Origin of the sequence: Thioclava sp. GXIMD4216 (assembly GCF_037949285.1) — a bacterium.
In the GTDB taxonomy this organism is placed as follows: Bacteria; Pseudomonadota; Alphaproteobacteria; order Rhodobacterales; family Rhodobacteraceae; genus Thioclava; species Thioclava litoralis.
In genome coordinates, this window is record NZ_CP149926.1 from 931,978 (window position 1) to 986,270 (window position 54,293).

Annotated in this window: 57 protein-coding genes and 1 tRNA gene (1 of these 58 running past the window's edge); 32 read left to right on the forward strand and 26 right to left on the reverse strand. The window is 61.4% G+C overall.

The window, feature by feature from the left end; genetic code table 11:
* The first annotated feature begins 73 nt into the window (after positions 1-73).
* On the forward strand, positions 74-1,156 hold the full coding sequence (locus WDB88_RS04595; protein WP_339109028.1) for a glycosyltransferase family 2 protein: 1,083 nt from the start codon (positions 74-76) through the stop codon (positions 1,154-1,156).
* 76 nt (positions 1,157-1,232) lie between these two features.
* On the opposite strand, the gene mdh is transcribed toward WDB88_RS04595, so the two are convergent.
* Both mdh and WDB88_RS04605 read right to left on the reverse strand, forming a co-directional pair.
* The gene (gene mdh, locus WDB88_RS04600) at positions 1,233-2,195 is read right to left on the reverse strand and encodes a malate dehydrogenase (RefSeq protein WP_339109029.1); all 963 of its coding nucleotides are present in this window, start codon (positions 2,193-2,195) and stop codon (positions 1,233-1,235) included.
* Between the two features lie 213 nt (positions 2,196-2,408).
* A complete protein-coding gene (locus WDB88_RS04605) occupies positions 2,409-2,735 on the reverse strand; it encodes a hypothetical protein (RefSeq protein ID WP_339109030.1) in 327 nt (108 codons plus the stop codon).
* Positions 2,736-2,926: 191 nt separating this feature from the next.
* On the opposite strand from WDB88_RS04605, the gene WDB88_RS04610 reads away from it, so the two are divergent.
* The 13 genes from WDB88_RS04610 to WDB88_RS04670 all read left to right on the forward strand — a co-directional run bounded on the left by WDB88_RS04610 (position 2,927) and on the right by WDB88_RS04670 (position 11,736).
* Entirely contained in the window at positions 2,927-3,787 is an 861-nt protein-coding gene (locus WDB88_RS04610; protein ID WP_339109031.1) for a CoA ester lyase, read from the forward strand.
* A gap of 18 nt (positions 3,788-3,805) precedes the next feature.
* On the forward strand, positions 3,806-4,345 hold the full coding sequence (locus tag WDB88_RS04615) for an NnrU family protein (protein WP_339109032.1): 540 nt from the start codon (positions 3,806-3,808) through the stop codon (positions 4,343-4,345).
* Between the two features lie 11 nt (positions 4,346-4,356).
* Positions 4,357-4,560 (forward strand): DUF1737 domain-containing protein, encoded by a 204-nt coding sequence (locus tag WDB88_RS04620; protein ID WP_339109033.1) that lies wholly within the window; start codon positions 4,357-4,359, stop codon positions 4,558-4,560.
* A 29-nt stretch (positions 4,561-4,589) separates the two neighbouring features.
* A complete protein-coding gene (locus tag WDB88_RS04625) occupies positions 4,590-5,624 on the forward strand; it encodes a MaoC family dehydratase (protein ID WP_339109034.1) in 1,035 nt (344 codons plus the stop codon).
* A gap of 116 nt (positions 5,625-5,740) precedes the next feature.
* Positions 5,741-6,028, forward strand: a complete 288-nt coding sequence (locus tag WDB88_RS04630) for an NINE protein (protein WP_339109035.1) — start codon at positions 5,741-5,743, stop codon at positions 6,026-6,028.
* Between the two features lie 24 nt (positions 6,029-6,052).
* The gene (locus WDB88_RS04635) at positions 6,053-6,301 is read left to right on the forward strand and encodes a TM2 domain-containing protein (RefSeq protein WP_339109036.1); all 249 of its coding nucleotides are present in this window, start codon (positions 6,053-6,055) and stop codon (positions 6,299-6,301) included.
* Between the two features lie 360 nt (positions 6,302-6,661).
* Positions 6,662-7,051: a succinate dehydrogenase, cytochrome b556 subunit gene (gene sdhC / locus WDB88_RS04640; RefSeq protein ID WP_339109037.1), complete on the forward strand. Its 390-nt coding sequence runs from the start codon at positions 6,662-6,664 to the stop codon at positions 7,049-7,051.
* 11 nt (positions 7,052-7,062) lie between these two features.
* Positions 7,063-7,434: a succinate dehydrogenase, hydrophobic membrane anchor protein gene (gene sdhD, locus WDB88_RS04645; protein ID WP_339109038.1), complete on the forward strand. Its 372-nt coding sequence runs from the start codon at positions 7,063-7,065 to the stop codon at positions 7,432-7,434.
* Positions 7,435-7,463: 29 nt separating this feature from the next.
* Positions 7,464-9,275, forward strand: a complete 1,812-nt coding sequence (gene sdhA / locus WDB88_RS04650) for a succinate dehydrogenase flavoprotein subunit (RefSeq protein ID WP_339109039.1) — start codon at positions 7,464-7,466, stop codon at positions 9,273-9,275.
* Positions 9,275-9,559, forward strand: a complete 285-nt coding sequence (locus WDB88_RS04655; protein ID WP_339109040.1) for a hypothetical protein — start codon at positions 9,275-9,277, stop codon at positions 9,557-9,559. Before sdhA ends, WDB88_RS04655 begins: the two co-directional genes overlap by 1 nt.
* Before the next feature lie 110 nt (positions 9,560-9,669).
* A complete protein-coding gene (locus WDB88_RS04660) occupies positions 9,670-10,449 on the forward strand; it encodes a succinate dehydrogenase iron-sulfur subunit (protein WP_339109041.1) in 780 nt (259 codons plus the stop codon).
* A 181-nt stretch (positions 10,450-10,630) separates the two neighbouring features.
* Entirely contained in the window at positions 10,631-10,804 is a 174-nt protein-coding gene (locus WDB88_RS04665) for a hypothetical protein (protein WP_339109042.1), read from the forward strand.
* Between the two features lie 71 nt (positions 10,805-10,875).
* The gene (locus WDB88_RS04670) at positions 10,876-11,736 is read left to right on the forward strand and encodes a DUF1989 domain-containing protein (protein WP_339109043.1); all 861 of its coding nucleotides are present in this window, start codon (positions 10,876-10,878) and stop codon (positions 11,734-11,736) included.
* Between the two features lie 64 nt (positions 11,737-11,800).
* On the opposite strand, the gene WDB88_RS04675 is transcribed toward WDB88_RS04670, so the two are convergent.
* A complete protein-coding gene (locus WDB88_RS04675) occupies positions 11,801-12,145 on the reverse strand; it encodes a metalloregulator ArsR/SmtB family transcription factor (protein WP_339109044.1) in 345 nt (114 codons plus the stop codon).
* A gap of 226 nt (positions 12,146-12,371) precedes the next feature.
* On the opposite strand from WDB88_RS04675, the gene WDB88_RS04680 reads away from it, so the two are divergent.
* The 5 genes from WDB88_RS04680 to WDB88_RS04700 all read left to right on the forward strand — a co-directional run bounded on the left by WDB88_RS04680 (position 12,372) and on the right by WDB88_RS04700 (position 15,070).
* Positions 12,372-12,707, forward strand: coding sequence for an AtpZ/AtpI family protein (locus tag WDB88_RS04680; protein WP_339109045.1), 336 nt, complete (start codon positions 12,372-12,374; stop codon positions 12,705-12,707).
* Between the two features lie 77 nt (positions 12,708-12,784).
* Positions 12,785-13,546, forward strand: coding sequence for a F0F1 ATP synthase subunit A (locus WDB88_RS04685; protein WP_339109471.1), 762 nt, complete (start codon positions 12,785-12,787; stop codon positions 13,544-13,546).
* A 60-nt stretch (positions 13,547-13,606) separates the two neighbouring features.
* On the forward strand, positions 13,607-13,843 hold the full coding sequence (locus tag WDB88_RS04690) for a F0F1 ATP synthase subunit C (protein WP_339109046.1): 237 nt from the start codon (positions 13,607-13,609) through the stop codon (positions 13,841-13,843).
* 95 nt (positions 13,844-13,938) lie between these two features.
* Complete coding sequence (locus tag WDB88_RS04695) at positions 13,939-14,508, forward strand: F0F1 ATP synthase subunit B' (RefSeq protein WP_339109047.1); 570 nt, start codon at positions 13,939-13,941, stop codon at positions 14,506-14,508.
* A gap of 4 nt (positions 14,509-14,512) precedes the next feature.
* The gene (locus WDB88_RS04700) at positions 14,513-15,070 is read left to right on the forward strand and encodes a F0F1 ATP synthase subunit B (protein WP_339109048.1); all 558 of its coding nucleotides are present in this window, start codon (positions 14,513-14,515) and stop codon (positions 15,068-15,070) included.
* A gap of 57 nt (positions 15,071-15,127) precedes the next feature.
* Here the strand turns inward: WDB88_RS04700 and WDB88_RS04705 are convergent, their stop codons facing one another.
* From WDB88_RS04705 to WDB88_RS04720, 4 genes are all read right to left on the reverse strand, one after another.
* A complete protein-coding gene (locus tag WDB88_RS04705; RefSeq protein ID WP_339109049.1) occupies positions 15,128-15,889 on the reverse strand; it encodes an FCD domain-containing protein in 762 nt (253 codons plus the stop codon).
* A gap of 115 nt (positions 15,890-16,004) precedes the next feature.
* Positions 16,005-16,667, reverse strand: coding sequence for an OmpA family protein (locus WDB88_RS04710; RefSeq protein ID WP_339109050.1), 663 nt, complete (start codon positions 16,665-16,667; stop codon positions 16,005-16,007).
* Between the two features lie 120 nt (positions 16,668-16,787).
* Positions 16,788-17,666: a bifunctional helix-turn-helix domain-containing protein/methylated-DNA--[protein]-cysteine S-methyltransferase gene (locus WDB88_RS04715; RefSeq protein ID WP_339109051.1), complete on the reverse strand. Its 879-nt coding sequence runs from the start codon at positions 17,664-17,666 to the stop codon at positions 16,788-16,790.
* A gap of 89 nt (positions 17,667-17,755) precedes the next feature.
* A complete protein-coding gene (locus tag WDB88_RS04720) occupies positions 17,756-18,685 on the reverse strand; it encodes a Hint domain-containing protein (RefSeq protein WP_339109052.1) in 930 nt (309 codons plus the stop codon).
* 175 nt (positions 18,686-18,860) lie between these two features.
* On the opposite strand from WDB88_RS04720, the gene nth reads away from it, so the two are divergent.
* Entirely contained in the window at positions 18,861-19,517 is a 657-nt protein-coding gene (nth, locus tag WDB88_RS04725) for an endonuclease III (RefSeq protein WP_339109053.1), read from the forward strand.
* Positions 19,514-20,500 carry an adenosine kinase gene (locus WDB88_RS04730; protein WP_339109054.1) on the forward strand — a complete coding sequence of 329 codons (987 nt, stop codon included), beginning with the start codon at positions 19,514-19,516 and terminating at the stop codon, positions 20,498-20,500. Before nth ends, WDB88_RS04730 begins: the two co-directional genes overlap by 4 nt.
* A gap of 108 nt (positions 20,501-20,608) precedes the next feature.
* On the opposite strand, the gene WDB88_RS04735 is transcribed toward WDB88_RS04730, so the two are convergent.
* Both WDB88_RS04735 and WDB88_RS04740 read right to left on the reverse strand, forming a co-directional pair.
* Positions 20,609-21,379 carry a phosphatase PAP2 family protein gene (locus tag WDB88_RS04735; protein ID WP_339109055.1) on the reverse strand — a complete coding sequence of 257 codons (771 nt, stop codon included), beginning with the start codon at positions 21,377-21,379 and terminating at the stop codon, positions 20,609-20,611.
* A gap of 50 nt (positions 21,380-21,429) precedes the next feature.
* Positions 21,430-22,248, reverse strand: a complete 819-nt coding sequence (locus WDB88_RS04740) for a sulfotransferase family protein (RefSeq protein ID WP_339109056.1) — start codon at positions 22,246-22,248, stop codon at positions 21,430-21,432.
* Between the two features lie 145 nt (positions 22,249-22,393).
* On the opposite strand from WDB88_RS04740, the gene WDB88_RS04745 reads away from it, so the two are divergent.
* The 3 genes from WDB88_RS04745 to WDB88_RS04755 all read left to right on the forward strand — a co-directional run bounded on the left by WDB88_RS04745 (position 22,394) and on the right by WDB88_RS04755 (position 25,168).
* Positions 22,394-23,968 (forward strand): DUF5928 domain-containing protein, encoded by a 1,575-nt coding sequence (locus WDB88_RS04745; protein WP_339109472.1) that lies wholly within the window; start codon positions 22,394-22,396, stop codon positions 23,966-23,968.
* A gap of 10 nt (positions 23,969-23,978) precedes the next feature.
* Complete coding sequence (locus tag WDB88_RS04750; RefSeq protein ID WP_339109057.1) at positions 23,979-24,344, forward strand: HIT domain-containing protein; 366 nt, start codon at positions 23,979-23,981, stop codon at positions 24,342-24,344.
* 116 nt (positions 24,345-24,460) lie between these two features.
* On the forward strand, positions 24,461-25,168 hold the full coding sequence (locus WDB88_RS04755; RefSeq protein ID WP_339109058.1) for a hypothetical protein: 708 nt from the start codon (positions 24,461-24,463) through the stop codon (positions 25,166-25,168).
* A gap of 62 nt (positions 25,169-25,230) precedes the next feature.
* On the opposite strand, the gene WDB88_RS04760 is transcribed toward WDB88_RS04755, so the two are convergent.
* Positions 25,231-25,668: a lytic transglycosylase domain-containing protein gene (locus tag WDB88_RS04760; RefSeq protein WP_339109059.1), complete on the reverse strand. Its 438-nt coding sequence runs from the start codon at positions 25,666-25,668 to the stop codon at positions 25,231-25,233.
* Between the two features lie 123 nt (positions 25,669-25,791).
* The gene (locus WDB88_RS04765) at positions 25,792-28,239 is read right to left on the reverse strand and encodes a heavy metal translocating P-type ATPase (protein ID WP_339109060.1); all 2,448 of its coding nucleotides are present in this window, start codon (positions 28,237-28,239) and stop codon (positions 25,792-25,794) included.
* 286 nt (positions 28,240-28,525) lie between these two features.
* On the opposite strand from WDB88_RS04765, the gene WDB88_RS04770 reads away from it, so the two are divergent.
* A complete protein-coding gene (locus tag WDB88_RS04770) occupies positions 28,526-29,113 on the forward strand; it encodes a L,D-transpeptidase (protein ID WP_339109061.1) in 588 nt (195 codons plus the stop codon).
* A 114-nt stretch (positions 29,114-29,227) separates the two neighbouring features.
* Positions 29,228-29,304, forward strand: a tRNA-Met gene (locus tag WDB88_RS04775).
* Positions 29,305-29,489: 185 nt separating this feature from the next.
* Here WDB88_RS04775 and WDB88_RS04780 read toward each other — a convergent pair.
* The 10 genes from WDB88_RS04780 to xdhA all read right to left on the reverse strand — a co-directional run bounded on the left by WDB88_RS04780 (position 29,490) and on the right by xdhA (position 41,926).
* The gene (locus WDB88_RS04780) at positions 29,490-29,693 is read right to left on the reverse strand and encodes a hypothetical protein (protein WP_339109062.1); all 204 of its coding nucleotides are present in this window, start codon (positions 29,691-29,693) and stop codon (positions 29,490-29,492) included.
* Positions 29,694-29,809: 116 nt separating this feature from the next.
* Positions 29,810-32,077, reverse strand: a complete 2,268-nt coding sequence (locus WDB88_RS04785) for an OmpA family protein (protein ID WP_339109063.1) — start codon at positions 32,075-32,077, stop codon at positions 29,810-29,812.
* A 173-nt stretch (positions 32,078-32,250) separates the two neighbouring features.
* Entirely contained in the window at positions 32,251-33,336 is a 1,086-nt protein-coding gene (locus tag WDB88_RS04790; protein ID WP_339109064.1) for a BMP family ABC transporter substrate-binding protein, read from the reverse strand.
* A 52-nt stretch (positions 33,337-33,388) separates the two neighbouring features.
* Positions 33,389-34,318 (reverse strand): ABC transporter permease, encoded by a 930-nt coding sequence (locus WDB88_RS04795; RefSeq protein ID WP_339109065.1) that lies wholly within the window; start codon positions 34,316-34,318, stop codon positions 33,389-33,391.
* A complete protein-coding gene (locus tag WDB88_RS04800; protein ID WP_339109066.1) occupies positions 34,315-34,707 on the reverse strand; it encodes a hypothetical protein in 393 nt (130 codons plus the stop codon). The genes WDB88_RS04795 and WDB88_RS04800 overlap by 4 nt, the downstream gene beginning before the upstream one ends.
* Positions 34,704-35,780 (reverse strand): ABC transporter permease, encoded by a 1,077-nt coding sequence (locus tag WDB88_RS04805; protein WP_339109067.1) that lies wholly within the window; start codon positions 35,778-35,780, stop codon positions 34,704-34,706. The genes WDB88_RS04800 and WDB88_RS04805 overlap by 4 nt, the downstream gene beginning before the upstream one ends.
* The gene (locus tag WDB88_RS04810; RefSeq protein ID WP_339109068.1) at positions 35,777-37,318 is read right to left on the reverse strand and encodes an ABC transporter ATP-binding protein; all 1,542 of its coding nucleotides are present in this window, start codon (positions 37,316-37,318) and stop codon (positions 35,777-35,779) included. Before WDB88_RS04810 ends, WDB88_RS04805 begins: the two co-directional genes overlap by 4 nt.
* Positions 37,315-38,244 carry a xanthine dehydrogenase accessory protein XdhC gene (gene xdhC / locus WDB88_RS04815; RefSeq protein WP_339109069.1) on the reverse strand — a complete coding sequence of 310 codons (930 nt, stop codon included), beginning with the start codon at positions 38,242-38,244 and terminating at the stop codon, positions 37,315-37,317. The genes WDB88_RS04810 and xdhC overlap by 4 nt, the downstream gene beginning before the upstream one ends.
* Positions 38,241-40,529, reverse strand: coding sequence for a xanthine dehydrogenase molybdopterin binding subunit (gene xdhB / locus WDB88_RS04820; RefSeq protein ID WP_339109070.1), 2,289 nt, complete (start codon positions 40,527-40,529; stop codon positions 38,241-38,243). Before xdhB ends, xdhC begins: the two co-directional genes overlap by 4 nt.
* A complete protein-coding gene (gene xdhA, locus WDB88_RS04825; RefSeq protein WP_339109071.1) occupies positions 40,526-41,926 on the reverse strand; it encodes a xanthine dehydrogenase small subunit in 1,401 nt (466 codons plus the stop codon). Before xdhA ends, xdhB begins: the two co-directional genes overlap by 4 nt.
* 301 nt (positions 41,927-42,227) lie before the next feature.
* Here xdhA and dnaE point away from each other — a divergent pair, with 301 nt between their 5' ends.
* Positions 42,228-45,740 carry a DNA polymerase III subunit alpha gene (gene dnaE / locus WDB88_RS04830; protein ID WP_339109072.1) on the forward strand — a complete coding sequence of 1,171 codons (3,513 nt, stop codon included), beginning with the start codon at positions 42,228-42,230 and terminating at the stop codon, positions 45,738-45,740.
* Between the two features lie 98 nt (positions 45,741-45,838).
* Here dnaE and map read toward each other — a convergent pair whose 3' ends face one another.
* Positions 45,839-46,651, reverse strand: coding sequence for a type I methionyl aminopeptidase (gene map / locus WDB88_RS04835; RefSeq protein WP_339109073.1), 813 nt, complete (start codon positions 46,649-46,651; stop codon positions 45,839-45,841).
* Between the two features lie 118 nt (positions 46,652-46,769).
* Here map and WDB88_RS04840 point away from each other — a divergent pair, with 118 nt between their 5' ends.
* The 3 genes from WDB88_RS04840 to WDB88_RS04850 are packed head-to-tail and all read left to right on the forward strand — an operon-like array spanning position 46,770 to position 49,152.
* Complete coding sequence (locus WDB88_RS04840; protein WP_339109074.1) at positions 46,770-47,498, forward strand: molybdopterin-binding protein; 729 nt, start codon at positions 46,770-46,772, stop codon at positions 47,496-47,498.
* The gene (locus WDB88_RS04845; RefSeq protein ID WP_339109075.1) at positions 47,495-48,208 is read left to right on the forward strand and encodes a GNAT family N-acetyltransferase; all 714 of its coding nucleotides are present in this window, start codon (positions 47,495-47,497) and stop codon (positions 48,206-48,208) included. Before WDB88_RS04840 ends, WDB88_RS04845 begins: the two co-directional genes overlap by 4 nt.
* Positions 48,205-49,152, forward strand: coding sequence for an OmpA family protein (locus WDB88_RS04850; protein WP_339109076.1), 948 nt, complete (start codon positions 48,205-48,207; stop codon positions 49,150-49,152). The genes WDB88_RS04845 and WDB88_RS04850 overlap by 4 nt, the downstream gene beginning before the upstream one ends.
* A gap of 301 nt (positions 49,153-49,453) precedes the next feature.
* On the opposite strand, the gene WDB88_RS04855 is transcribed toward WDB88_RS04850, so the two are convergent.
* The 4 genes from WDB88_RS04855 to WDB88_RS04870 form a co-directional block, all read right to left on the reverse strand.
* Positions 49,454-50,359 (reverse strand): LysR family transcriptional regulator, encoded by a 906-nt coding sequence (locus WDB88_RS04855; RefSeq protein ID WP_339109077.1) that lies wholly within the window; start codon positions 50,357-50,359, stop codon positions 49,454-49,456.
* 222 nt (positions 50,360-50,581) lie between these two features.
* Positions 50,582-51,235, reverse strand: a complete 654-nt coding sequence (locus tag WDB88_RS04860) for an HAD family phosphatase (RefSeq protein ID WP_339109078.1) — start codon at positions 51,233-51,235, stop codon at positions 50,582-50,584.
* Entirely contained in the window at positions 51,235-51,804 is a 570-nt protein-coding gene (gene rsmD / locus WDB88_RS04865) for a 16S rRNA (guanine(966)-N(2))-methyltransferase RsmD (RefSeq protein ID WP_339109079.1), read from the reverse strand. The genes WDB88_RS04860 and rsmD overlap by 1 nt, the downstream gene beginning before the upstream one ends.
* A 3-nt stretch (positions 51,805-51,807) precedes the next feature.
* The gene (locus WDB88_RS04870) at positions 51,808-53,007 is read right to left on the reverse strand and encodes an FAD-dependent oxidoreductase (RefSeq protein ID WP_339109080.1); all 1,200 of its coding nucleotides are present in this window, start codon (positions 53,005-53,007) and stop codon (positions 51,808-51,810) included.
* A gap of 78 nt (positions 53,008-53,085) precedes the next feature.
* Here WDB88_RS04870 and WDB88_RS04875 point away from each other — a divergent pair, with 78 nt between their 5' ends.
* Entirely contained in the window at positions 53,086-53,574 is a 489-nt protein-coding gene (locus tag WDB88_RS04875) for a peroxiredoxin (protein ID WP_339109081.1), read from the forward strand.
* Between the two features lie 87 nt (positions 53,575-53,661).
* Positions 53,662-54,293, forward strand: partial view of an aldo/keto reductase gene (locus tag WDB88_RS04880; RefSeq protein WP_339109082.1) — the 5' portion only. It continues 313 nt past the right edge of the window; only the first 632 of its 945 coding nucleotides appear in the window; the start codon lies at positions 53,662-53,664; the stop codon falls past the right edge of the window.

The following is a 54,293-nucleotide window of genomic DNA, read 5'->3' on the forward strand; positions in this document are numbered from 1 at the left end:
GATTCAACTTTCGCTTGGGCAAAATGGGTCGAATCTTCGAAGCCTGATCGTGACAGGGGAAAGTGATGTGCCAATGACAATGTCGAACCGCGCGCCGGATCATCCGCAATGGGCTGTGGTCGGCTTGATGGACGAGCCCGCCCCCCTGATGGCGGCTTGGGTCGCCCATCACGTGGCCATCGGGGCAGGGGAGGTGCATGTGGTCTTCGATCGTCCCGACCCGCCGACCGAGGCGCTTTTGCGCGGCGTCTCGGGGTGTTTCGTCCATCGTTCAGGCGAGGACGGCTGGGCGCTGCACTGGAAGGCGCGGCGCCCGAACCGCCATCAGGCACGGCAGAAATATCATGCGACACGGATCGCGAATGAAACCGCGATGGACTGGATAATCCATTGTGATGCCGATGAATTCGTCCATCTTGAACGCCCCTTGTCATGGGAACTGGAAAAGACCCGCGAGAAGGCGTGGCTACGGCTGGAAGTGCTGGAGCGGACCTTTGTTCCGGGCGTCACAGGGGACGATATCTTTCAGGGGGTCTTCCGCAAGCGCTGGGATGCGTTTGCCGAAGAGGGGGCGGCGTTCTACGGTCCGCGCGCGCGGTTTCTCAACCGTGGCGTCTCGGGGCATATCGCGGGTAAGGCCTGTATGCGCACGGGGCAGGGCTATGTGCTGGGGGTGCACCATCCGACCGAGCATTGGGACGCACCGGGCGGGACGGTCACCCTGCCTTACCGGCCCTCCTATAACGCGCGCCTGATGCATTTCGACGGGCTTACCCCTTTGCATTATATCCTTAAAATGATGCGCCGCGCGCTGACGCAGGTTTCTGGCGCGCCGGTGCCCTATGCGGCGCCGAGGGTGGCGCAATTCGAGGAGGCGGCGCGTCTGGCGCGGGATCCGCAGGCATTGTGGGATCACTGGTTTGCGGTGCAAGGGGTGACTGAGGCGGAAGAGGTGGCTCTGGCGCAGCGCGATCTGGCCGAGCGCATTGCCTGCCCCGTCCTGTCGCATGCGCAGGCCCTGTTTCCCGAGCTTGATTTCTCGCCTGCGGGCTTTGACCGTTTGCTGCTGGAGCATGAAGAGGCATTGGTGGCCAAGGCAAAAGAGAGGCTGGGCTTTGATGCGCAGGCTTTTCTGGCCGAAGCCTTTACCGGTTAGCGCAAAGGTCGGGGCGAAGGCAGAATGCAAAAGGCGCAGCCGAAGCCGCGCCTTTCACGTGAAACATCGCTATGGCTCAGGCCAGCGAGCTGTCGATACCTTTGCAGGCTTCGACCAGACCGTTCACCGCGTCGACCGATTTGTCGAACATGGCTTGCTCGTCTTTGTTCATCTTGATGTCGACAACACGCTCGATGCCGCCAGCACCGATCACGGTCGGCACGCCGACATACATGCCGTCAAGGCCAAGCGCGCCTTTGACATAGGCGGCACAGGGCAGAACGCGCTTCTGGTCCTTGAGATAGGCTTCCGCCATCTCGATCGCCGAAGTCGCCGGAGCATAGAAGGCCGAACCGGTTTTCAGCAGGCCAACGATCTCGGCGCCACCGTCACGGGTGCGCTGGATGATCGCGTCAAGCTTCTCTTGCGTGGTCCAGCCCATCTCGACGAGGTCGGGCAGCGGGATGCCTGCAACGGTCGAGTAACGTGCCAGCGGAACCATGGTGTCGCCGTGGCCGCCCAGAACGAAAGCGGTGACGTCTTTCATGGAGACGTTGAACTCGGTCGCGAGGAAGTGGCGGAAGCGGGCCGAATCCAGCACGCCTGCCATGCCGCAGACTTTCTCGGCGGGCAGGCCGGAGAATTTCTGAAGCGCCCAGACCATCGCGTCGAGCGGGTTGGTGATGCAGATCACGAATGCGTTCGGGGCATATTGCTTGATGCCTTCGCCGACCGATTTCATGACTTTGAGGTTGATGCCCAGAAGGTCATCGCGGCTCATGCCGGGTTTGCGCGGCACGCCGGCCGTCACGATGCAGACATCTGCACCTGCGATATCGGCATAGTCCGTGGTGCCTTTCAGCGTGGCGTCAAAGCCTTCGGACGGGCCGGATTCGGCGATGTCCAAGGCTTTCCCCTGCGGGGTGCCTTCGGAAATGTCGAACAGGACGACGTCGCCAAGTTCTTTGAGGGCTGCAAGATGGGCGAGAGTACCACCGATCTGACCTGCGCCGATAAGCGCAATCTTGGGTCGGGCCATGAATTCCTCCGTCGTGGGATGGATATAAGTGACGGGTGATGGGTAGGGGGTTTTTAAGCTTTAGGCAAGAGCAGCGCACGGTTTCCTGCAGCTTAAGCGTGTTATGTATGCCGTGGTGTACGGCCTCGCCAGCAGGGAACCTGAGTGACTACAATCACTTATCCGTGACAGCCGCCGTAGCCCTTGGCGCAAAAAACCCGTTTTTCTGGGCCACTAGATCTCTTTTTTGGGTCTGTATGTGTCGGAGGTTTCAACCTTTTGGGGCGCGGACTTATAGTTCAGCCCCGAAGCGATCAGGCAACTTGTTCCATTGGGGGTGGTCGCAAGCAGCGTCCATGATCCGCTCTCTGCCGCGAAGAGTTCCATCAATGTATTATTGGCGGCAATGCCGGTACTGCGGCGTGTTTCCTGATAGCGGTTGGCAAGTTCGACAACAATATCGGCCCGTTTGCCACAGGCATTTGTCTCGGCCCGCAGGTTTTGTGCGGCAAGGATAAGCGCGAGGAAGCCCAGAGAGAGGGCAAAAAGCTTCTTTTGCATGAATCGCCCATTGGTTGTGATATGTCCTGCGCACTAAACTGCGCCCAACTCGCGAAAAGAAGGTTAACGGCGCAGAAAGAAACCGGGCTGCCGCGCATAAAAGGAATATTCTGCGTCGCGGCAGAAATTATGTTGCAATTTGTTTTCTTTTTGTGATCTTTTATTCCACATCGAAGGATGGGAGGAGAATCATGTCGGCACAGCCTTATCGCTCGGTGCTTTATATTCCGGGGTCGAAAGAGCGGGCGCTTGAAAAAGCGACGGGTCTTGAATGTGACGCGATCATCTTCGATCTCGAGGATGCCGTGGCGATTGATGAAAAGGTCAATGCGCGGGATATTCTGGTTTCGGCTTTGAAAACAGCCGATTATGGCAATCGTGCGCGGATCGTCCGGGTGAACGGGCTGGACACTGATTGGGGCCGTGAAGACGTGCTGAGCATGGCGCGGGCCCTGCGCGAGGGCGCGAAGATCGATGCGATCCTGATCCCCAAAGTGAATACACCTGCCGATCTGGACGCAGTTGCCGATCTGGTGGCGGAAGTGCCGCTTTGGGCGATGATGGAAACCTCGCTTGGGATGCTGAACGCGCAGGCCATTGCCGCCCATCCGCGCTTGCAGGGCATGGTCATGGGCACCAATGATCTGGCCAAAGAGCTTGGTTCGCGTTTCCGTGCCGACCGTCTGCCGATGCTGCCGGGGCTTGGCCTGTGCCTGCTGGCCGCCAAGGCCTATGGCAAGATTATCGTCGACGGGGTGTATAATGCCTTCAAGGACGAAGAGGGGCTGCGGGCTGAATGTGATCAGGGCCGTGATATGGGCTTTGACGGCAAGACCCTGATCCACCCCGCGCAGCTTGCGGTTGCCAATGCCGCCTTCGCGCCCTCCGAGGCCGAGATCGATCTCGCCCGACGCCAGATTGCGGCCTTTGACGAGGCGCAGGCCAACGGGCAGGGCGTTGCGGTTGTCGATGGTAAGATCGTTGAAAATCTGCATATCGTGACAGCGCGGCAGATCCTTGCAAAAGCAGAGGCGATCTCCGCACGGATTTAAGCCAAGCGGAGTAAGCCAATGATCCTTCTTATCCTCGGTGTCGTTATCTGGGCACTGGCGCATTTGTTCAAACGGCTGGCGCCCGAAGCGCGCGCGAAGATGGGTCCGCAGGGGCGGGCGATGGTTTCGGGGCTACTGGTCCTGTCGCTTGTGCTGATGGTCATCGGCTATCGCAGCGCCGACGGGGCGTTTTTCTGGGGACGCAGTCCTGCCGTGACGGGGATCAACAACCTGTTGATGCTGGTTGCCGTCTATCTCTTTGCGGCGGCGGGGATGAAGACCAAGATCGCGCAGGTCTACCGCCATCCGATGCTGCTGGGCGTGGTCCTGTGGGCTGTGGCCCACCTGCTGGTCAATGGCGACACGCCCAGCTTCGTGCTCTTTGGTGGCATCGGCATCTGGGCGCTTGTCGAGATGGTGCTGATCAGCCGCACGGCGTGGGTCCGGCCCAAAGGCAAAGGTGCCAAGATGGAGGTCTTCGCGATCCTTGGCACTGTTATTGTATATGGCGCAATCGCGCTTGTGCACTATGCCTTTGGCTATCCGGTTTTCGGCTAAAGGAGCGGGACATGAAGGCTTATCGTTTTCTCACGGCAGATGACACGAGCGAATTCTGCCACAAGGTCACCGAGGCGCTGTCCAAGGGATGGGTGCTGCAGGGCGATCCGCAATATGCGTTTGATGCGGCTAAGGGCGTGATGCGCTGCGGGCAGGCGGTGACGAAAATTGTCGAGGGCGACTATTCGCCCGATCTGAAACTGGGGCAGCTGTAACGCGCCCCTGAAACGGGAGGAGTGCGGGCATGGCCAAGACGAATTCGGGCCGGTTCTTCGAGGATTACACAGTGGGGCAGGTGCTGAAACATGCCGTGCCCCGCACCGTATCGGGAGGGGAGAGGGCGCTGTATCATGCGCTTTATCCGGCGCGTGGGGCGCTGTATTCCTCCGATGCGTTCGCGCGGTCCTGTGGCCTGCCTGCCTCGCCCATCGATGATCTGGCGACGTTCCATGTGGTCTTTGGCAAGACGGTGCCGGATGTGTCGCTGAATGCCGTGGCCAATCTGGGCTATGCCGAGGGGCGCTGGCATCTTCCGGTCTATCCGGGTGATACGCTGCGCGCTGAATCCGAGGTGATCGGGCTCAAGCAGAATTCCAACGGCAAATCCGGTGTGGTCTATGTCCGCACCCGCGGTCTGAACCAGCGTGACGAGACGGTTATGGACTATGTGCGCTGGGTGATGGTGCGCAAAGGCAATCCCGATGCGCCCGCGCCCGAGACCGTGCTGCCCGATCTGAAGACGGTGGTGGATCCGGCAGATCTGGTGCTGCCCGAGGGGCTGGACTTCACGGGCTATGATTTCGACCTTGCGGGCGAGCCGCATCGCTGGGGCGATTACGAGATCGGCGAGAAGATCGACCATGTGGATGGCGTCACGATTGAGGAGGCCGAACATATGCTGGCGACCCGCCTTTGGCAAAATACCGCCAAAGTGCATTTCGATGCGACCTTCCGCCCTGACGGCCAGAGGTTGATCTATGGCGGCCATATCATCTCTATGGCGCGGGCCTTGTCTTTTAACGGGCTGGCCAATGCGCAGATGATCGTGGCGCTCAATGGCGGCGCGCATGCCAATCCGTGCTTCTCGGGGGATACTGTCAAAGCATGGTCGGAAGTGATTGATAAGGCTGAAACTTCCGCACCCGGAGTGGGGGCGTTGCGGTTGCGTCTGGTGGCAGTAAAGGCGACAGCCTCCCCCTTTGCCCTGCGCGGCGAGGATGGCAAATATCTGCCCGATGTCCTGTTGGATCTGGACTACTGGGCGTTGTGCCCGATGTGATCGTAATGCATTGAATTTCAATGCATTCGGAAATAGGAAAGTGTTTTTAGGGGTTGATCGCGCGGCCAAGGTAACGCAAACGGCTCACATTGTTGCGACCCGTTTTGAGACCTGTAATGAGTGCCACGCGATCTCCTAAATCCTACGGAACTGCGGTTTGCCTATGCGGCATCTTCGGTGTGATGGGTGTCCATCACTTCTATTTGGGAAATATCTTGCACGGGTTGGTCGACTTCGCCCTGTTTGTCGTCACCATCGCATTGTTCCTGCATGACAATCCGTTGGCCCTTCTGTTTTTGCTGGCGGATGTGCTGCATACGATCATCGTGTTCTACAAGCTGATCACGGAACAGGAGCGGGATGGACAGGGGCGGCTGGTCTGCCTTGCATCAACACCTGTTTGACCTTCCCTCATATTGGAGATTTCCATGACCGCGACCCCGATCGAGCCGCAAACCACCGCTACGGCGGAATCGACCAAGGGCTTTGTGCCTGCTGTTCTTCTGTGCTTCTTCCTTGGTTCGCTGGGCGTGCACCGTTTCTATCTTGGCAAGATTGGCACCGGCATTCTGATGCTGCTGACCCTTGGTGGTCTGGGCATCTGGTCGCTGATCGATTTCGTCCGCCTTGTGGTCGGTTCGATGAAAGACAAGAACGGCCTGCCGCTGCGCCGCTAAGCGCCGCCTCGTCCGTATTTCGATGCCCGCGATGCCTCTTCGCGGGCATTTTCCGTGGAATAATCGCCCCGAATACAGCCGCGACTCTCTGAATGTGTTTTTATAAACTGACAAAAACACTCATGAATTGTTAGCGCTGAAAATGTGATCACGCTGCGAATTCATGTGATCACAAATGAAATTTTCGTATCTCTTTTGAGTGAAACAGCACAAATTTTCTAGTCGTGGCGCGTGACACCTGCGACAGATCGTCCTATGCATGTGCCAGACATTATTCCGGCCAGCCCCGCGGCGCCCGTAGCAATAGCCGATCGTCTTTTGCCGCGCGAATTTCGGGGCCAAGCGACAGAGGGACCCACTATGGCAGAAACGAAACGGGTTGAGAGACCCCTTTCCCCCTTCATGATCGGGCAGTATTACCGCCCGCAGATGACCTCGATCTCATCCATCACCGTCCGCATCACCGGCATCGCCACCTTCGGCTTTGCGGTGCTGATCGTGCTCTGGCTGTTGACGGCTGCCACCTCGGCGGGTGCCTTCGCCGTTATGGACGGCCTGCTGCGCAGCTTTATCGGTGACCTGCTGATGATCTGCGCCGTCTGGGCGCTTTGGTACCATATGCTTGGCCGCCTGCGTCACGTGATCTGGGATTTCGGCTATGCGCTCGACATCAAAAGCTCCGAGACCATGGGCCGCGGCATGTTCATTGGGGCCACTGTCCTGATGCTCTTCACTATCATCGTGCTCTGAGGAGGGTGGCTATGAGATATCTTACCGATCGTAAGCGCGCCGTAGGTCTCGGGGCTTCGGGCGGCGGCACGCAGCATCACTGGAAGATGATCGTCAGCTCGATCCTGATGGTCATCGCGGTTCCGGTGTTCATCTTTACCTTTGGCGCCGTCTATGGCGGCAGCTACGAAGAAGTCATTGCCTTCTTCAAAAATCCGGTTGCAGCGATCGTCGTCGGTCTGACGATGACCGTGATCATCAACCACGTCAAACATGAGGTCCATGAGGCAATCGAGGACTACATGCACGGCACTTGCGAAAAAATGGCGATTGTAGCGACCTCGGCTCTGGCGAATATCCTGATCGTGGCCGGTCTGTTCTCTCTCGTCAAAATTGCGCTCTAAGCGCAAGACTCCGATTAGGAAGATCTGATATGGCTTCAGCTTACGAATACGAGACGCATAAATATGACGTCGTGGTGGTCGGTGCCGGTGGCGCCGGTCTGCGCGCGACGCTGGGCATGGCGGAACAGGGTCTGCGCACCGCTTGTGTCACCAAGGTTTTCCCGACCCGTTCGCATACGGTGGCAGCACAGGGCGGTATCGCCGCCTCGCTGGCCAATATGGGCCCCGATAACTGGCAGTGGCACCTTTACGACACCGTGAAGGGGTCCGACTGGCTGGGTGATACCGACGCGATGGAATATCTCGCGCGTGAGGCCCCCAAGGCCGTCTACGAGCTTGAACATTACGGCGTGCCGTTCTCGCGCACCGAAGAGGGCAAGATCTACCAGCGTCCCTTCGGCGGCCACACCACCGAATTCGGTGAAGGCCCGCCCGTGCAACGGACCTGTGCCGCCGCTGACCGCACCGGTCACGCGATCCTACACACGCTCTATGGCCAGTCGCTGAAGAACAACGCCGAGTTCTACATCGAATATTTCGCTATCGACCTGATCATGTCGGAAGACGGCAAGTCCTGTGTGGGCGTGCTGTGCTGGAAACTGGATGACGGCACCTTCCACCTGTTCTCGGCGAAAACCGTCGTTCTGGCGACCGGTGGCTATGGCCGCGCCTATTTCTCGGCCACTTCGGCCCATACCTGCACCGGCGACGGTGGCGGCATGGTGGCCCGTGCGGGTCTGGCGCTGCAGGATATGGAATTCGTTCAGTTCCACCCGACCGGCATCTATGGCTCGGGCTGTCTGATCACCGAAGGCGCACGCGGCGAGGGTGGTTACCTGACCAACTCCGAAGGCGAGCGCTTCATGGAGCGTTATGCACCGACCTATAAGGACCTTGCGTCCCGTGACGTGGTCTCGCGCTGCATGACGATGGAAATCCGCGAAGGTCGCGGTGTGGGCGAGCATAAAGACCACATCTTCCTGAACCTCTCGCACCTTCCGCCGGAAGCACTGCACGAGCGTCTGCCGGGCATCTCGGAATCCGCGAAGATCTTTGCGGGCGTCGATGTGACCAAAGAGCCGATTCCGGTTCTGCCGACGGTGCACTACAATATGGGCGGTATCCCGACCAACTATTGGGGCGAGGTCATCAACCCGACCGCAGACAACCCCGATGCCATCGTTCCCGGCCTGATGGCTGTGGGCGAGGCGGGCTGTGCCTCGGTGCATGGTGCCAACCGTCTGGGCTCGAACTCGCTGATCGACCTTGTGGTGTTCGGTCGTGCGGCGGCGCTGAAAGCGGGCGAGATCCTCGACCCGAACGCGCCCAACCCCGCGATGAACTACAAGGCGGTCGATGCGGCCTTCGCGCGGTTCGACGCGATCCGCTATGCCAAAGGCGGTACGCCCACGGCAGATCTGCGTCTGGAAATGCAGCGCACGATGCAAGCCGATGCGGCCGTGTTCCGTACCGACAAGACGCTGGCAGAGGGCGTCGAGAAGATGAAGGCCGTGGCCTCCAAGATCGACGATCTGTCCGTGACCGACCGTTCGCTGGTGTGGAACTCGGATCTGATGGAAAGCCTCGAGCTGACCAACCTGATGCCGAACGCGATGGCGACCATCGTTGGTGCAGAGGCCCGCAAGGAATCGCGCGGTGCCCATGCCCATGAGGATTATCCGGATCGCGACGACGTCAACTGGCGCAAGCACTCGATCATGCGTGTGGAAGGGGCGAATGTCGACCTGACCTATCGCCCTGTCCATATCGACCCGCTGACCAAATTCGAGGATGGCGGCATCGATCTGGCCAAGATCAAGCCGAAGAAGCGGGTCTACTGATGCGGGGGCGGCTGGGGCTGGCTCTTGGCAGCGCGCTTGCGCTGCTGGGATGCGCGAAGGTTCCGGTCGCTCAGGCAGAGAAAATCTGCCTTACGCGTGTGCAAGAGGCGCGTCCGATCTCCGGTTCTGTGGGATTGGGCGTGCGGGACGGAAAACCGGCAACGGCTTATGATGTCAAACTCGGGATTTCTACGGACACGTTCCGCGACCCGAGCGAGGTTTATAAGAATTGCGTGTATCAGTATTCCGGCCAACTGCCACAAACACCGCTTTATGACAGGTGATCCGCTGCCCGGGAGGTCCGGGCACGGTTGCGAGATTTATCCGAGGGGCTTCGCGACGAAGCCAGATACGCAGCGGCGCCCCTCGTCCACACATGATCGGAGGTAGAAACATGGTTCAGTTTTCCCTACCCAAGAATTCGAAGATCCGGGTCGGCAAGACCTGGCCGAAGCCGGAAGGCAAAAACGTCCGCAAATTCCAGATCTATCGCTGGGAGCCGGAAGATGGTGAGAACCCGCGGGTCGACACCTATTTCGTCGATCTGGCGAAATGCGGCCCGATGGTTCTGGACGCGCTGATCAAGATCAAGAACGAGATCGACCCCACGCTGACCTTCCGCCGCTCGTGCCGCGAAGGGATCTGCGGGTCCTGCGCGATGAATATCGACGGCCATAACACGCTGGCCTGCATCTTCGGTCTCGACGAGATCAAGACCGATGTGGTCAAGATCTACCCGCTGCCGCACATGCCGGTGGTGAAAGACCTGATCCCCGATCTGACGCATTTCTATGCGCAGCACGCGTCGATCATGCCGTGGCTGGAAACCAAGACCAACCGTCCGGAAAAAGAGTGGAAGCAGTCCATCGAAGACCGCAAGAAGCTGGATGGTCTGTATGAATGCGTTATGTGCGCGTCCTGCTCGACCTCCTGCCCAAGCTACTGGTGGAACTCGGACCGCTACTTGGGTCCGGCAGCCCTGCTGCACGCCTACCGCTGGATCATCGACTCGCGCGATGAGGCTACCGGCGAGCGTCTGGATGCGCTGGAAGACCCCTTCAAGCTGTATCGCTGCCACACCATTATGAACTGCACCAAGACCTGCCCGAAAGGTCTTAATCCGGCGAAATCCATTGCCGCGATCAAGCAGATGATGGTCGAACGCGCGGTCTGATCCGTATCTCCATGCTGTTGTCCCGCCCCCGCTTTGTCGGGGGCGTTGGCATTTTAAAGGCACGTTTTGCATATTGCATTGCAGCGAATGCATGTAAGCCTTGCGGTTGTGCCCATAGCCAGACGTCATAAAAGCTTTATGTAGGCGTGCAGGGAGGAACTCGGAAACACTGGAGAGTTCCATGAATCAAATCGTCAAATTCCCCGAAACGGCCGAGTCCGCTCTGAAGCATGAAGACGCTCTTGCCTATTATGTGCCCAGTTCGCGGGTGGAGGCATCGGCCCGGAAGGATATTGAGGAGAAGCCGGCAAACATCGCTGTTCTTGATGAGATGTATGGCTACTATACCGCCTGACCTCCGGTCTTAGGGCAGATGAAAACCCCGGTTGGATTGGCCGGGGTTTTGTCGTTTTAGGAGAGGTCTTCATGAAGTTAGCTACCCCCGAGCATGCCGCGCCCCAAGATGCGGCGGCTCGCAAATCCATCGCGCCGGTGATCTGCTATCCGGTGGAGACCCTGCCCAAACCGGATCTTGCCGCCTATCGCGCGGCACGGGCAGGGGCCACGAAGAGTGACGAAGTGATTGTGCCCCCGCGTGACGGGCGCTGCTTCCATGTAAAGGCGGGGCAGTTCTTCCGTATTTCTTCGGTGGAGGGGCCGCAGGTCGGGGATCTCAACCTGTGGTCGGCAGATTTCTCCGAACGTTTCTACTCGGGAAAGACCCGCGCGCTGCATGGCACCCATCTTTCGACCGGCGACCGGTTCTGGTCATCCTTTCCGACGCTGCGCCCGATGGCCACGATCGTGGATGACAGCCTTGACTGGTACGGGATCGATGCCGATGGCGGTTCGGTCCATGATGTGATCGGCACTCGTTGCGATCCCTATACCCATGCTTTGCTCAGTGACGGGGCGCAGTATCATCATTGCTGCCATTCCAACCTGACACGTGCATTGGTGCAAGAGACAGGCATGGCGCTGGCGGAGGCCGAGCGGCATGTGCATGATGTGTTCAATATCTTCATGTGCACCGGTTTTACCCGCGACACGGGGCAGTATTTCATGAAAGCGAGCCCTGTCCGGCCGGGCGATTACATGGATATCTTCGCCGAGATCGACCTTGTCGGCGCGCTGTCGGCCTGTCCCGGTGGAGATTGCTCTGCCGAGCATAGCTCGGACACTGCCGCCTGCTATCCGCTCAAGGTCGAAATCTTCACCCCCGAAGCGCCGCCCTCGGGATGGGTGTCACCGGCCCGCAACCGGTATTGCGGCACGCACGGGCTGTAACGCCTTCGGGCAAGACAGGGCAGGGGGGGCTGGAACGAAGATTCCGGCCCCGTCGTCTTTTCTCTTACTCTTCTGGAAGCCGGAGTTCGCTTTCCACAAACCGCTCGAACGCATCAAGATCTATCGCCTGAAACTGGCCGAAACTCTGGATCCAGATGATCGCCTCGCTCATGGAGGTGGGTTCGAGCTTGCACCATTTCACCCGACCGCGCTTCTCCTGACTGATAAGCCCTGCCTGACTGAGGATCGCGAGATGTTTCGAGATCGCGGCCAGCGAGATGTCGAACGGGCTGGCGACATCGGTCACCGCCATATCGTCTTCCAGAAGCATGCGCAGGATCTCCCGCCGTGTCGGGTCAGCGAGGGCGGCAAAGATCGTGTCGAGATGGGTCGGTGCGGGCGCGGTCATGCGCTACCTTATTGAGCTTTTTCAACAATGGTCAACCGATGGGTTGAATTTGCATTTTGAGCCAATTCACCGATGCGGTCATATTGTCGCAGCCATTCCGCTTTGCTGAAAGGATGAAAAAACAAAGAAAGCAATGGGTTGAGAAAGTTTCTTGATGGCGCCAACAGCGTTGACTCACTGCGCCGTGACGTCTATCACAGCCTTAACACGACCAAGGGCCTGAGAGATGAGCAACGAGCCTGATCCCGAACGTTTGAAAGCGCTCGAAGACCGGCTTGCGAAAGTCTCCAAGCAGGCGTCTGGGCAGGCCGAGGACGCACCGCGCGGCGGTGTCGCGCAATCCGAGCTTGCCTGGCGCATGGTCATAGAGCTGGTGTCGGGGCTGGGGATCGGTTTCGGGATCGGCTACGGGCTTGATGTCCTGTTGGGAACGCTGCCGATCTTCATGATCATCTTCGTTCTGCTTGGGCTGATTGCGGGGGTACGCGTGATGATGCGTACCGCTGCAGAGATAAATGCGAAACCTGAGGCCGGTTCTGCGGCTGATGAAGAGGGAAAATAGACGTGGCGGAAAGCACTTCGAACGCCAATGGTTCGTCCAAGATGATCAGCTACATCTTGTTCGCCGTTGTGATCCTGATGCTCCTCATTGCGATTGTGACCGAAGGGTCGGGCGAGATGGCTTTCCACCCGATGGACCAGTTCGTGGTCTCCCCTCTGGTGGGTGAGGGGCCGGTGCACTGGTATACGCTTACCAATGCAACCCTGTGGATGGCGATTGCCATCATCGCAATCGTTCTGGTGCTGGTTGTCGGCACCCGTGGCCGCGGCATCGTACCGAGCCGTGCGCAGTCCATTGCCGAGCTGTTTTACGGCATGGGCCATAAAATGGTCGAAGACATCTGTGGTAAGGAGGGGCTGAAATTCTTCCCCTATATCATGGTGATCTTCTCCTTTATCACTTTCGCAAACTTCCTCGGCCTGCTGCCGATGAGCTTTGCCACCACCTCGCATATCGCTGTCACCGCTCTGCTGGCACTTTTCGTGTTCGTCGCCGTGACCGTGATCGGTTTCATCAAGAACGGCATGGGCTTCCTTGGCCTGTTCTGGGTGACTGCGGCACCGCTGCCGCTGCGTCCGATCCTTGCCCTGATCGAGGTGATCTCTTACTTCGTCCGCCCCGTTTCGCATTCGATCCGGCTTGCGGGCAACATTATGGCCGGTCACGCGGTGATGAAGGTTTTCGCAGGCTTTGCCGCCATCGCGCTGATCTCTCCCGTGTCCGTGCTGGCCATCACTGCAATCTACGGCCTCGAAGTGCTTGTTGCCTTCATCCAGGCCTATGTTTTCACGATCCTGACCTGCGTCTATCTGAAAGACGCGCTGCATCCCGCACACTAAGGTCGATCCAAGGATCGCGTTAATCTACTCAAGCCAATTCCAACTTTAGGAGTGACGACTATGGAAGGCGATATCGTTCAAATGGGTGCTTACATCGGTGCAGGTCTGGCTTGTATCGGTATGGGTGGTTCGGCAATCGGTGTGGGCACCGTTGCAGGCAACTTCCTGTCGGGTGCCCTGCGCAATCCGTCGGCAGCCGCTGGTCAAACCGCAACGCTGTTCATCGGCATCGCATTCGCAGAAGCACTGGGGATCTTCTCGTTCCTCGTCGCTCTGCTGCTGATGTTCGCCGTCTGATCCCTTTTTCGCAATCTTGCGGACGGAGGGGCCCCGACGGGCCCTTCCGAGTTTGAGACAGGGTCGCGTGCCTGCGACCCGAGAGGGACAACGACATGGCAACAGAACACGAAGCCGCCGAAATGGCGCATGGCGCAGCCGAAGCTGCTCATGGCGGGTCGCACGGCGCCGAAGCTGTAGGCATGCCGCAGCTCGACTTCTCGACCTATCCCAACCAGATCTTCTGGCTTCTGGTCTCGTTGGTCGTGATCTACTGGGTTCTGGCAAAAGTCGCTCTGCCGCGGATCGCATCCGTGCTGGCCGACCGTCAGGGCACCATCTCGGGGGATCTAGCCTCCGCCGAGGAATTCAAGCTCAAGGCCAAAGAAGCCGAGGCCGCCTATGAAAAGGCCCTCGCAGATGCTCGCACCAAAGCGCAGGCGATTGTCGCCGAGGCCCGTGCGGACATCCAGAAAGACGTGGATGCGGCAATCGTGAAAGCGGATGCCGAGATCGCGGCCAAAACGGCGGAAAGCCAAGCCAAGATCGCAGAGATCGAAGCAGGGTCCCGCGCGGCGGTGGAAGCCGTCGCCAAGGAAACCGCGCTGGAAATCGTTGCGGCTCTGGGTGGCAAGGCCGATCAGGCCAGCGTTGCTGCGGCTGTCGACGAACGGTTGAAAGGATAAGGTCATGAAGAAACTTGCTGTTCTTGCTGCCCTTGTTGCTGCTCAGCCTGCCTTTGCAGCCTCCGGCCCGTTCTTCAGCCTGCATAACACCAATTTCGTTGTGCTGCTGGCCTTCCTGACCTTCATCGGTGTGCTTTTCTATGTGAAAGTCCCGACGATGCTGGGTGGTCTGCTGGATAAGCGCGCCGCAGGGATCAAATCCGACCTCGAAGAGGCGCGCAGCCTCCGCGAGGAAGCCCAGTCCATTCTTGCCACCTACGAGCGCAAATCGCGCGAAGTGCAGGTTCAGGCCGACGAGATTGTCGCCAATGCCAAGCGCGACGCGGAATTGGCAGCCGCTCAGGCCAAGAAAGATCTGGCGGAGTCGATCGAACGTCGTCTGAAATCTGCCGAAGAGCAGATTGCTTCGGCGGAAGCCGGCGCGATCAAGGTTGTGCGCGATCAAGCGGTTTCGGTCGCAATCGCTGCGGCTGGTAAGGTGATGGCCGAGCAGATGTCTGCTCAGGACAAAGCCGCCCGTATCGATGCCTCGATCACCGAGGTTGCACAGCGCCTGCACTGAGCTTTCGGGGTCAGCATAAAGACAAAACCCGGCCAAATGGCCGGGTTTTTTATTGGATCAGCTCCGTTGTTGCAGGCGCAGCCTTGCGGTTTCCTCATTCTTGAGCGCCTTGCGGTTATGCGTCATCTCGACTTCCACGAAATTCATATGCGCGGCCACGGCCTCGCGCGCGGCGATACCGTCACGTTTCTGTATGGCCTCGTTCATCGCGCGGTGCTGGTTGAGCAATTCGGCACGGGTCACGCGGTTTTTGAACAGCATGGAGCGGTTATAGAACACGCCTTCGCTGAGCAATTCGAACATGGCGCGCATCATATGGAGCATGATGACATTGTGGCTGGCCTCGACGATGGCAAGGTGGAATTGCGCATCCAGCGCCGCCTCTTCGGTGTAGCTCCGTTTGGAATGGGCGGCTTCCATCCGTTTGAAAAGACTGTCGATCACCTGCAGGTCGGTGTCGGAGGCAAAACGGGCAGCGCGCTCGGCTGCCAGCCCTTCCACATCACGGCGGAAGGCCAGATAATCATAGACCGCCTGATCGGAGGAGGAAAACAGCCGGATCAGTGCAGGCGAAAAGGCCGAGCCCAGAACATCGGCCACAAAGACCCCCGCACCGGCACGGGTGCAAAGCAGCCCCTGATCCTGTAGCTCCGATATCGCTTCGCGCAGAGAGGGGCGGGAGACGCCCAGCCGTTCGGATAATTCGCGTTCTGACGGAAGCCGCTCGCCGGGCCGCAGGATGCCTTGCAAGATCAGTTCTTCGATCTGTCGGACAATGGCTGTTGCAAGCTTTTCGGATTCAATCTTTCGAAACGGCATTGCTGGCACCCCCCTTGGTTAGATTTTCTAGCCAATTATCTTAATGCCAAGCAAATTGGTAAAAAGAAAGGGCCAGAACATGTCTGGCCCTTTCGACATAGGTGTGGTGCGTCTTTCAGTTCGCGTTGGTCGGGGTGATGATGAATTCGACCCGACGGTTTTTCGCGCGACCCTCGGCGGTGAGGTTCGAGGCAATCGGGTTTTCTTCGCCACGGCCATAAGACTGGATACGCGAGGACGGCACGCCCGCCTGCACCAGAACCGCTGTCACGGCATTGGCGCGCGCCTCGGAGAGGCGTTGGTTATAGGCCGCTTCGCCGGTATTGTCGGTATTGCCGACAACCTGCAGCGTGGTGTTCGGGTAGCGGTTCATGCTGCCCGCGAGCGTATAGAGATCGTTTTGCAGATCGGGGCGCACTGCCGAACTGTCGGTGGCAAACAGGATGTCCTGCGGCATCGTCACCACGAGGTTGTTGCCGTCGCGCACCACCGAAGTGCCTTGCGCGTCAAGATCACGGCGCAGCTCCTGCGCCTGTTTGTCCATCTGGTTGCCGATCGCACCGCCAATCAGCCCGCCCACTGCCGCACCGGCGGCGGCTTTGGTCAGACGCTCGTCGCCGCCCGACATGGCACCGGCCGCGCCGCCCAGAAGGGCACCGGCGATCGCACCGCCACGGGTGTTCTGATAGGGGTCGTTAGGGTCGGCGGGGGTGGTCACACAGCCTGCCATCGCAAGCAAGGCTACGCTTGCCACAGTCAGGGAAATCTTCTTGTTCATCTCGTTCTCGCCTTTGTCCTTGCATCCGTATTCTCGGACGTCCGGCTGATATTACGTCGGAGTTGCGGGAAAGTTCCATTGGCGTTGATGCGCTGCGCGGCATTTTGCCTATCGTTTCCGCTAATCGTTATCGGTTGCGAGCGCGGCGTGGGGCATTCGTGAACCATTTGCCTCGGCACGGGCGGCCTCGCGCGCCAAAAGCACACGTTTGGTGGTCAGGCCCCAGTGGTAGCCGCCCAATCCGCCTGATTTGCGCAAGGCGCGGTGGCAGGGAATCAGCGCGGCAACCGGATTGCGCCCGATAGCGGTGCCAGCCGCGCGGGTGGCTTTCGGGGCCCCTATGGCGATGGCAATGTCCTGATAGGTTGCAACGGCGCCTTCGGGAATCTGCAAGAGAGCCTCCCAGACCTTGATCTGGAACGCTCTGCCGGACAGATGCAGCGCCACGTCCCCCCGTTGCGCAAAGGCGGCTGTCACCCACTGTTCCAGCGCTTCGGGATTTTCCACGAACGTGGCGGCGGGCCAGCGCGTGGCCAGATCCTGATATGCGGTCGCCTCGCCCATTTCGGCGCTGAAAGCCAGCCCGCAAATGCCGCGCGACGTGCCCATCACCAGTGCCGGACCATAGGGGGTGTCGAACCTGCCCCAGTTGATCAGAAGCCCCGCTCCCTTGCGCGCAAACTCCCCCGGCGTCATCGCTTCCCAGCGTAGAACCAGATCATGCAGGCGGGCACTGCCCGAAAGCCCCGTCTCCTGCGCCACTGCTGTCAGCGGGTGACGCTGGCGCAGAAGATCCTTGGCAAGATCCAGTTTGAGATATTGCATGTAGCGCAGTGGGGAAACGCCCGCCCAAGCGGTGAAGCATTTCTGGAAATGGGCTTCGCTCATATGGAGCTTCCGGGCCAATGCGCTTAACGTCAGTGACGTCCCTGCCGCATGGGCGGCATCGATCTGGGCGATGGCGCGGGCGATAAGCTGGTAATGATAGCTGTCTTGCATGGGGCGGGCCTTTGAAAGAGCGGGTGTCTGCCAGCCTAATGCGGCCTGCCGCCCGGCACGACCCGAATCCTGTGCAAAGAGTTCCGGCCTCAGGCGGCGATGCGGTCCTGTCGGCGGCGACGGTCCTTGCAGAACATATCCGCTTCCCAATCGGCCAGCCAGACACGGGCGGAGAGATCGTGATACTCGCCGATTTGTGGTGCCAGACTGGTGCGCACGCGCGGCGGCATCAGCGACATATAGGAAGAGTCCGCCTGCACGGTTGCAACCCACAGACCTTCGGCCAGAACAAGCTCTGGCGCGGTGAACAGCAGGGAATATACCATACGGCGCCCTTCAAGGCGGGGAGTTTGTTTGGCCAGATGGTCGGCCTGTGCCAGCATCTCGGTTTCGGCGAACCATAATTCCAGCTCGGGACCGGCCAGCAAAACGCCCGTGCGCGGGGTCATGATCAGTTCGCGTTCGGGCAGGTTTGGCCCCAGAAGATCCGCCGAGACCGACATCAGCCGCGTGGCAATCGGCGCACGGCGCGGCATGGTGTGATGGCCCAGCCACAAAAGCGGCTGATAGCCGTTATCGCGTGTCAGGACACGGTCCCCGGGACGCAGCCAGTCAATCGGTTGCGGCCCCTCGTCCGTCGCGATCAGGGTGCCGCCAGCCAGACAGGGCAGGTTCGAGATTTCTTCCGGCGTGGCGGCCCGTCCGCCCGTCGAAAGCTGCGAGGCTTCGGTATAGGACTGGCCGGGGACCATCGCGAGAGAGGGGATATAAAGACAGAGCTGGCCGTCAATCTCGATCCGGTCAAGGCGCAAGGTGCCTTCGGAGGATTCCAGCAAGACAGGGATATCGGCGGTCAGCAGACCGCGCGCCACTGCGTTGCCATCGGGGTCACGCAAAACGGCCACGTCTCCCTCGAACAGAATTTCGAGCATCTCTTCGGCCTGAAACTCGGACCGAAGCATCCAGCTATGTTCGTCGCGATTCCGGATGATTGCCGAAATCGGGTAGCCCATGTCCATTTGCGTCTCCCTGCGCGGATATCCCACGCTGTCCAGATTGCCCGAGGGATGGATAACGCGAGTTTAACGAAAACGGTCTTAACTCTATTTATGCAAAGATTTTCCGAAGATTTTGTCGTAAGGGCCAAATGCAAATAAACTTGCGATACAGCCTGCATCTGGGCATAGCTTGGCCATGACCCAGAAAAGCGCAAAACAGCTTGGATATAACGATATGTGCGAGATCTTCGCACGGTTTCGCACATCCGAGGCCGAGCCCAAGGGTGAGCTGGACCATGTGAATGCCTACACGCTTCTGGTGGCCGTGGCGCTTTCGGCGCAGGCGACCGATGCGGGGGTGAACAAGGCCACCAAGCATCTCTTTCCCATCGCCGATACGCCGCAGAAGATGCTCGATCTGGGCGAGGAAGGGCTGACCGAGCATATCAAGACCATCGGGCTGTTCCGGCAAAAGGCCAAGAATGTCATCAAGACGGCGCGTATTCTGGTCGATGAGTATGGCGGGGTGGTGCCCTCGTCGCGTGCGGCGTTGCAATCGCTGCCCGGGGTGGGGCGCAAGACGGCGAATGTCGTGCTGAATATGTGGTTCCACTATCCCTCGCAGGCTGTGGATACGCATATTTTCCGGATCGGCAACCGGTCGGGCATTTGCCCCGGCAAGGATGTCGAGGCTGTGGAGCGCGCCATCGAGGATAATGTTCCTGTGGAATTCCAGCAACATGCGCATCACTGGCTGATCCTGCACGGTCGCTATATCTGTGTCGCGCGCAAACCGAAATGTGGTGCCTGTCTGATCCGGGATCTGTGCCAGTTTGAGGAGAAAACCTTATGAAAAAGTATCAGTTCGTTGGTATCGCCAATTCGATTGTGGATGTGATTGCGCAATGTGATGACAGCTTTCTCGACCATATGGGGATCGAGAAGGGCATCATGCAGCTGATCGAGAAAGACCGCGCCGAGACGCTGTATGCCTCGATGAAAGAGCGCACCCAGGCGCCGGGCGGCTCTGTTGCCAATACGATTGCGGGGCTCGGGAATCTGGGGCTGCGTACCTCTTTTGTGGGGCGTGTGCGCGACGATGCCTTGGGGCGTTTCTACGAGGCGGCGCTGGAGGCAGAGGGAACGGGGTTCCCCAATGCGCCGATCAAGGATGGCGAATTGCCGACCTCGCGGTCGATGATCTTCGTCACCCCCGATGGTGAGCGGTCGATGAATACCTATCTGGGGATTTCGGCAGAGCTATCGACCGAAGATGTGCCTCTTTCGGTGGTGGAAGATACCGAATATCTGTTCCTTGAAGGCTATCTGTTCGACAAGGATAAGGGAAAAGCGGCCTTCCTGAAGGCGGCGCAGGCAACGCGGCGCACGGGGGGGCAGGCCGGTATCGCATTGTCGGACCCCTTCTGCGTCAATCGCCACCGTGCCGATTTCCGTCGCCTGGTCCGCGACGAGATGGATTATGTGATTGGCAACGAGCATGAGTGGGCGGCGCTTTACGAGACCGATCTGCCGGCGGCGCTCGATCAGGCGGCCTCGGAATGCGGGTTGGTGGTTTGCACGCGCTCCGGAGCGGATGTGATCATCCGTCGCGGGGCCGAGCGGGTCGAGGTGCCTGTCACGCGCGTGACGCCCGTGGATGCGACGGGGGCGGGCGATCAGTTTGCTGCAGGCTTCCTTTATGGAATCGCCACGGGGGTTCCGCTGGATGTGGCGGGCCGTATGGGCTGCGTGGCGGCTGCCGAGGTGATTTCGCATTACGGGGCGCGGCCCGAGGTGGATGTGAAGGCGCTTTTTGCCGCGCAGGGTCTTGTGTGACGGCAATCGCCTCTGGCGAGGGGAGGGGCGTGTGGAGCGCCCCTCGAACGCCCCTGATCGGGGCATCGCTCGGGCCGCTCCGCTGCCGCGCGCGTTGATCTGGCGGGATTAGTCCTGTGGCGGCAGGTCCGGTGCGGGACGGGTCGGGAAGAACCAGTCTGCCACCAGCATACAGGTCAGCGCCCATGCCGCGCCAATCGACCAGCCCGCCAGCACATCGGTCGGCCAATGCACCCCGAGCGCCAGACGGCTGATGCCGACGCTGATCGAGATCAGCACCGCCACGGAAATCAGATAGGCGCGGGTCCGGCGACGGCTTTGCAGGCGTGCCAGCATCACGGCCAGCGTCAGCCACGTGATCGTGGCCATCATTGAATGGCCGGAGGGAAAAGAAGCCGAGGTGACATCGGTCCCGTGTGGCACGACATCCGGACGGGCACGGTCGAAAAGCAGTTTCGAGACATTCGAGACGACCTGACCGCCCAGAACGGCGGCCAGCAGGACCCAGACCTGACGGCGGTAGCCCTCCATCAGCAGATAGCCTGTCGTGAAGACGATCAGGCTGCCCAGAACGGTGACGCCGCCAAGGGCGGTTACATCGCGCACTACGGTTTCCATCCAGTGCGGGCCTTTGAGCACGGCCAGATCATTGCTGTCACGGAACCAGAGCAGAACGGCACGGTCAAAGGCGGTGGTGTCGCCTGCGGTCATTTCCGAGGCGATCTGGGCAAAGGCCCAGACCCCGCCGCCGATCAGGCACAGGCTGATCAGCAGGCCGATTTCAAGTCGGTCGACATGTCGGCTGAGCCAGGGGCCCAGCGGGCCGGGCAGATGGGCGACAAGGCGGGCGGGAAGGGAAGGTGTATGGGGATGCGGCATATCAGGCGCCATTTATAGAAATGGATGCGGTCTTGAAAAACACGACCGCCTTATTGGCCGAGTTTTGCGTGAACCTCGTCCAGATCGACTTCCCCCAAAGGCATTTTATTGTCGGGATTGTCAAAGTCATATTTGAAAAGCTGGAAATCCTTCTTGTAGATTTCCCAGACCAGATGGCGCGAGAGATCATCGAAATAATCGCTGATCGGATGGGCGCGTTTCGGGCCATGCCCCTCGGATTCATTGAATTTCGGCACGGCGGCAAGGTCGACCTTGACCGGTGTTTCAATATCGTCGAGCACGCTTTGCATGCCTTCATTGAACTTTTCCGTGAAGAAGATGTTATTGTAGCGCCCGCCATTCACGATGAAGGTCGAGATATGGCCGGACATGGCGGACCAGTGGATGTCGGGTTCCATCGGGCGGCGCCAGCGGATGGTGTCGCGCGCAAATAGCAGGAAGCGGCGGAAGCTTTTGACCTGATCGAAGTCGAAATTGTCTTCCGGAGAGCCGACCTCGATACCGTATTTCTGGATCAGCTGCGGCACCAGATTACCCCGATAGCGGCGGCCATTCCGCTGGATGCCGGCGATCTTGTCAAAGAAAGAGGACAGGATGCGCCCATAGGGGTTGCGCACGCAGGTGAAGGAATAGGCCTTGCCACCTTTGACCACGCGCTCGATCGGGCCTTGGCTATAGTCCTGCGACCACTTGTGCAGGCCCTCTTTGGAATCATGGATGTCGCCATCGAAGAAGCGGCCGTGGTCGGAATAAAACATGATCTGGCCGATGGACGAGCAGGCGCATTTGGGCACCACGCGATAGACCACGCTTTCACTTTCTGTCATCCACGTTCCGGGAAAACCCATTTGCCTGCTCCTTGAACCCGGTGCGCTTGTCGTCACCTTTACGCAATAATTAGACTGAAAAAGCAAACAAACTTTATATTTTCAATGTCCCTCGCCGCAAAGAGGGGCGATAGTGGCGTAACTGACATAGAATATGCCGATAAATATGGTCCAGATTGCCTTCATTCTTCTGACACACAAAGACCCTGAAACGGTGATCCGTCAAGCGGCCCGCCTGACGGCGGCCGGGGATTGTGTGTCCATCCATTTCGACGCGCGGGCGAACCCTGCCGATTTCCAGCAGATTCGCGACGGGCTGGCCGATAACCAGCAGGTCACTTTTGCCAGAAAGCGGCTGAAATGCGGCTGGGGCGAATGGAGCCTTGTCGCCGCCACCCTTGAGGCGGTGAAAGCGGCGGTGGAGGCCTTCCCCGATGCCACGCATTTCTACATGCTGTCGGGCGATTGCATGCAGATCAAATCGGCGGAATATGCCCATCGCTTTCTCGAAAGCGAGAATTGCGACTATATCGAAAGCTTCGATTTCTTCAATTCCGACTGGATCAAGACGGGGTTCAAGGAAGAGCGCCTGATCTACCGCCACTGGTTCAACGAGCGCACCCAGAAATGGTGGTTCTACCAAAGCTACGAATGGCAGAAGCGCCTCGGGATCACCCGCAAGGTGCCTGCCGATATCGAGATGATGATCGGGTCGCAATGGTGGTGCCTGCGGCGCGACAGCGTCGAGAAAATCCTGCAGTTCTGCAAGGACCGGCCCGAGGTGCTGCGCTTCTTTGCAACGACATGGATCCCCGACGAGACCTTCTTCCAGACCATCGCGCGCCATGTTGTCCCCGAGCGCGAGATCCGTTCGCGCACGCTGACCTTTCTGATGTTCACCGATTACGGCATGCCGGTGACCTTCTATAACGACCATTACGATATGCTGCTGGCGCAGGACTATCTGTTCGCCCGCAAGATCAGCCCCGAGGCCAAAGAGATGAAAGCACGGCTTGGCAAGCTGTGGGGCGAGCAGGATATGGCCTTCCCGATCTCGAACGAGGGGCGCGCGCTGTTCGGCTTCCTGACGCAGAAGGGGCGGGAGGGGCACCGTTTCGCGCCCCGCTTCTGGGAGACAGAATCGACGCTGGGCCGCGACCGTGTGCTGTATGTGGTGCTGTGCAAGAAATGGCATGTCGCGAAACGTCTGGTTGAACAGATCCGCGCGCGCACCGATCTTCCGGCGGTCAACTATCTTTTCAACGAACAGGAAGAGCTGCCCCCGCTTGGCGGGATCGAGAAGACGCTGGAGAAGCGCAACCGGCACCGTCGGGCCCTGCTGCGGATGCTGCTGGAATACCATCGCAGCGACCGGCTGCTGATCTGTGTCGATCCCTCGGATTTCGATCTTCTGCGCGATCTGACCTCGGATAAGGTCGAGACACGTATTCTGGAAATCGAGACGGAATTCTCGGATGAGTATCTGGTTGGTCATGCGCAACGGATCGGACTGGCCGCTCATGATAGCCCGTCGCAGATCTACGAGAGGGTTCTGCCGACCATCCGCTATGATCTGCGGTATGAAAGCGAGAAAATCCGCGATGCGGAGTTCGAATATTTCTGGCGTATTCGCGAGACGGCGCAGGTGCAGGCCAATGCCGGACCGCTTGCACAGTTTCTAAAGCTTGATACCGATACGGCTGCCGAGATTGCGGCCACCGACTACCTGTTTTCCGACTAAGGAGGCTTCTTTGCCCTATAGCTATGATAGCGAGAATATCTTCGCCAAAATCCTGCGCGGCGATATTCCCAATGCCACCGTGCTCGAAACCGAATTCACCTTGGCATTCAAGGATATCACCCCCAAGGCGCCGGACCATGTTCTGGTGATCCCCAAGGGGGCCTATGTGAATTACGATGATTTCTGCCAGAATGCGTCAGATCCAGAAATCCTCGATTTCATGCGCGCCTGTGGCCAGATCTGCAAGGATCTGGGGGTCGAGGAAAAGGGCTTCCGTGCGATCACCAATGCGGGCGAGCATGGCTGCCAGGAAGTGCCGCATTTCCATATGCATATCCTTGCGGGCAAGGTGATGGGGCCGTTGCTGGCCGATTGAGGCCGGCAACGGCGTGCCACGCCAGACCCGCCCCGCCGCGTTCACGCGCGATGGGACGGGTCCGACATTTTTCACAACAGCTGATATCCGTTTAAACCTTGCGGGAGAGCCACCGGATGCGTCGCGTAGCGGTACTCTGTCTTTGTCTTGCAGGTCTGGTGCTTGGTGGGGGCGTGGCATATGCTGCCCCTGAGATCGGTCTCTATCTTTGCCCCCGTTGTTACGGCTACCGGCCTGTCGCGCCGCATGTCTATGCCGACGGGCAGGCCAGTGACGCGCAAATCCGTTCGGCGCTGGACAATCTTGAAGGGGCCTCGGCACGTGTGCGGGGCGTCTATCCCGATCTCGCCTCCGATCCCGAATGGCTGCTCTGCCTGTCCGAGGCGTGCAACCTTTCTGTCCGGACGGGGCCGCGCGCGATGGCCTATCTGGACAGGTTTGTCTTTGTGACCGGGCGAGGGACGTCGGTGACAATCCTTGCGCATGAACTGGCGCATGCCGAGCTGCATCACCGTGTGGGGGCGTTCCACTTTCTCACCGGTGCCGTGCCTGCATGGTTCGATGAGGGGCTGGCTGTCTATATCTCGCGCGATACACGGTATCTCTCGCTACGGGAGGGGCGGATTCTGGGGTGTGATGACGCGGGCAGGATCTCTCCACCAGCGGATGCCGGTGATTTCCGCAGGAGGGCTGCAACCGAGAGCCATGCCCTTTACACGGCCTCCGCCTGTAAGGTGATGGACTGGCTGGCCCGACATGGCGGGCTCCAAGGCGTGATCGCAATGGAGGCATCGCTGCGTCGGGGCGGACAGTTCCTGCCCTGAATGCGGTAGGCATTCCGGCGGCAAGATGGTGCCGAGGGGGGGCTGCGAAGGGGGCGGTGCCGTCAGCCGCGCAGGCCCGTCTCGGTCAGGATGCCACGGCGCTTGGCTTCGTAATAATAGCCGCGCGAATACCAGTAAACGGCCTTGTCGCTGGAGCCATCGGCACACATCCATGCACCGCGAAGGTATTTACCGGCATATTTCAGGTTCGTTTCGGGGTCGAGAAGCCCGCTAGGCTTGCCGCGAAAACCCATCGCACCGGCGGTCTGCGGCGAGATCTGCATCAGGCCGTAATAGCTGCCATTGCGGGCATCGGGGCGGTAGCCGCTTTCGCGGGTGATCACGCGATGCATCAGCGTGCGCGGGATCTCGTAATGATCGGCATATTGGTTGATCATCTTGCGCAGTTGCGGGGTTTCGTTCGGGCGCAGGTTCATCTGCTGCTGCGGCGCTTTGGGCGTTGCCCCACAGGCGCTCAGCGCGAAAAGGCCAAGGAGCATGGACCGTCGTGACAAATGCATCTGAAAACCCCGGAAAGACCGATATCTCCAGTTAGCCAAAACTTTCCCGCACGGAAAGGGTGGGGGTGACGCATCGGCAAGGATCTGCCGATGCGCGCGGGCTTACAGTTTCAACCGCCGCAGCCGCAGGGCGTTCGTCACCACAAAGGTCGAGGAAAAGGCCATAGCCGCCGCTGCCAGAAGCGGCGACATGCCGGGGCCACCGAAAGGCACCAGAACGCCCATCGCAACAGGGATCAGCGCGGCATTATAGGCGAAGGCCCAGAACAGGTTCTCGCGGATATTGCGCATTACCGCACGCGACAGATGGACCGCCTGACCGACGCTGCGCGGATCGCCCTGCATCAGCACCACCTCGGCGGTTTCGATCGCCACATCGGTGCCGGTGCCGATGGCGATGCCGATATCGGCTGCGGCCAGTGCGGGGGCATCATTGATACCGTCCCCAACGAATGCGGTGGTGCCTTTGCGCTTCATGTCCTCAATGGCCGCGACCTTGCCGTCGGGCAGAACCTCGGCCACAACCGTCCCGATCCCCAGCCCCTGCGCCACGCTTTGTGCCGTGCGGCGCAGATCCCCCGAGATCATGGCCGTCTCGACATGCGCCTTCTCGAGCGCCTGCACCGTTTCGACCGCTTGCGGCTTGATCGGGTCGGAGACCGCCATCAGCGCCGCAAGCTGCCCATCAATGCCGATCCAGATCGGGGTTTTCCCTTTGGCCGCCAGCGCATCGGCCTGGTCGCTCAGGGTGTCTGTCGCAATGCCATGCTCGTTCAGTGCCGCCGCATTGCCGATCACCAGTTTGTGCCCGTCGGCCTCGCCGGTCAGGCCGCGCCCTGTCTGGCTGCGCACCCGCTTGGCCTGGGCAGGGACGAGGCCGCGTGTCTCTGTCCCCTGCAAGATCGCATGGGCCAGCGGATGTTCGGAACGCGCCTCGATCCCTGCGGCCAGCCGCAATGTCTCGGTGGCGGGCGGGCTGTCGGGGGCGGCGATCAGGTCGCTCAAGACGGGGCGGCCTTCGGTCAGGGTGCCGGTCTTGTCAAAGGCGATGGTCTTGACCTCTGCCAGCCGTTGCAGCGCGTCACCGCGCCGGAACAGAAGCCCCATTTCGGCGGCACGTCCGGTGCCCACCAGAATCGAGACGGGCGTGGCCAGCCCCATCGCGCAGGGGCAGGCGATGATCATCACCGAAATGCCGGCCACCAGCGCATGGGTGAAGCCCTGTCCCGCGATCATCCAGATCAGGAAGGTCAGCAGGGAAAGCCCGATCACCACCGGCACGAAAACCCGCGTGACACGGTCCACCAGTGCCTGCACCGGAAGCTTGCCGCCCTGTGCCTCTTCGACCATCGCGATGATGCGGGCAAGAACGGTCTCGGTGCCGGTCGCGGTAACGCGATAGACAAGCGGCACGGTGCCGTTGACGGTGCCGCCGGTGATGCTGCTGCCTTCGGATTTCTCGACCGGCGCGGCTTCGCCCGTCAGCATGGCTTCGTCGATCCAGCCCTGACCTTCGGTGACAATGCCATCGGCGGCAACCCGTGCACCGGGGGGCAGGTGGACCAGATCGCCCGCCGCCAGCTCGGCCACGGGCAGGTCGATGATCTGCTCGCCACGCTCGACGCGGGCGGTGTCGGGGCGCAAGCCCACCAACCGCGAGATCGCCTCGCCCGCGCGGCCCTTCGCCCGCGCTTCAAACCAGCGGCCCAGCAAAATCAGGGTGACAATCGTGGCGGCGGCTTCGAAATAGACGCCGCGCGCGCTTTCGGGCACCATATAGGGCACAAGCGTCACAAGGGTCGAATAGCCCCATGCCGCCAGCGCCCCGAGCGCCACGAGCGAGTTCATCTCCGGGGCGCCGCGTTGCAGGGCGGGCAGGCCGAGGGTCAGGAAAATCCGCCCCGGTCCCAGAAGCACCAGCGTTGTCAGGACAAGCTGGATCACCCAGCTCAGCCGTTCACCGATCGTCATCTCGATCAGATGATGCATGCCGGGGATCAGGTGGCTGCCCATCGCCAGAATGAAGACCGGCAGGGTCAGCGCCGCAGACACGATCACATCGCGCCGCAGCTTGCGGGTTTCATCGGCCTGTTTATGGGCGCGATCGGGCGGCGGGGTCTCGGCCTTGCGCGGCTTGGCTTCCAGCCCGAGCGGCGCAAGAAGCCGGACCATCTCGCTTGGGGCAATCGCGCCTTGCGCGTAGCGGACATCGATCTGGCGCGCGGCGGTCTCGACCGACAGGATGGCCGGATGCGCCAGCAGGGTGTCGCGGGCGCGGCTCTGTAGCTCGGCAGGGATGTCCGTGTCTGACGCCAGATCGGCCTCGGCCTCGGCAATCGGATAGCCTGCCGCCTCCAGCGAGCGGGCCAGATCCGCGCTTGCCGGACCGCCTTCCGTCGGGCTGTCGAAGTGCAGCGTGACATTGCGGGCCATCAGATTGGCGTTGGCCTGCCGCACGCCGGGAACGGCCAGAAGGGCCCGTTCGACCCGCCCTGTGCAGGCCCCGCAATGCATGCCATCCACGATAAACCTTGTATGAAGCTCTGTCATACACCATCCCCCGAGTCCCGTACCTGTTTACCAGATAGGAAGGCCGCACCGGATTGACCACCGCCAAAGAGGCAATTTCCGGCACCACAAAGCAGGCGCGGACCGTTTGACGTGTCATCTTTGCGATATGTGAAGATTTTCTGTTCTAGGATCTTGGCAAGCGCTCTCCTTTCGCGGATGCCTTGGGATAAGCTGTTTTAAGATAAAGATGCGGGTTTCGACCGCTGGTTTTGAAGTGACGATTCATCGCGGTTGAACGGCATCTGCCTGTTACGGGAGATAACATATGAAGCGTCGCTCTGTGCTTGGTGGCCTGGCGGGCCTGTCTGCTCTGACGGTCCCGACCCTTGGATTGGCTCAGGAAATCGAGACCTCTTCTGCGCCTGCCCCCAAAACCTGGCCGATTGCCCAGCAGTTCTATCCGCGCGAGGTGCGCGTGAGGCCCGAGCTGGAGGTCGGCTCGATCATCGTGCTGTCGGATAAGTTCTTCCTCTACCACATCACCGCCCCCGGGGTTGCGATGCGCTATGGCGTTGCCGTGGGCAAGAACGAGCTGGTCTTCCGCGGCAAAGCGGTTGTGGCGCGCAAGGTCAAATGGCCAAGCTGGACGCCCACGCCCGATATGATCAAACGCGAGCCCGACCATTACGCGAAATATGCAGATGGTATGCCGGGTGGTCCGAACAACCCTTTGGGCGCGCGGGCGATGTATCTGTATCAGGACGGGCATGATACGGCGATCCGCATTCATGGCACGACTCAGCCCAGCTCTATCGGTCACGCGGTCTCCAACGGATGTTTGCGCATGGTCAATGATCATGTGATCGCGCTCTATGATGCGGTGAAGATTGGCACGCCGGTGACGGTCTATTGATTTGCCGCCAAAACGGGGCGGTTTTCCCTGTCGCAGCGGCAATGCGAAAAAGATGACGATTTTCCGAAATTGGGGTTGACGCTCTGCGGCCCAGACCGTAGATAGCCGCTCAATGGCTAGGTAGCTCAGCTGGTTAGAGCACACGACTCATAATCGTGGGGTCGGGGGTTCAAGTCCCCCCCTCGCCACCACTTCCAAATCTTCGGAAAACAAAGACAAACGCGCTACGGCGCGTTGTTTTTGTTTGGTCTTCGCCTGGGGCAGGATGGTGCTGCCCTGCCGATGGGACGGGGCTGGCTAAACGGGTCTGGCCAAAAGGGTCTGGCCAAAAGGGTCGGGCCGGAGGGGGCAAGAGGACGGGCAAGGCTATGGCTTGCTACGTCTTCAGCGCAGCTTTCAGGGCTTCCAGCGCGGCAATCGTGTCATCATAGCTGTGCAGCGATTTTGGATGGTCGGCGCGGTTGCGGTGGTAGAAGGCGATCCAGTCGTCCAGCTCTTCCACAGGGTAGGTATTGAACCAGACCCCTACGGTTAGGGTGAATGTCTTGCCACCGTCGTCCAGTTCGGCCTTTGCGGGCATGGTATTCTCCATCTGCGTCTCGGGCGTCTTTAACCGAGCCCGAGCATGATGACAAAGCGCAAGTGTCGAAGGGCGCCCGCTTGGGGCGCCCTAACATCGTCGGTGCGTGCTCCGGATCAGTTCGCGGCGACACGCAGCAGATCGGTAACGCGACGGATGGTCACGCGGCGGTTCTGTTCAGAGGCACCTTGCGTGTTTTCCTTCAGATATTCCTCGCCATAACCTTGCACGACAAGGTTCTCCGGCGGGATGTCGAAATATTCCGTCAGTGCCAGAGCCATCGATTCGGCGCGGCGGTCCGACAGGGCCAGATTATAGGCCGCGTTCCCGACCGCATCGGTGTGACCTTCGATCAGGAAGATCTCCTGCGGGTTCTCGCGGATACGGGCCTTGATCGCCTCGCCCAGATCGGAAAGTGCCTGCGCCTGCTCGGGCTGGATCGCGGCGGAGCCTGTCGCGAAGGTCACATTCTCCACCGAAATGGCCGGTGCCAATGCGCGCACCGACGGGATCTGACGGATCTGCGACAGGGTGAACCCACGGTTCACATCGGCATTACGGGCCAAGGCATCGCGCAGGGCGGTCTCGTTGCTGGTGCTGGAGACATCACGGAAATTGGCGCGCGGCAGGTCGGAGACCTGCACAGGTGCGGCTCCGCGCGAATCGTCGATCAGGATGTAGCGCGTGCCGTCCGGCTCGATCCGGCTCCGCTGGACGATGCGGCGCTGGGCATCATAGATGGTGACGATCTGCGCGCCATCGGGACGTTCGGTGATGGTGCGCGTCGAGCCGTCGTCATAATCGCGGGTGCGGATCGTCGAGCCCGGCTGACGCAAGAGCGCGTTGTCATCCTTGATCAGACCATAGCTGCCATCGGGGTTCTGGACCACGACACGGTCGCCGGAATTAACCGCAACCTCGGAGCCATTCTGCAAAATCGCCCCGACGGCCAGCGCCCCAAGCCCTGCAATCGCGACTTTCTCGAAATCCGAGAGACCCGATTTCTTGTCGGCCTCGGGCGATTTCCCGCTTGGTTTGGCATTGACGGCGGTGGCGAAATCCTCGGCAGAGGAACGCGCGTTGTCTTTGGTAATGACCTCCTCGGTCATCGGCGCCCCCTCTGCGGAGTTGGCGCGCGGCTTGTCACCTGCGGCGGGCATGTCGGCCTTGTCTGCAAGGGCCTCGTTCTTCACCGGCGCCCCTTCGCTGGCGCGCTGGCGTGCGTCTTCTGTGGCCTGTAGAGCCTCTTCGACACGGCGCGGCTCTTGGGTCTCCTGCCGACTGTCTTTGCCGTCACGGGGGGCGGCTGCCTCAGCATTCGCCCCGGCGGCGCGGGGATCTGCCGGTTGGGCCGCCTGCTTTTCGGCCAGAGCCTTGGACAGCGATTGCGCCTCTGTCTTGCCGCTCTCTTGCTGCGCCGCGTCCTGTTCGGAAGCTGCGGCCTTGCCCTTACGGTCTGCGGCATCGGACGGGGCGGGTTGGGTCTGAGGGGCGTCGCTCTGGTCGCGCGCCTCTCCGGCCTTGGTCTTCGATGCCGTGCTGCCATCTGCGGGCTTGGCACCTGCGGGCTTGGACTGTTCTGCCGTCGCCGGATCGGCGCTGTCGCCGCCCAGTTTGCGCTTGAGCGCGTCAACCTTACCGCCTTCTGCATCCGCTTTCAGCTCGGGCTTTCCGGCTTGGGTCCCGCTTTTGCCGGTGCCCAGAAGGCCTGCCTCGGGCTGGGCCTTGGGCTCTGCCTGTGATGTGCCGTCTTGTGCCTTGGGGGTGCCTTTCGCGGTATCGGCCTGTTCCGACGTCGCCTTTTTCACCGCGTCCGAGGCCGAGGGCTTCGAGGAGGATTGGGCCGAGGATTGTGGGGCACCGCTTTTGTCCGCGCGCGGTGCGGGCGCGGTGTTCTGGCCTTCATCCTTGGCCTTGGAGGTGGCTCGGGTGCCGAGTTCGGGGCTGGCGTCAGGGGCCGCGCCCTGTGATCCGGTGTCCGGTTTCGGGTCGGATTTCGGGTCAGCGGTGCGGGCCTCCATTTTCTTGCGGGCCGCTTCGGTCTGTGCATCCGCCTGTGCACGCGCTTGCGCGGATTGCGCCGCCTCGCTGCGCTTTTCGGCCTGGGAATTGGGGCTTGCGGCGGTCATGCCCTCGCACAGCTCTGCTGCGGCCTTGGCGGAGACGCCGTTTTTGCTTTGGGTCTCGATACAGGTAGTCGCGCGGGCCTGACTGGGGCCGGTGTCCTCTTTGCCCGAGGACATCTTGCCGCGATCCGTATCGGGACGGTCTTCGGACTGGGCCTGTTTCGGCACCGCTGGGATGGTTTGCGCGACCGTCAGACTGGGGGCCAAAGTGGCCAGCGCGGCAATGAGGGCGGTCGTGTTACGAAGTTTACTCTTCATCATTCCTCCTGAGCGACCCCCGATAACGGCGGGGTGTCTTTTCAGGTGGATAACCAAGCCGGTCCGATAAATGTTCCTGATCTTATTCGTCGCAGCCGCGAGAACTGCCCGGATCCGGTTGTGAAAAAGGGCACCAGTGGCGGTGCCCTTCCCACATTCCAAGGGGTTAGGTCTTAGCCGGGGATTTCGGCGGAAATCCCCTCGACATAGAAATTCAGCCCGGCCAGCGTTGCATCATCCGCCACTTCGCCCTCGGCGAGCCAGTCCGAACCGTCCTGTTTTTTCAACGGGCCGGTGAAGGGGTGGTAGCTGCCCGAACGGATCGCCTCGATCAGCGCCTCGGCCTCCTGCTTGACTTCGGCGGGCACCGCATCGGTGATTTCACCGATCTTCACCATGCCGCTGTCGATACCGCCCCAAGTGGCATCGGCCTTCCACGACCCTTCCAGAGCCGCCGCAACGCGCCCTTTGTAATAGGGGGCCCAGTTGTCGATGGTCGAGCTGACGCGCGGTTTGGGCGCGAAGTTCGACATATCCGAGGCCTGCCCGAAAGTGATCACATTGCCGGCTTCCTGCGCCTTGGCCTGCGGCGCGGTGGAATCGGTATGCTGCAAGATCACATCGACACCATCGGCGATCAGGGCAGCTGCGGCATCGGCCTCTTTGGCGGGGTCGAACCATGTATAGGCCCAGACCACCGAGATCTGCACATCAGGATTGACCTTCTTGGCGTGGATATAGGCCGCATTGATCCCTTGGATCACTTCAGGGATCGGGAAGGAGCCGATATAGCCGATCTTGTTCGACTTGGTCATGCGCCCTGCGATGGTGCCCTGAATGGCGCGACCCTGATAGAAGCGTGCATCATAGGTGCCGACATTCTCGGCGCGTTTGTAGCCCGTGCAATGCTCGAATTTCACATTCGGGAATTTGGCCGCAACGTTGATCACGGAATCCATATAGCCGAAAGAGGTCGCAAAGATCAGCTCATGGCCTTCCAGCGCCAGAGAGGTCAGCGCGCGCTCGGCATCGGGGCCTTCGGGAACCGATTCAATGAACTTGGTCTGGATCTTGTCGCCATATTCGGCCTCGATCGCCTGACGGCCCTGATCATGCTGGTAGGACCAGCCCATATCGCCCACGGGGCCGACATAGATGAAGCCGATCTTCAGCGGATCGTCCTGTGCGAAAGCCGGTGCGCCGGTGGCGGCAATGCCGGCCATAGCAGCCGAGGAGGCAAGGAAAGTTCTGCGTTTCATGGAAGGTTCCCCTTGGATTGCGGGCATCTTTATGCACCCCGAGACTAGCCCCTCAACGAGAGGCATGGAAGGATTTTCCGAGACTTCCCGGTCCGGCCTGTGCGCCATGCCGGTGGGTCATCGACAAAAGGACGAGCGCCACGATCGTGACGAGATAGGGGGCCATCGACAGCAGATGTACCGGAATGGAATAGCCTGCCGCCTGTAGCTGGAGTTGTAGCGCCGTAATGCCCCCGAAAAGATAAGATCCGATCAACGCGCGTTCGGGGCGCCATGAGGCAAAGACCACGATGGCCAGCGCGATCCAGCCCGCGCCTGCGGTCATGCCCTCGGTCCATTGCGGCACCCGCACGAGGCTGAGATAGGCGCCCCCGATCCCCGCCAGCGCGCCGCCAAAGGCCAGCGCGGCAAAGCGCATCGCGATAACGCGGTAGCCAAGCGCATGGGCGGCGTCATGGTTTTCGCCCACGGCTTTCAGGATCAGCCCCGCGCGGGTGAATTTCAGAAAGGCCCAAGTGGCGGCGCAAAGGGCCAGCGACAGATAGACCACCCAGTCATGTGAAAACAGGATGCGGCCCAGCACCGGCAGATCGCTTAGCGGCCCGAAGTCGATCTTGCCGGTCGCGGGCGGGCGCACGCCTTCGAAGGATTTGCCCAAAAGCGCCGAGAGCCCCAGCCCGAAGAGCGTCAGCGCCAGCCCCGTCGCCACCTGGTTTGACAGGAAGATCTGCGTCAACAGCCCGAAAAGCAGCGCCATCACCACGCCCGATAACGCCGCCGCCGCAAACCCCGCCACCGGACTTCCCGTGGCCACCGCAGCGGCAAAACCGCCGATGGCCCCCATGATCATCATGCCTTCGACCCCGAGGTTCAGCACGCCCGAGCGTTCCACCACCAACTCGCCCGTGGCCGCCAGCAGGACCGGCGTCGAGGCGGTCATCAGCATGGCGATCAGAGTGACAATATCGATACCGCCGATCATTTGACGACTCCATAGCTTGTGCGGGGGGGCTCGAGGCCGGGAAGTGGCCCCCAGAACAGATAGGCCAGCCCGAGACCGATCACACAGGCCAGCGCGAAAACGACCATATCGGGGCGCGACCTGCGCAGGGACCGCACCGCACGTCTGGCATGGATCGTATCGTCTTCGGGGGGGATCTCGTCATCGGCCCAGTCCTTGGGCAGAACCCTGCGGCGGGCAAATTCCGAGATCCGCCGCGTCATTTCCCACATCGCCAGAAGCCCGATTGCCAGTGGCACGTAGAGGATGGCGGTGGTGGTCCAGATCAGCACGTAATAGCCGCCCAAGCCAGCCAGAAACCCCATCAGGGCAAGAATGGGCCGGTGGAGCGAAGGCAGGCGGCGGCTCATGGGCGCCTCCCGAAGGTGATACGGTAATTCGTCAGCACGTCGAACCCCAGCAGGAAAAACAGCAGCATCCCCTGAAAGACCTGAATGGCCGAGGGTGGCAGTTGCAGCATCTGCTGTGCGACATCGCCGCCGATATAGGTCAGCGCCATCAACAGCCCCGCCAGAAGGATGCCCACCGGATGCAGGCGGCCCAGAAAGGCCACGATGATGGCGGTGAAGCCATAGCCCGCGTTGAAGCTGTCGCTGATCCGTCCCGAGGGGCCAGCCACCTCGAACAGCCCCGCCATACCCGCAAACGCGCCCGACAGGCACAGGCAGAAGATCGCCAGCCGTGCCGGCACGACGCCCGCAAAACGCGCCGCCCGCGGGGCCTCGCCCGCCACGCGGATACGAAAGCCCGCGATATGGCGGTGCATCAGGATATAGGTGAAGATCACTGCAATCAGCGCGGCCACCACGCCCCAATGCGCCCCCGTGCCTGCGATCAGCTCGCCATTGAAGGCCGAAGGGTATTGCTGGAGGTTGCGCGATCCGGGCATGCCAAACCCTTCGGGGTTTTTCAGCGGGCCGAACGCCATATAGGCCAGCAGGTTCTCCGCCACATAGACCAGCATCAGCGACACGAGGATCTCGTTGACGCCAAACCAGACCTTCAGCAGTGCGGGGATCAGCCCCCAGACCAGCCCGCCAAGCGCGCCCAGCACGATCATCGCGGGAAACAGCCACGCGGCCTCGGCAGGATAGATATGCAGCGCCAGCCAAGCGCCCGCGATGGCGCCGATGATATACTGTCCCTCGGCCCCGATATTCCAGATACCGGCGCGGAAGCCCACGGCGAGCCCTGCGGCGATCAGGATCAGGGGGGCGGCTTTCACCAGAAGCTGGCTTCGGTAGTAAAAAGCGTTCTGGCCAAGGATCGGGTCCCAGAAGATCGCCTTGATCGCATCAAACGGGTCCTTGCCCAGCAGGGCAAAGAGCATCCCTCCCGCCAGAATGGTGGCAAGGACCGCAAGGAGCGGCGTGGACCACGCCCAGTGGCGCGAAGGCGTCGGGCGGCGCACCAGAGTGATCATGCGTCTGCCTCCGCTACCCTATCTGGCGCGGCATCACCCATTCCATGCGCGCCGCCCAGCATCAGGCCGATTTCCTCGATGCTCAGCCCTTTGGTTGGGCGCGGCGGCGACAGAGAGCCCGCGTTCAGTGCGGCAAAATGGTCGGAAACTTCCATCAACTCGTCCAGATCCTGAGAAATCACGATGACCGCGCCGCCCTTGGCCGCCACATCCAGCAGCGCCTGCCGGATCGAGGCCGCCGCCAGCGCATCCACCCCCCAAGTGGGCTGGTTGACCACCAGAACGACAGGCTCTTGCAGCACCTCGCGCCCGACCACGAATTTCTGCAGGTTGCCGCCAGAGAGCGCACGCGCGGCCACATGCGGCCCCGGAGTGCGCACATCAAACGCGGTGATGATCTCTTCGGCGAAGGCGCGGGCGGCGGCTATATCGACCATGCCGCCCTTGGCCAAGGGCCGCCGGATGGTGCCGGTCAGCAGGGTGTTTTCGGTCAGGCTCATGGCGGGGACGGCGGCATGGCCCAGACGTTCCTCGGGGGCGGTCAAAAGGCCATAGGCGCGGCGCTCATTGGGACCAAGCCCCGAGACATCGCGCCCCGCCAGCACCACGCTGCCCGCAGCCGAGGGGCGCTCGCCCGCCAGCGTGGCCAGCAGTTCTTCCTGCCCGTTGCCCGCCACACCACCGATGCCCAGCACCTCGCCTGCGCGCAGCCGCAGAGCCACATCCTTCAGCGACACCCCGAATTGCGATTGCGGCGGCAGGCTGAGGCGTTGCACCTCAAGCACCACATCGCCAAGGGTCCGGCCCTCTCTGTCGGTCACCTTCAGCTCGGCGCCCACCATCATCTCGGCCAGTTCGCGGGCGGATTTCTCGCGCGGGATCGCATCACCTACCACTTTGCCGCCGCGCAGGATGGTCGCACGGTCGCAAAGCGAGCGGATCTCCTCCAGCTTGTGGCTGATATACAGGATCGCCGTGCCCTCGGCAGCCAGTTGGCGCAGGGTGCGGAACAGGATCTCGACCTCCTGCGGGGTCAGCACCGAGGTCGGCTCGTCCATGATCAGCAGCTTTGGATCCTGCAGCAGACAGCGCACGATCTCCACCCGCTGGCGTTCGCCTGCCGAAAGATCGGCCACAAGGCGGGCAGGGTCCAAGGGCAGCCCGTATTGGGTGGAAATCTCGCGGATACGGCGGGCGAGCTGGCGCATGGGGGGCGGGTTCTCCATCCCCAAGGCCACGTTTTCCGCCACATTCAGCGCGTCAAACAGAGAGAAATGCTGGAACACCATCGCCACACCGCTTGCCCGCGCCGCCCGAGGCTCGGGGGGCGCATAGGCCTGTCCGCGGAAGGTCATCCGGCCCGCGTCAGGCTTCACCAGCCCGTAGATCATCTTGACCAGCGTCGATTTGCCCGCGCCATTCTCGCCCAGAAGCGCATGGATCTCGCCCTGACCGATCTCGAAGCCGACATCGCTATTGGCGATCACGCCCGGATAGGCCTTGGTCAGGCCCTCAAGTTTCAATAGGGGATCGCTCATGCTTCTCTTGCGTCCTGACTGTCGGGTTTTGACCGGGTGGTCGTCTTTTGTCTCAATACTCCGGCGGCCACCCCTATCGCAATGGCCTGCGGGTGTTTGCCAAGGCTCGGGTCCCCGATGGGGCATTGTATTTGCCCGATTTTCTCTGGGCTGTGGCCCAAATCCCGCAGGCGGTTGCGGAACCGCGCCCATTTGGTGTCAGAGCCAATCAGCCCCAGATGGCCGAACCCATGGGTCAGCAGGCGGTGGCACAACTCCAGATCCAGCGCATGGGAATAGGTCAGCACATAGTGATGCGCATGGGGCGGCGCGAGAGGCACCAGATCGGCGGGGTTTGCGGCGATCAACGGTGTGACACCCTGCGGCAGCACCTCGGGGAAGCGCTCCGCATCGGTATCGGCCAGATGGATCGCGTAGTCTGGGAAGGGCGTAAGGGTCGTGGCAATCGCACGCCCCACATGGCCCGCGCCCCAGATCCATAGCGGCAAGGCCGGAGGCGCCACGGGTTCCACCAGCCAGCCGTCAATCAGAAGCTGTGGCAGCTGTCCACGGTCGCGGTAACGCGCCAGCGCGCGATGGACCGACAGCGGCATCTCGGCAGGCCCGTCCAAGGGGCGGGCATGAAGCGCCCCGAACTCATGCGCCATATCCTGCGGGGTGATCGCCTCATAGGCCAAGGTCACCGCACCGCCGCAGCATTGGTTCATAGCAGGCCCAAGCGGGATGGTCTGGCGGCCCGTCCGGCCTGCGCGGGCCTCCTGGATGGCACTATATTCCAGCGCGCCGCCGCCAATGGTGCCTTGGATGCGGTCTGCAAAGACCAGCATCTCGGCGCCTGTCTCGCGCGGGGTGGATCCCTTCACCCCTGCCACAAGGACGCGGGTGAAGGGGGCTGCATGACGCAGGCGGGCGGGGTCAAAGCTCATGCCGCGCCCTCGGCCCGTGCGATGGCCTCTAAAATGGCCTCGGGGGTGGCAGGCGCGCGCAGGGCAGGCCAGTTCGGACCACAGGCGGCCACCGCATTTTGCAGCGCGAAGAACACCGCATTGCCATGGACAAAGGGCGGCTCGCCCACAGCTTTGGACCGGTAGATCGTTTCCTTCCGGTTGGGCTGGTCCCACAGATCCACGTTGAAAATCCGCGGTCTGTCCGAGCAGGCGGGGATCTTATAGGTCGAGGGCGCATGGGTGCGCAAAGCGCCTTTGTCATCCCAGACCAGTTCCTCGGTCGTCAGCCAGCCCGCGCCTTGTACGAAACCGCCCTCGACCTGACCTTGGTCAATCGCGGGGTTCAGCGAGGCGCCCGCATCATGCAGGATATCGGCGCGCAGGATGCGGTTCTCGCCGGTATGGCGGTCGATCACCACCTCGGCAATCGAGACGCCATAGGCGAAGTAATAGAAGGGGTGGCCGGTGCCCGTTGTCCGGTCCCAAGAGATTTCGGGGGTGGCGTAATAGCCCGTCGAGGACAGGCTGATCCGCGCCTCATAGGCGGCGGTGATCGCTTCGGCAAAGGTGCCGCGATAGGCGCCAGCGGTGATAAAGCCATCCTCAAAACGCACCGCATCAGGCGGGCAGCCCTCGCGCTGGGCCAGAAAGCCCGCAATCCGGTCGCGGATCGTGTCGCAGGCCGCTTTCACCGCCATACCGTTCAGATCGGCCCCCGAGCTTGCCGCCGTGGCCGAGGTATTGGGCACCTTATCGGTATCGGTGGCCGAGATGCGGATCTGGCTGAGCGGCAGGCCGAAGACCTTGGCCGCCACCTGACAGACCTTGATATGCAGACCCTGACCCATCTCGGTGCCGCCATGGTTCAGCCGCACCGTGCCATCCTGATAGACATGCACCAAAGCGCCCGCCTGATTGAGATGGCTGAGCGTGAAGGAGATCCCGAATTTCACAGGCGCCAGCGCGATACCCTTTTTCAGCACCGGATTGGCGGCGTTCCATTCGGCCACCGCTTTCTGACGGGCGGCGAAATCGGCGCGGGTGGTCAGACTGTCGGTCAGCGCCTGCAGGATGCTATCCTCAACGGGCTGGCCGTAATGGGTGGGGGCGGGGTCTTGGCCCATCTCGGGGTAGTAATTGCGCCGCCGTAATTCCAGCGGGTCAAGGCCCATCACCTGCGCCAGATGCTCGATGGCGGCTTCGGTGCCCAGAATACCTTGCGGGCCGCCAAAGCCGCGATAGGCCGTGTTGGATTGGGTATTGGTGCGCAGACGCAGGCTTTCGACGCGCAGCGCGGGGATGTGATAGGCGGCATCGGCATGCAGCATGGCGCGGTCGCAGACCGGCAGCGACAGATCCATCGACCAACCACAGCGGGCGAACTGGCGCAAGATCGCGCCGGTAATGCGGCCATCGGCATCCGCTCCGATCTGGTAGTCCACGCGGAAGTCATGGCGCTTGCCGGTGATGGTCATATCGTCATCGCGGTCATAGCGCATCTTGCAGGCGCGCCCCGTAACATGGGCGGCCACGGCGCAGGCGATGGCGGGCTGGTTGCTTTGGCTTTCCTTGCCGCCGAACCCTCCGCCCATACGCCGCATCTCTATGCGTACGTCATGCATATGCAGGCCTAGGGCCTCGGCCACCTTATGCTGCACCTCGGTCGGGTGCTGGCTCGAGACGCGCAGGATCATCCCCTGATCCTGCGGCTCGGCCATGGCGGCTTGGCCTTCGAGGTAGAAATGCTCCTGACCGCCGATCTCGATACTTCCATGGGCGGTGAAAGCCGCCTGTGCCAAAGCCTCGGTCGGGTCGGTGTTTTCCCAGATGATCGGCCCGCCCTCATACCAGCTTTCACGGGCGATGGCTTGGTCGATGGTCAGGATCGGCGTACGGGGCGCATAGGTGATGCGGGCGCGGCGGGCGGCGATACGCGCGAGACGGTGCGAGGTGGCGACGACGATGAAGACGGGCTGGCCTAGGTAATGGACCTCACCCTCGGCCAGCAGAGGCTCGTGCCAGCCGCGGTTGGTGGAGGCGTCATTCTCGCCCGGAATATCGGCGGCGGTGAGGACCGTGATGACGCCCTCGCAGGCCCGGACTTCGGTGAGGTCGATCTCGGTGATCTCGGCGCTGGCCTCGGTTGAAAGACCGAAGGCCAGATGCAGGCAGCCTTTCGGTTCGGGCAGGTCATCGAGATAGCGTGCCTGTCCGGTCACATGAAGGTGGGCGGAGTCATGGGGCAGCGGTTTGGCGACGCTCATGGCTGGACCTCCAGAATAGAGCTGTGCTGGCCCGTGAGATCGGCCAGATAGCGCAGCGCCAGCCCTTCGGCGGCTTTCAGGCGGTAATGCGCTGAGGCGCGCATATCGGACATTGGCTGGAAGTCGAGGCCAAGCGCGGGGAGCGCCGCGCGGAAGGTCTCATCCGACAGGGGCTTGCCGGTCAAGAGCGCCTCGAAGCCGCTGGCGCGTTTGGGGGTGCCTGCCATGCCGCCGAAAGCCACGCGGGCTGACGTGATGGTGGTCCCGTCAAGGGTCAGGTTGAAGGCGGCGCAGACGGCGGAGATATCCTGATCGAAGCGTTTCGACAGCTTATAGGCGCGGAACTGCGGGGCGGATTTCGGGAAGGTGAGGCTTTCGACGAATTCGCCCGCGCGGCGGTCCTGTTTGCCGTAATCGAGGAAGAAGTCCTCAAGCGGCATCTCGCGGCGGTCGTCGCCTTGGCGCAGGGTCAGCGTCGCGCCAAGGGCGATGAGAGCGGGGGGCGTGTCGCCGATGGGCGAGCCATTGGCGATATTGCCGCCCAAGGTGGCCGCCTGACGCACCTGTTCGGAGGCGAAGCGGCGCAGGAGCTCGGCGAAACTGGGCAGATGCGGTGTGACCGCGCGGCGCAGGGCGGCGATTGTGGTGGCGGCGCCCACGGTGAGATGGGTGTCGGTTTCCTTGATCTGGGCGAGGTCTTCGCATTGGCCGAGGAAGGCCACGAGGGGCAGGTCTTGCAGTTTCTTGGTGACCCAGAGCCCGACATCGGTGGCGCCGCCGATCAGCGTGGCCTGCGGGTGGGCAAGATACCATTCGGCCAGATCTTTTGTGGAGCGGGGGAGGAAGGGAGGCTGTCTGCCTCCCTCTGGTCCTGCGGACCATTCACCCTCCGAGGATATTTCCGGCAGCTGGAGGGGGCTGTCCATCCAGTCGGGTTTCGGGCTTTGGCTGGCGGCTTTGGCTGCGCGGATGATCGGGGCGTAGCCGGTGCAGCGGCAGAGGTTCCCTGCGAGGAGGTCGTCGTGGTCGGTCTGGTCGTTCTGGTGGGCGCAGGCCAGCGAGGCGATGATGCCCGGTGTGCAGAAGCCGCATTGGCTGCCGTGATGGGTGATCATGCTGTCCTGCACGGGGTGGCACTGGCCTTTTGGGCCGCTGATGCCTTCGACCGTGCGCAGGGCGCGGCCATGAAGCTGCGGCATCATCAGGATACAGGCGTTGAGCGGTCTGGAGCCTGCGGCATCGGTGAGGATGACCGTGCAGGCGCCGCAATCGCCTTCGTTGCAGCCTTCTTTTGTTCCGGTGAGGCCTTCGGCGCGCAGCCAGTCGAGGACCGATTGCGTCGGGTCGCTTAGGGCAACGCGGCGGGTTTCTCCGTTGAGAAGAAACGTAATTTCCATGAGAAGACTTTCGCCACGGTACAGCTGTGAAGTGCGACCCCGCCCGATGTGGCGTAGAACGGAGGCGCGGCTCTGTCTGGCAGAACCCCAAGCCCAGAAAAGCGTATCGGGTGGAGATGATGCAAGGCTGAACCGGAATCTGGCGGCGGGGCGGCGGGTAACGTGCCTGTAAATTGTGCGACCTGTATGAAAAGCGGTCAATCGGAAAAAGCGGAGCTTGTGATGTGGCGGGAGGAAATTTGACAGGCTGTTCGTGCGATCAGGCTTTTCGCGGGTGGTTTGCGCGCGTAGATTGGCGGGTATGACAGAGCCTCGATTCATTCACCTGCGCGTCCATACCGAATATTCGCTGCTTGAGGGGGCTGTGCCCGTCAAGAAGCTGATCAAGATGTGTGACGCGGCCAATATGCCCGCCGTTGCCGTCACCGACACCAATGCGATGTTTTCCGCTTTGGAGTTTTCGGTCAATTCGAAGGGGGCGGGATTGCAGCCTATTCTGGGCTGTCAGGTGTCTGTGGCCTATGATCCGGCGCGACCGGGTGAAAAGATCCGGCTGCCGGCGCCAGTGGTGCTTCTGGCCCAGAACGAGACGGGTTACGAGAACCTGATGGAGCTGTCGACCTGCCTCTATGTGGGCAAGAATGGCGATCTGGTGCAGGTCACCACCGAGCAGCTTGCGGCGCATTCCGAGGGGATCATCTGTCTGAGCGGCGGTGCGGAGGGGCCTGTGGGCAAGTTCTTGCAGAATGGCCAGCCGGATCGGGCGCGGGCGCTGATGGAGCGTCTGGCCGCGATTTATCCCGACCGTCTCTATGTCGAATTGCAGCGTCATCCGGGCGAGGATGGGCGCAATACCGAAGCCGAACGTCTGACCGAGCGCGGCTTTGTCGAAATGGCCTATGAGATGGGTCTGCCGCTGGTGGCCACCAATGATGTCTATTTTCCCAAGGCCGAGATGTACGAGGCGCATGATGCGCTGATCTGCATTGCGGAGGGGGCCTATGTCGACCAGATCGAGCCGCGCCGCCGTTTGACGCCCCAGCATTATTTCAAATCCGAAGCCGAGATGGTGGCGCTGTTTTCCGATCTGCCGGAGGCTTTGGAGAATACCGTCGAGATCGCGCGGCGCTGTGCTTATGGGGCCTCGAAGATTGACCCGATCCTGCCCAAATTCGCCGATGACGAGGTCGAGGAATTGCGCCGTCAGGCGTGGGAGGGCCTGCGCAACCGGCTTGAGGTGATCGAGGCGGCGTCCCCTGTCGAGGACTATGAGGCGCGGCTGAAATTCGAGCTTGGGATCATCGAACAGATGGGATTTCCGGGCTACTTCCTGATTGTGGCCGACTTTATCAAATGGGCGAAGGCGCATGATATTCCGGTGGGGCCGGGGCGGGGGTCGGGGGCAGGTTCGCTTGTGGCCTATGCGCTGACCATTACCGACCTTGATCCCTTGCGCTATTCGCTGCTGTTCGAACGCTTCCTGAACCCCGAGCGGGTCTCGATGCCGGACTTCGATATCGACTTCTGCATGGATCGCCGCGAAGAGGTGATCAAATATGTGCAGCAGAAATACGGGCGCGAGAAGGTGGGCCAGATCATCACCTTCGGTGCGCTTCTGTCGAAGGCCGCCGTGCGCGATGTGGGGCGGGTGTTGCAGATGTCCTTCGGGCAGGTGGACCGGCTTTCCAAGATGATCCCCGTCGAGGGGGTGAAGCCCGTCTCGATCGAGAAGGCGCTGGCCGATGAGCCGCGTCTGCGCGAGGCGGCAAAGAACGAAGAGGTCGTGGCACGGTTGTTGAAATATGCCCAGCAGGTGGAAGGATTGCTGCGCAATGCCTCGACCCACGCGGCAGGGGTGGTGATTGGCGACCGTCCGCTGGACCATCTGGTGCCGCTCTATCAGGATCCGCGATCCGACATGCCGGCGACCCAGTTCAATATGAAATGGGTTGAAAGCGCGGGTCTGGTGAAATTCGACTTTCTGGGTCTGAAGACACTGACCGTCGTGCAATCGGCGATGAACCTGATCTTCAAATCGGGCAGGCCGCTCCATGTGGATGCGCATGGCAACCAGCTTTATGAACCGGCTGCGGGGGGCGAGAACCAGATCAACCTTATCCCGCTGGATGATCAGAAGACCTATGATCTTTACTCCAGCGCGCATACGGTTGCGGTGTTTCAGGTGGAATCCGAGGGGATGAAATCGGCGCTGCGCCAGATGAAACCCACCTGTATCGAGGATATCGTGGCGCTGGTGGCTTTGTATCGCCCGGGCCCGATGGAGAATATCCCGACCTATTGCGATGTGAAACACGGGCGCAAGCCGTTGGAATCCGTGCATAAGACCATCGACCATATTCTGGCCGAGACCCAAGGCATCATCGTCTATCAGGAACAGGTGATGCAGATCGCGCAGGAGATGGCGGGCTATACGCTGGGCGGGGCCGACCTTCTGCGCCGCGCGATGGGTAAGAAGATCAAGGAGGCGATGGATGCCGAGCGCCCGAAATTTGAATCGGGGGCGGCGAAGAACGGGGTCGACAAGAAGAAGGCCTCGGAGGTTTTCGACCTTCTGGAGAAATTCGCCAATTACGGCTTCAACAAATCCCACGCCGCGGCCTATGCGGTGGTCAGCTATTACACCGCTTGGCTGAAGGCCAACCATCCTGTCGAGTTCATGGGCGGGGTGATGAATTGCGATATCCATCTGACCGAGAAGCTTGCGATCTATGCGCAGGAGGTCAAGAAGGGCTTGGGTGCCGAGATCGTGCCGCCCTGTGTGAACCGCTCTTTGGCGACCTTTGATGTGGTGGACCAGAAGCTGGTTTACGCATTGGGCGCGCTGAAGAATGTGGGTGTCGAGGCGATGGAGATGATCGTCAGGGCGCGTCAGGTGGAGGGGCGCGATAAGCCCTTCCGTGATCTCTTTGATTTCGCCCGCCGTGTTGATCTGAAGCGGGTTGGCAAGCGGCCATTGGAGATGCTGGCGCGGGCGGGGGCCTTTGACCAGTTGGACCCGAACCGCAAGCGGGTGTTCCAGTCGCTGGACAGTCTGGTGGCATGGTCGGGGGCGGTGATCGAGGCGAAGAATTCGGCGCAGGTGTCTTTGTTTGGCGATGCGGGCGATGATCTGCCGCCGCCGCGCATGGCCGATACCGATGACTGGTTGCCGGGCGAGAAGCTGGCCGAAGAGCATAAGGCCATCGGCTTCTATCTCTCGGGCCATCCGCTGGAAGACTATATGCCCGCGCTCAAGCGCAAGAAGGTGATGACGCTCGACGAGATCCACGCCAAGGCGCTGAACGGCCCCTTTGCGGCGAAGATCGCGGGCGAGGTGGCTTCGGTGCGCGAGAAGAAATCGGCCAAGGGGAACCGCTTTGCCTTTGTCGCGCTGTCGGATGCCTCGGGGCCTTACGAGGTGGCCTTCTGGTCCGAGGCGCTGGAGGCGTCACGCGCGGTGCTGGAGACGGGGCGGCTTCTGGTGCTGAACGTCAAGGTCGAGGTGGATGGCGAGTCGGTGCGGATGGTCGCCGGTTCGGCCAGCCCTGTGGATACGATGGTCGCCGATGCCGGTGGCACGGGGTTGATGATTCACGTGGAAACACCGGAAGCCGTGCCGTCGATTGCGTCGCTCTTGGGGCGGCTGGAGGAAGAGGGCAAGGTGCGCTCGCGCGGGCCGATCAGTTTCACGGTGTTCGATGCCGAGAAGAACTGTCGCTATGAATTGGCGACGGGGCGCGATTTTCCGGTGAACCCGCAGATCAAAGGGGCGATCCGGTCCTTGCGCGGGGTGTCGATGGTGGAAGAAATCTGAGGCGGGGCCGATTTTAACGGGGCCATCGAGACCCCGTCAAAATCGGTCAGGCCGCGCGCGGCCTTCCGGGCGCGTTATCCACCCGTTTAGCCCCCCGTTCAGCCCCATGTCGGGTGGAAGCGGTTCTTGGCGCTGAGGGTGAAGATCTCGCAGCCATCTGCCGTGACGCCCACGCAATGTTCGAATTGCGCCGAGAGCGATTTGTCGCGGGTGACGGCCGTCCAGTCATCGGCCAGCACCTTGGTGTCGGGGCGGCCCAGATTGACCATCGGCTCGATCGTGAAGATCATGCCTTCTTCCAGCACCGCGCCTGCGCCCGCGCGGCCGTAGTGCAGCACATTTGGCGGGGCGTGGAAGACGCGGCCCACGCCGTGGCCGCAGAAGTCGCGCACGACGCTCATGCGGTTGGACTCGACATATTTCTGGATCGCATGGCCGATATCGCCGAAGGTATTGCCGGGTTTGACCTGATCGATGCCGATCATCAGCGCGTCATAGGTGACCTGAATCAGGCGCTCGGCTTTGCGGGTCAGATTGCCCGCCACATACATGCGCGAGCTGTCGCCGAACCAGCCATCCTTGATGACGGTGATGTCGATGTTCAGGATGTCGCCATCCTTGATCACCTTATCGCCCGGAATGCCGTGGCAGACCACATGGTTGACCGAGATGCAGGAGGCATGCTGGTAGCCGCGATAGCCGATGGTGGCCGAGATGGTGCCAAGCTCTTCGACCCGTTTGCGGATGAAGGTCTCCAGATCCATCGTGGTGATGCCGGGGCGGACATGGTCTGCCACCTCGTCGAGGATCTGCGAGGTCACGGCACAGGCGGCTCGGATGCCGTCGAAGTCCTCTTCGGTATTATAGATGCGGATCCCGTCTTTCGTCACGCGGCCTTGGGCTTCATCCACCGGCTTTCTCCTTCATTCGCTTACCCCCTAGTTAATCACAAAAGCGGGCAATGACTAGGGCTTGGGCTTTCCGCCCCTCGCAACCCGGCCTATACCTATGTGCAAAGGAGATAAACCCATGTCCAATCCTACTGCCGCGATCCTGATCATCGGTGACGAAATCCTGTCGGGGCGCACCCGCGAGGGCAATGCCTATTATCTTGCGGGCGAGCTGACCAAGGCGGGGATCGACCTGAAGGAGGTGCGGATTGTTGCGGATGATCAGGACCAGATCGTCAGCGCGATCCATGCGCTGTCAGCGGCCTATGACACGCTGTTTACCTCGGGCGGGATCGGGCCGACCCATGATGACATCACCGCCGATGCGGTAGGGGCGGCCTTTGGCGCGAAAGTGGATGTGCGCGAGGATGCCAAGGCGCTGCTGGCGGCGCATTATGCCGCACGCGGGGCCGAGTTCACGCCCGCGCGGATGCGGATGGCGCGCATCCCCGAAGGGGCCACGCTGATCGACAACCCTGTCTCTGTCGCGCCCGGATTTACCATGGGCAATGTGCATGTGATGGCGGGCGTGCCCAATGTGTTTCAGGCGATGGTGGCAAGCGTGCTGCCGACGTTTACGGGCGGCGCGCCGGTTCTGTCGCGCAGCCTGCGGGTGCCGCGCCCTGAATCCGAGATTGCCGAGCCGCTGCGCGATCTGGCCCAGACCTATGAGGATCTGTCCTTCGGGTCCTATCCCTTTGTCACCGACGGGAATTACGGCGTGAACCTTGTGGTGCGCGGGCAGGATGAGGCGCGGCTCGAGGCGGCATTCGCGGCACTCAAAGCCGCTTTTCCCGAGGGCCAATGATGTCGGATGCCGATTTCTATGAGGTGATCGACCGCACGTGGCCTGCGGCATCCTTCCGGCAGGTGGGGGGCTTTACACTGCGCGAGGGGCAGGGCGGGGGCAGCCGCGTGGGGTCTGCCTCTTTGGATGTGGCTTTGCCCGAGGCGGATATCGAGGCAGCCATCGCCGGCCATCACGCCTTGGGCCAGCCGGTGAAATTCCAGATCCGTGACGGTCAGGAAGATCTGGATCAGGCACTGGCCGCACGCGGGTTTCAGGTGCTTGATCCGACCGTGGTGTTTTGCGCGCCCTGTGCGGCCTTTGACAGCCCGCACGCGCTTTCGGCCTTCAGTCACTGGCCGCCTCTGGCCATCACCCGCGAAATCTTCGAGGAAGATGGCATCAATGCTGCCCGTCAGGCGGTGATGGCTCGGGTGAAAGGCCCTGCCTGTGTGATCTTGGGCCGCGATGGTGACCGCGCGGCGGGGGCAGCTTTTGTCGCCTGCGCGGGGAGCGATGCGATGATCCATGCGGTCAATACGCGCCCTGCCTTCCGGCGCCGCGGGGTGGCGCGCCATATCATGGGCGAAGCCGCCCGCTGGGCCACCGCTCAAGGGGCGTCGCATCTGTGGCTTGTTGTGCGGGCCTCGAACGAAGGGGCCATTGCGCTTTATACTCGCTTGGGTATGATAGAACAGGGCCGTTATCATTACCGTTTGGACGTTTCATGACCCTTCTGCGCTTTGCCCTTGTTCTTGGCTGTGTCTTTGGTGGCTCGGTGGCGGTTGCTGCGCCGATCCAGCTCGATCTGCCCGAGGATGCCTCGATCAGCGCTTCTGACAGTAATCCCGCCACCGATTACAGCCTGCTGACCGGCCCGTGGACGGTCAAGTCGCGCGCGCCTTCCCGCGCGCTCGAGGGCACGCGGATCGATACGGCATGGCGTCTGCGTGGCAATCAGCAGACCACCTTGCAAATTCTGGCTCCGCTACGGGCGCAGATTGAGGATGCGGGCTACACGGTGCTGTATGATTGTGCCACGGATGCCTGCGGCGGGTTCGATTTCCGGTATCAGCTGGATCTCCTGCCCGAGCCGGGTATGCATATCGATCTGGGTGATTTCCTGTATCTGGCCGCCCGTAAGGGGCCGGAATATCTGGCATTGACGGTGAGCCGTTCCTCCAATTCCGGTTTTGTGAACCTGACCACGCTAAGCGCGGGCATTGTGGATGCCGCCCGCCCCGATAACCCGTTGCAGATCACCACTGGGGCCAGCACCGGTGCCGAAAAGCGTCCTATCGGGACGTTGTTGCAAACCGAGGGGCACGGCATTCTGGGCGGGCTCGATTTCGATAGCGGCTCGGACAAGCTGAAGCCGGGCAGCTATGACAGTCTTGCGGCGCTGGCCGATTATCTGGCCTCCGCACCCGATGCGACAATCGCTCTGGTGGGGCATACCGATATGGAAGGCGCGCTGGAGGGCAATATCGACCTGTCCAAACGCCGTGCCGCAGCCGTTCGGGCGCGTCTGATCAGTGATTACGGTATCGCCCCCGAACGGATCGACGCCCAAGGCGCAGGCTGGCTGGCACCGATCACCACCAACCTGACGGAAGAGGGACGGCGCGCCAACCGTCGGGTGGAGGTCGTGCTGACTTCGACCCATCTCGACTAGGTTCCGGACCTATGGATATGGTCCGTCGAGTCCGGATCTGATTGATCCGGAGCTCTACATCCTGACGAACGCGTTCTGCCCGACCGAGGCGCAGAGCCACGTCGAGGCCGCCCCGACGGATCGACAGCCGCCTGATCCGCGCCCTTGTCAGGCCGCGCGACAGGTGGCGGGGCAGGGCGGCAGGCATGTCCGGTTGGGAAACGATGCAGCGGATGGTGTGCCGGAGCACCTCCACGGCATGCGCAAAACCCACCTCCGCGTCCAGCCCGAGGTGGATCTGCTGTGTCAGATGCTCTGGCGCTTACCAGTTGTCGGGGCCGCGATCCTGAAAGGTGTCGACCAGAAAATCCATGAATGCCCGCACTTTGGGCTGCGTATAGCGACCCGGAGGGTAGATTGCATAGATCCCCAGCGGGTCATCCGGCAGATCGGGGAGCGCCTCTTCGACCAGCCCTTTTTTCAAAGCGTCGGCACATAGGAAGGAGGGAAGATAAGCGATACCCAGACCGCTGATGGCCGCTTGCAGCAATGACTGCCCGTCATTTACGGTCAGCCAGCCCGCCGAACGCACCTGACGGCGCTCGCCCGAAGGGGCGGTGATCTTCCAGACATTTCCGGTGGACTGGTTGGAATAATGCAGAAGTTTGTGATTGTTGAGATCGTCGATCTTCAACGGGCGGCCGTATTTCTGGAAATAACCGGGGGCGGCAATGATTTTCTGCCCGGTTTCCGTCAGCTTGCGCGCCCGCAGGCTGCTGTCTTCCATCTCGCCCAGCCGGATGGCCATATCGAACCCCTCCGAGATCAGTTCGACATAGCGGTTGTTCAGCACCATATTTACGGTGATATCCGGATAGGCACTCAGAAAATTGCCCAGCACCGGCGAGAGCAGATGCACACCGAAATCGGTGGCGACTGAAATCCGCAGCGTGCCCGAAGGCGCAGTCTGCATCGATGTCACCAGAGCATCGGCTTCGCCCGCATCATTCAGAACCCGTCGCGCGCGGTCGTAATAGGCCATGCCGATCTCGGTGGGCGAGACGCGGCGCGTGGTGCGGTTGAGAAGCCGTGCGCCCAGACGGGTCTCCAAGGCGGATACATGTTTGGACACGGCAGATTTGGAAATCCCCATCTTCTTGGCGGCATCGGTAAAGCCACCTTGGTCCACCACCGTGGCAAAGGCTTCCATTTCTGTCAGACGGTCCATTTGCAGCAACCCTTGAGTCATTTCGTCCTGCAAAAGATCGGTTTGAATTTGGGCTGAAATGGGGCTGCGAATGGACAATACGGGGGAATCGCTAAAATGGTTCCGACCACGGAAACGATCCCTTCGGTCTGCGCCGGTCGGGCGGGGCCGGAGGCGCCATGCGCCGACCGATTTGGCCGGGGCCTCAATGGCGCCGGTCAAATCGGGCCTGGAGGCAGAGGTCTATCCGCCCAGCCCAAGCAGGGCAGGGACCTGTGCCATATCGGTAAACAGCTCGGCCCCCGTGGCCACCAAGGCCGGATGATCGCCCTGCGGCGCATAGCCCAGACAGCGCATGCCCGCCGCCACTGCGGCCCGCGCGCCCGCTGGACTGTCCTCGATCACGACGCACTCCGCAGGCGCAACCCCCAGCGCTTCGGCGCAATGCAGATAGAGGTCCGGCGCGGGCTTTGGATGCGCCACATCCTCCTGTCCGGAGAACAACCGCCCCTCCAGCTTGGCCCGTATCTCGGGATGCTGCCCCAATGTGGCGGCCATCTTCACATGCCGACCATTGGACCCCACCGCATAGGAAATGCCCTCGGCATCCAGCCGATCCAGCAGCTCCGGCACCCCCGCCATCAAAGGCGTGCCCGCGCGCAGCCTCTCGCAGAGCACCGCATAATAATGATCCCCCCAATCGGCGGGCAGGGAGGCCCCCATCTCGCGGGCGCGCGCGGCACAGCCCTCGATGGTGCCACCGATAAATATGCGCTCCATCTCATGCAGGGTCAGTTCCAACCCATGGGCCGTAAATTCCTCTTGCAGCAGATCGAAGGTCATCGGCTCGCTATCCACCAAGACCCCGTCGCAATCGAAGATAACCGCTTTCACCATCAGTCCGCCTCCGGCATCAGGGCCAAAGTCACGACCGTATCGCCATATTTGCGCTGGTCGATCTGCTCCAGCGGCGCAGGCACCACAGGCGCCACATTCTCTTCCCAGACCACCATCGCCCCCGGCGCGATCCAGCCGTTTTCCAGACACGACGCAATCGCCTTCTCGCCCAGTCCCATGCCATAGGGCGGATCAAGAAAGATCAGGTCGTAGCCCTCGCCACGGCAGGGCCCCATGCGGGTCGCATCGCGCCGCCAGAGGTCGGTGACCCCCATCGCCCGCATCAGCTCGATATTCTTGCGCAGCAGAATCCGTGCAGGCGTGCCCTCATCCACAAAGGCCACACGTTTGGCCCCGCGCGACAGCGCCTCAAGCCCCAAAGCCCCCGTGCCGGCAAACAGGTCCAGCACCCGCGCCTCGGGGATCGGATTGCCATGCGTGCCATTGACCAGCAGGTTGAAAATCGACTCGCGTACGCGGTCCGTTGTGGGGCGCAGATGCCCCTTGGCATCGCCTTCGCCCACATCCGTCAGCTTCAGCCCACGCTTCTCGCCACCAATAATCCGCATCTTTTACCGCCGCATCAATGTTTTCAGGTCCACCGCCGCCTCAACCTCGGCGGGGGTCACATCCGACCCCGCCTCGATCAGGCGCTTGCCCACCATATAGGCCCTTGGCGCATCCAGCGCATCCACCGCAATCAGCTGATCGTCGCGGAAATACCAGAAGCTCTGGCCATCCACGTTCTTCGCGATCACTCGGGTATAGCCGCCATTCCAGCCCGCGATCTGCAGCTTGGAGGCAAACATATCCGACCAGAACCACGGCTTGGGCTGATAGTCCTTGCCCGCGCCCAGCATATTGCAGGCCACCAGCTCGCCCATATCAATGGCATTGCCCACCGATTCCAGCCGCATCCGCGCGCCGTTCAGGTTGATCTCGGCGCAATCGCCTGCCGACCAGATATGCGGGTCCGAGGTGCGGCCCTGACTGTTGGTCACGATACCATCACCTAAGACCAGCCCCGCCTCTTCGGCCAGCCGCGTGGCAGGGGTAACCCCGATGCCCACCACCACCAGATCGGCGGGCAGAACCGTGCCATCCACCAGCTCGACACTGTCCACCACGCCATCCCCGCGCAGTTCCCGCAGGCTGGTGCCTTCAAGGATCGTCACCCCTTCGGCCTGATGCAGCGCGCGCACCGCATCCGCCGTCTCGCGGCAGGCCACGCGGCGCAGGATCCGCTCGGAGGCCTGCACCAGAGTGACCTCCAGCCCCAGCTTGCGCGCCACTGCCGCCGTCTCGAGGCCAATATAGCCGCCGCCGATCACCACCAGACGCTTGCCCGCCACCATCTGCGGCTCTAGCGCGTCGATATCGGCCAGATTACGGATGGTGAAGAGATTGCCCAGATCGCCGCCCAAGGCAGGGGCGAGGCGTTTCGGGTCAGCGCCTGTGCAGAGCGCCAGCTGGTCATAGCCCAGCACCTCGCCCGCCATACGCACCCGTTTCGCGGCAGGGTCGATGCGATCAACCCGCGTGCCCAGCTTCAGGGTGATGTTCTGCTCGGCCCAGAATTCCGGCGACCTCAGGGTCAGGCGCTCCAGCGGCATCTCGCCCAGCAGATAGGCCTTTGACAGGGGCGGGCGCTGATAGGGCGCCACAGGCTCCTCGCCGATAATCGTCACCGCGCCCTCATAGCCCTCGGTCCGCAGCTTGGCCGCCAGAGAGGCTGCGGCCTGTCCAGCCCCGATGATCACGATACCTGACATTTCTCTTTCCCTCTGGTGCTCTTGCTGCCGAACCCTATAACTTACCGGCAAACATGTGCAACGCGACAGGAGAGCGACATGACGATCAGTGAAGGCGACGTGCTTCCCGGGGCAACCCTTTTGGCGCTTGGCGGCGAAGGCCCGACAACCGTAAGCCTTGGTGACAAGATGAAAGGCCGCAAAGTGGTGATCTTCGGTCTGCCGGGCGCCTTTACCGGCACCTGCACCACCGCCCATGTCCCGAGCTTCATGCGTACCCGCGAGAAATTTGCCGAGAAGGGCGTGGACGAGGTGATCTGCATCACCGTCAACGACCCCTTCGTGGTGGATGCATGGTCGAAATCGACCGGCGCGGGGGCTGCGGGCATCACCATGCTGGCCGATGCGGAAAGCGCCTTCACCAGCGCCATCGGGATGAACTTCTCGGCCCCCGCCATCGGTTTCAAGGACCGCTCGCTGCGCTATGCGATGTATGTCGTGGATGGCGTGGTGAAAGTTCTGCACAAGGAAGAGAACGCAGGCACCTGCGATATCTCGGGCGGTGAGAGCATGCTTGAGGCGATCTGAATTGCCCCATCTTGAAAAGGGCGGGAAATCCCGTCACCAATGGCCCTTCGGGGCCATTTTTCGTGCCGCGCCTAGAGGGGGATCACTATGCAGCATAAACCGCTTGGCCAATCGGGCCTGACTGTTTCTCCCTTCGTCTTTTGCGGCAATGTTCTGGGCTGGACGGCAGATCGCGCGACCTCTTTTGCCATGCTGGACCGGTTGGTGGAGGCGGGGGTGACCTCGATTGATACCGCCGACAGCTATTCCTATTGGGGCGAGGGTATGCAGGGCGGCGAGTCCGAGGCGATGATCGGCGACTGGCTGGCCGCCCGCAAGCGGCGCGACGATGTGGTGATCTATACCAAGGTGGGCAAGCTGTCATGGCGCAAGGGGCTGCGGCGCGAGAATATTCTGGCCGCGATTGACGAGTCGCTGACCCGTCTGCGCACCGATTATATCGACCTCTATTTTGCCCATGCCGATGACGGGGATGTGCCGCAGGAAGAGGTTCTGGAAACGTTCGAGATGCTGCGCGTTCAGGGCAAGATCCGCGCGATGGGCGCGTCGAATTTCGCGCCCGACCGTCTGGCCTCGGCGCTGTCTCTGGCGCGGCAGATGAATGTGACGGGGATCAAGGTGGTCCAGCCCGAATACAGCCTTTCGGCGCGCAGCGGATTTGAACAGGACCTGCTGCCGCTGGTGAAGGCGCAGGGCCTCGGGGCCGTGACCTTTTTCAC

What these genes read in the sequence shown, in the direction of transcription:
- WDB88_RS04760 (WP_339109059.1), bottom strand. Translation starts at nt 25,668, where the DNA reads ATGCTCCTTGGCCTTTTCGCGCTGAGCGCCTGTGGGGCAACGCCCAAA.
- rsmD (WP_339109079.1), bottom strand. Translation starts at nt 51,804, where the DNA reads ATGCGGATTATTGGTGGCGAGAAGCGTGGGCTGAAGCTGACGGATGTG.
- WDB88_RS04730 (WP_339109054.1), top strand. Translation starts at nt 19,514, where the DNA reads ATGAAAAAGTATCAGTTCGTTGGTATCGCCAATTCGATTGTGGATGTG.
- WDB88_RS04810 (WP_339109068.1), bottom strand. Translation starts at nt 37,318, where the DNA reads ATGAGCGATCCCCTATTGAAACTTGAGGGCCTGACCAAGGCCTATCCG.
- WDB88_RS04655 (WP_339109040.1), top strand. Translation starts at nt 9,275, where the DNA reads ATGCGGGGGCGGCTGGGGCTGGCTCTTGGCAGCGCGCTTGCGCTGCTG.
- WDB88_RS04595 (WP_339109028.1), top strand. Translation starts at nt 74, where the DNA reads ATGACAATGTCGAACCGCGCGCCGGATCATCCGCAATGGGCTGTGGTC.
- WDB88_RS04685 (WP_339109471.1), top strand. Translation starts at nt 12,785, where the DNA reads ATGCTCCTCATTGCGATTGTGACCGAAGGGTCGGGCGAGATGGCTTTC.
- WDB88_RS04735 (WP_339109055.1), bottom strand. Translation starts at nt 21,379, where the DNA reads ATGCCGCATCCCCATACACCTTCCCTTCCCGCCCGCCTTGTCGCCCAT.
- WDB88_RS04690 (WP_339109046.1), top strand. Translation starts at nt 13,607, where the DNA reads ATGGAAGGCGATATCGTTCAAATGGGTGCTTACATCGGTGCAGGTCTG.
- WDB88_RS04860 (WP_339109078.1), bottom strand. Translation starts at nt 51,235, where the DNA reads ATGGTGAAAGCGGTTATCTTCGATTGCGACGGGGTCTTGGTGGATAGC.
- WDB88_RS04845 (WP_339109075.1), top strand. Translation starts at nt 47,495, where the DNA reads ATGATGTCGGATGCCGATTTCTATGAGGTGATCGACCGCACGTGGCCT.
- WDB88_RS04635 (WP_339109036.1), top strand. Translation starts at nt 6,053, where the DNA reads ATGACCGCGACCCCGATCGAGCCGCAAACCACCGCTACGGCGGAATCG.
- WDB88_RS04700 (WP_339109048.1), top strand. Translation starts at nt 14,513, where the DNA reads ATGAAGAAACTTGCTGTTCTTGCTGCCCTTGTTGCTGCTCAGCCTGCC.
- WDB88_RS04665 (WP_339109042.1), top strand. Translation starts at nt 10,631, where the DNA reads ATGAATCAAATCGTCAAATTCCCCGAAACGGCCGAGTCCGCTCTGAAG.
- WDB88_RS04790 (WP_339109064.1), bottom strand. Translation starts at nt 33,336, where the DNA reads ATGAAACGCAGAACTTTCCTTGCCTCCTCGGCTGCTATGGCCGGCATT.
- WDB88_RS04870 (WP_339109080.1), bottom strand. Translation starts at nt 53,007, where the DNA reads ATGTCAGGTATCGTGATCATCGGGGCTGGACAGGCCGCAGCCTCTCTG.
- WDB88_RS04610 (WP_339109031.1), top strand. Translation starts at nt 2,927, where the DNA reads ATGTCGGCACAGCCTTATCGCTCGGTGCTTTATATTCCGGGGTCGAAA.
- WDB88_RS04695 (WP_339109047.1), top strand. Translation starts at nt 13,939, where the DNA reads ATGGCAACAGAACACGAAGCCGCCGAAATGGCGCATGGCGCAGCCGAA.
- sdhC (WP_339109037.1), top strand. Translation starts at nt 6,662, where the DNA reads ATGGCAGAAACGAAACGGGTTGAGAGACCCCTTTCCCCCTTCATGATC.
- WDB88_RS04625 (WP_339109034.1), top strand. Translation starts at nt 4,590, where the DNA reads ATGGCCAAGACGAATTCGGGCCGGTTCTTCGAGGATTACACAGTGGGG.
- mdh (WP_339109029.1), bottom strand. Translation starts at nt 2,195, where the DNA reads ATGGCCCGACCCAAGATTGCGCTTATCGGCGCAGGTCAGATCGGTGGT.
- WDB88_RS04745 (WP_339109472.1), top strand. Translation starts at nt 22,394, where the DNA reads ATGGTCCAGATTGCCTTCATTCTTCTGACACACAAAGACCCTGAAACG.
- WDB88_RS04675 (WP_339109044.1), bottom strand. Translation starts at nt 12,145, where the DNA reads ATGACCGCGCCCGCACCGACCCATCTCGACACGATCTTTGCCGCCCTC.
- dnaE (WP_339109072.1), top strand. Translation starts at nt 42,228, where the DNA reads ATGACAGAGCCTCGATTCATTCACCTGCGCGTCCATACCGAATATTCG.
- sdhA (WP_339109039.1), top strand. Translation starts at nt 7,464, where the DNA reads ATGGCTTCAGCTTACGAATACGAGACGCATAAATATGACGTCGTGGTG.
- WDB88_RS04755 (WP_339109058.1), top strand. Translation starts at nt 24,461, where the DNA reads ATGCGTCGCGTAGCGGTACTCTGTCTTTGTCTTGCAGGTCTGGTGCTT.
- WDB88_RS04670 (WP_339109043.1), top strand. Translation starts at nt 10,876, where the DNA reads ATGAAGTTAGCTACCCCCGAGCATGCCGCGCCCCAAGATGCGGCGGCT.
- WDB88_RS04615 (WP_339109032.1), top strand. Translation starts at nt 3,806, where the DNA reads ATGATCCTTCTTATCCTCGGTGTCGTTATCTGGGCACTGGCGCATTTG.
- xdhC (WP_339109069.1), bottom strand. Translation starts at nt 38,244, where the DNA reads ATGAGCTTTGACCCCGCCCGCCTGCGTCATGCAGCCCCCTTCACCCGC.
- sdhD (WP_339109038.1), top strand. Translation starts at nt 7,063, where the DNA reads ATGAGATATCTTACCGATCGTAAGCGCGCCGTAGGTCTCGGGGCTTCG.
- WDB88_RS04855 (WP_339109077.1), bottom strand. Translation starts at nt 50,359, where the DNA reads ATGGACCGTCTGACAGAAATGGAAGCCTTTGCCACGGTGGTGGACCAA.
- WDB88_RS04705 (WP_339109049.1), bottom strand. Translation starts at nt 15,889, where the DNA reads ATGCCGTTTCGAAAGATTGAATCCGAAAAGCTTGCAACAGCCATTGTC.
- WDB88_RS04795 (WP_339109065.1), bottom strand. Translation starts at nt 34,318, where the DNA reads ATGATCGGCGGTATCGATATTGTCACTCTGATCGCCATGCTGATGACC.
- xdhA (WP_339109071.1), bottom strand. Translation starts at nt 41,926, where the DNA reads ATGGAAATTACGTTTCTTCTCAACGGAGAAACCCGCCGCGTTGCCCTA.
- WDB88_RS04720 (WP_339109052.1), bottom strand. Translation starts at nt 18,685, where the DNA reads ATGGACATGGGCTACCCGATTTCGGCAATCATCCGGAATCGCGACGAA.
- WDB88_RS04840 (WP_339109074.1), top strand. Translation starts at nt 46,770, where the DNA reads ATGTCCAATCCTACTGCCGCGATCCTGATCATCGGTGACGAAATCCTG.
- WDB88_RS04800 (WP_339109066.1), bottom strand. Translation starts at nt 34,707, where the DNA reads ATGAGCCGCCGCCTGCCTTCGCTCCACCGGCCCATTCTTGCCCTGATG.
- xdhB (WP_339109070.1), bottom strand. Translation starts at nt 40,529, where the DNA reads ATGAGCGTCGCCAAACCGCTGCCCCATGACTCCGCCCACCTTCATGTG.
- WDB88_RS04740 (WP_339109056.1), bottom strand. Translation starts at nt 22,248, where the DNA reads ATGGGTTTTCCCGGAACGTGGATGACAGAAAGTGAAAGCGTGGTCTAT.
- WDB88_RS04805 (WP_339109067.1), bottom strand. Translation starts at nt 35,780, where the DNA reads ATGATCACTCTGGTGCGCCGCCCGACGCCTTCGCGCCACTGGGCGTGG.
- WDB88_RS04875 (WP_339109081.1), top strand. Translation starts at nt 53,086, where the DNA reads ATGACGATCAGTGAAGGCGACGTGCTTCCCGGGGCAACCCTTTTGGCG.
- WDB88_RS04660 (WP_339109041.1), top strand. Translation starts at nt 9,670, where the DNA reads ATGGTTCAGTTTTCCCTACCCAAGAATTCGAAGATCCGGGTCGGCAAG.
- WDB88_RS04605 (WP_339109030.1), bottom strand. Translation starts at nt 2,735, where the DNA reads ATGCAAAAGAAGCTTTTTGCCCTCTCTCTGGGCTTCCTCGCGCTTATC.
- WDB88_RS04850 (WP_339109076.1), top strand. Translation starts at nt 48,205, where the DNA reads ATGACCCTTCTGCGCTTTGCCCTTGTTCTTGGCTGTGTCTTTGGTGGC.
- WDB88_RS04710 (WP_339109050.1), bottom strand. Translation starts at nt 16,667, where the DNA reads ATGAACAAGAAGATTTCCCTGACTGTGGCAAGCGTAGCCTTGCTTGCG.
- WDB88_RS04620 (WP_339109033.1), top strand. Translation starts at nt 4,357, where the DNA reads ATGAAGGCTTATCGTTTTCTCACGGCAGATGACACGAGCGAATTCTGC.
- WDB88_RS04770 (WP_339109061.1), top strand. Translation starts at nt 28,526, where the DNA reads ATGAAGCGTCGCTCTGTGCTTGGTGGCCTGGCGGGCCTGTCTGCTCTG.
- WDB88_RS04630 (WP_339109035.1), top strand. Translation starts at nt 5,741, where the DNA reads ATGAGTGCCACGCGATCTCCTAAATCCTACGGAACTGCGGTTTGCCTA.
- WDB88_RS04715 (WP_339109051.1), bottom strand. Translation starts at nt 17,666, where the DNA reads ATGCAAGACAGCTATCATTACCAGCTTATCGCCCGCGCCATCGCCCAG.
- WDB88_RS04780 (WP_339109062.1), bottom strand. Translation starts at nt 29,693, where the DNA reads ATGCCCGCAAAGGCCGAACTGGACGACGGTGGCAAGACATTCACCCTA.
- WDB88_RS04680 (WP_339109045.1), top strand. Translation starts at nt 12,372, where the DNA reads ATGAGCAACGAGCCTGATCCCGAACGTTTGAAAGCGCTCGAAGACCGG.
- WDB88_RS04765 (WP_339109060.1), bottom strand. Translation starts at nt 28,239, where the DNA reads ATGACAGAGCTTCATACAAGGTTTATCGTGGATGGCATGCATTGCGGG.
- WDB88_RS04785 (WP_339109063.1), bottom strand. Translation starts at nt 32,077, where the DNA reads ATGAAGAGTAAACTTCGTAACACGACCGCCCTCATTGCCGCGCTGGCC.
- nth (WP_339109053.1), top strand. Translation starts at nt 18,861, where the DNA reads ATGACCCAGAAAAGCGCAAAACAGCTTGGATATAACGATATGTGCGAG.